The sequence below is a fragment of the Vannielia litorea genome (genome assembly GCF_900142295.1).
Classification (GTDB): Bacteria; Pseudomonadota; Alphaproteobacteria; order Rhodobacterales; family Rhodobacteraceae; genus Vannielia; species Vannielia litorea.
Map to the genome: position 1 here is coordinate 1876990 of NZ_FSRL01000001.1, position 55234 is coordinate 1932223.

The 55234-nt window shown below is 69.4% G+C and carries 56 protein-coding genes (2 of these 56 running past the window's edge); 29 read left to right on the plus strand and 27 right to left on the minus strand.

Annotated features, from left to right (window positions below):
* A protein-coding gene (locus BUR94_RS09325; RefSeq protein WP_074255984.1) for an Lrp/AsnC family transcriptional regulator crosses the window boundary here: on the minus strand, positions 1-264 show its 5' portion. It extends 207 nt beyond the left edge of the window; only the first 264 of its 471 coding nucleotides appear in the window; its start codon is at positions 262-264; its stop codon lies beyond the left edge, outside the window.
* A gap of 137 nt (positions 265-401) precedes the next feature.
* On the opposite strand from BUR94_RS09325, the gene cysG reads away from it, so the two are divergent.
* The 8 genes from cysG (at position 402) to BUR94_RS09365 (ending at position 7193) form a co-directional block, all read left to right on the plus strand.
* Positions 402-1781 (plus strand): siroheme synthase CysG, encoded by a 1380-nt coding sequence (gene cysG, locus BUR94_RS09330; RefSeq protein ID WP_074255985.1) that lies wholly within the window; start codon positions 402-404, stop codon positions 1779-1781.
* Positions 1781-2080 (plus strand): DUF2849 domain-containing protein, encoded by a 300-nt coding sequence (locus BUR94_RS09335; RefSeq protein WP_074255986.1) that lies wholly within the window; start codon positions 1781-1783, stop codon positions 2078-2080. Before cysG ends, BUR94_RS09335 begins: the two co-directional genes overlap by 1 nt.
* Entirely contained in the window at positions 2080-3747 is a 1668-nt protein-coding gene (locus BUR94_RS09340; protein ID WP_074255987.1) for a nitrite/sulfite reductase, read from the plus strand. Before BUR94_RS09335 ends, BUR94_RS09340 begins: the two co-directional genes overlap by 1 nt.
* Positions 3737-4540: a phosphoadenylyl-sulfate reductase gene (locus tag BUR94_RS09345; RefSeq protein ID WP_084192970.1), complete on the plus strand. Its 804-nt coding sequence runs from the start codon at positions 3737-3739 to the stop codon at positions 4538-4540. The genes BUR94_RS09340 and BUR94_RS09345 overlap by 11 nt, the downstream gene beginning before the upstream one ends.
* 1 nt (position 4541) lies before the next feature.
* The gene (locus tag BUR94_RS09350) at positions 4542-4967 is read left to right on the plus strand and encodes a DUF934 domain-containing protein (protein WP_074255988.1); all 426 of its coding nucleotides are present in this window, start codon (positions 4542-4544) and stop codon (positions 4965-4967) included.
* 84 nt (positions 4968-5051) lie between these two features.
* A complete protein-coding gene (locus tag BUR94_RS09355; RefSeq protein ID WP_074255989.1) occupies positions 5052-5909 on the plus strand; it encodes a ferredoxin--NADP reductase in 858 nt (285 codons plus the stop codon).
* A gap of 55 nt (positions 5910-5964) precedes the next feature.
* The gene (locus tag BUR94_RS09360) at positions 5965-6579 is read left to right on the plus strand and encodes a MarC family protein (RefSeq protein WP_074255990.1); all 615 of its coding nucleotides are present in this window, start codon (positions 5965-5967) and stop codon (positions 6577-6579) included.
* A 32-nt stretch (positions 6580-6611) separates the two neighbouring features.
* A complete protein-coding gene (locus BUR94_RS09365; RefSeq protein ID WP_074255991.1) occupies positions 6612-7193 on the plus strand; it encodes a retropepsin-like aspartic protease family protein in 582 nt (193 codons plus the stop codon).
* 278 nt (positions 7194-7471) lie between these two features.
* Here the strand turns inward: BUR94_RS09365 and BUR94_RS09370 are convergent, their stop codons facing one another.
* On the minus strand, positions 7472-7936 hold the full coding sequence (locus BUR94_RS09370; protein ID WP_074255992.1) for a DNA polymerase III subunit chi: 465 nt from the start codon (positions 7934-7936) through the stop codon (positions 7472-7474).
* Between the two features lie 5 nt (positions 7937-7941).
* Positions 7942-9405: a leucyl aminopeptidase gene (locus tag BUR94_RS09375; protein WP_074255993.1), complete on the minus strand. Its 1464-nt coding sequence runs from the start codon at positions 9403-9405 to the stop codon at positions 7942-7944.
* Positions 9406-9561: 156 nt separating this feature from the next.
* Between BUR94_RS09375 and lptF the strand changes: the two genes are divergently transcribed.
* The 6 genes from lptF (at position 9562) to rsmA (ending at position 17238) form a co-directional block, all read left to right on the plus strand.
* Positions 9562-10704 carry an LPS export ABC transporter permease LptF gene (lptF, locus tag BUR94_RS09380; protein ID WP_074257656.1) on the plus strand — a complete coding sequence of 381 codons (1143 nt, stop codon included), beginning with the start codon at positions 9562-9564 and terminating at the stop codon, positions 10702-10704.
* A complete protein-coding gene (lptG, locus tag BUR94_RS09385; RefSeq protein ID WP_074255994.1) occupies positions 10701-11810 on the plus strand; it encodes an LPS export ABC transporter permease LptG in 1110 nt (369 codons plus the stop codon). Before lptF ends, lptG begins: the two co-directional genes overlap by 4 nt.
* Positions 11810-13969 (plus strand): LPS-assembly protein LptD, encoded by a 2160-nt coding sequence (locus tag BUR94_RS09390; protein ID WP_245794413.1) that lies wholly within the window; start codon positions 11810-11812, stop codon positions 13967-13969. Before lptG ends, BUR94_RS09390 begins: the two co-directional genes overlap by 1 nt.
* A 93-nt stretch (positions 13970-14062) precedes the next feature.
* On the plus strand, positions 14063-15421 hold the full coding sequence (locus BUR94_RS09395; protein ID WP_074255995.1) for a peptidylprolyl isomerase: 1359 nt from the start codon (positions 14063-14065) through the stop codon (positions 15419-15421).
* Positions 15399-16412 carry a 4-hydroxythreonine-4-phosphate dehydrogenase PdxA gene (gene pdxA / locus BUR94_RS09400; protein ID WP_074255996.1) on the plus strand — a complete coding sequence of 338 codons (1014 nt, stop codon included), beginning with the start codon at positions 15399-15401 and terminating at the stop codon, positions 16410-16412. Before BUR94_RS09395 ends, pdxA begins: the two co-directional genes overlap by 23 nt.
* The gene (gene rsmA, locus BUR94_RS09405) at positions 16399-17238 is read left to right on the plus strand and encodes a 16S rRNA (adenine(1518)-N(6)/adenine(1519)-N(6))-dimethyltransferase RsmA (RefSeq protein ID WP_074255997.1); all 840 of its coding nucleotides are present in this window, start codon (positions 16399-16401) and stop codon (positions 17236-17238) included. The genes pdxA and rsmA overlap by 14 nt, the downstream gene beginning before the upstream one ends.
* Before the next feature lie 115 nt (positions 17239-17353).
* On the opposite strand, the gene BUR94_RS09410 is transcribed toward rsmA, so the two are convergent.
* From BUR94_RS09410 to prfA, 3 genes are all read right to left on the minus strand, one after another.
* A complete protein-coding gene (locus tag BUR94_RS09410; protein ID WP_074255998.1) occupies positions 17354-17932 on the minus strand; it encodes a DUF4167 domain-containing protein in 579 nt (192 codons plus the stop codon).
* A gap of 214 nt (positions 17933-18146) precedes the next feature.
* Positions 18147-18974, minus strand: a complete 828-nt coding sequence (gene prmC, locus BUR94_RS09415; protein WP_074255999.1) for a peptide chain release factor N(5)-glutamine methyltransferase — start codon at positions 18972-18974, stop codon at positions 18147-18149.
* Positions 18971-20026 (minus strand): peptide chain release factor 1, encoded by a 1056-nt coding sequence (gene prfA / locus BUR94_RS09420; protein WP_074256000.1) that lies wholly within the window; start codon positions 20024-20026, stop codon positions 18971-18973. Before prfA ends, prmC begins: the two co-directional genes overlap by 4 nt.
* Before the next feature lie 60 nt (positions 20027-20086).
* Between prfA and BUR94_RS09425 the strand changes: the two genes are divergently transcribed.
* Entirely contained in the window at positions 20087-20374 is a 288-nt protein-coding gene (locus BUR94_RS09425) for a hypothetical protein (RefSeq protein ID WP_074256001.1), read from the plus strand.
* On the opposite strand, the gene BUR94_RS09430 is transcribed toward BUR94_RS09425, so the two are convergent.
* From BUR94_RS09430 to BUR94_RS09485, 12 genes are all read right to left on the minus strand, one after another.
* The gene (locus tag BUR94_RS09430; RefSeq protein WP_074256002.1) at positions 20307-20726 is read right to left on the minus strand and encodes a DUF1499 domain-containing protein; all 420 of its coding nucleotides are present in this window, start codon (positions 20724-20726) and stop codon (positions 20307-20309) included. The two genes, BUR94_RS09425 and BUR94_RS09430, sit on opposite strands and share 68 nt — an antisense overlap.
* 36 nt (positions 20727-20762) lie before the next feature.
* Positions 20763-20972, minus strand: a complete 210-nt coding sequence (locus BUR94_RS09435) for a DUF5337 family protein (protein WP_074256003.1) — start codon at positions 20970-20972, stop codon at positions 20763-20765.
* 10 nt (positions 20973-20982) lie between these two features.
* Positions 20983-22335, minus strand: a complete 1353-nt coding sequence (locus BUR94_RS09440) for an NADH-quinone oxidoreductase subunit E (protein WP_074256004.1) — start codon at positions 22333-22335, stop codon at positions 20983-20985.
* Positions 22335-22871: a hypothetical protein gene (locus BUR94_RS09445; RefSeq protein ID WP_074256005.1), complete on the minus strand. Its 537-nt coding sequence runs from the start codon at positions 22869-22871 to the stop codon at positions 22335-22337. Before BUR94_RS09445 ends, BUR94_RS09440 begins: the two co-directional genes overlap by 1 nt.
* Positions 22872-22879: 8 nt before the next feature.
* On the minus strand, positions 22880-23089 hold the full coding sequence (locus BUR94_RS09450; protein ID WP_074256006.1) for a hypothetical protein: 210 nt from the start codon (positions 23087-23089) through the stop codon (positions 22880-22882).
* 4 nt (positions 23090-23093) lie between these two features.
* Positions 23094-24311, minus strand: coding sequence for an NADH-quinone oxidoreductase subunit D (locus tag BUR94_RS09455; protein ID WP_074256007.1), 1218 nt, complete (start codon positions 24309-24311; stop codon positions 23094-23096).
* A gap of 3 nt (positions 24312-24314) precedes the next feature.
* A complete protein-coding gene (locus BUR94_RS09460) occupies positions 24315-25211 on the minus strand; it encodes a sulfotransferase family protein (RefSeq protein WP_074256008.1) in 897 nt (298 codons plus the stop codon).
* Positions 25212-25213: 2 nt separating this feature from the next.
* Complete coding sequence (locus BUR94_RS09465; protein ID WP_074256009.1) at positions 25214-25828, minus strand: NADH-quinone oxidoreductase subunit C; 615 nt, start codon at positions 25826-25828, stop codon at positions 25214-25216.
* Positions 25829-25840: 12 nt separating this feature from the next.
* Complete coding sequence (locus BUR94_RS09470) at positions 25841-26428, minus strand: NuoB/complex I 20 kDa subunit family protein (RefSeq protein WP_245794415.1); 588 nt, start codon at positions 26426-26428, stop codon at positions 25841-25843.
* Positions 26419-26784 carry an NADH-quinone oxidoreductase subunit A gene (locus tag BUR94_RS09475; protein WP_074256010.1) on the minus strand — a complete coding sequence of 122 codons (366 nt, stop codon included), beginning with the start codon at positions 26782-26784 and terminating at the stop codon, positions 26419-26421. The genes BUR94_RS09470 and BUR94_RS09475 overlap by 10 nt, the downstream gene beginning before the upstream one ends.
* A 236-nt stretch (positions 26785-27020) precedes the next feature.
* Positions 27021-27299 carry a hypothetical protein gene (locus BUR94_RS09480; RefSeq protein WP_074256011.1) on the minus strand — a complete coding sequence of 93 codons (279 nt, stop codon included), beginning with the start codon at positions 27297-27299 and terminating at the stop codon, positions 27021-27023.
* Positions 27283-30075, minus strand: coding sequence for a [protein-PII] uridylyltransferase family protein (locus BUR94_RS09485; protein ID WP_074256012.1), 2793 nt, complete (start codon positions 30073-30075; stop codon positions 27283-27285). The genes BUR94_RS09480 and BUR94_RS09485 overlap by 17 nt, the downstream gene beginning before the upstream one ends.
* Positions 30076-30198: 123 nt before the next feature.
* Here BUR94_RS09485 and BUR94_RS09490 point away from each other — a divergent pair, with 123 nt between their 5' ends.
* Entirely contained in the window at positions 30199-31122 is a 924-nt protein-coding gene (locus BUR94_RS09490; RefSeq protein WP_074256013.1) for a calcium/sodium antiporter, read from the plus strand.
* Between the two features lie 73 nt (positions 31123-31195).
* On the opposite strand, the gene ndk is transcribed toward BUR94_RS09490, so the two are convergent.
* Complete coding sequence (gene ndk / locus BUR94_RS09495) at positions 31196-31618, minus strand: nucleoside-diphosphate kinase (RefSeq protein WP_074256014.1); 423 nt, start codon at positions 31616-31618, stop codon at positions 31196-31198.
* Positions 31619-31727: 109 nt separating this feature from the next.
* On the opposite strand from ndk, the gene BUR94_RS09500 reads away from it, so the two are divergent.
* Both BUR94_RS09500 and BUR94_RS09505 read left to right on the plus strand, forming a co-directional pair.
* Positions 31728-32426: an SDR family oxidoreductase gene (locus BUR94_RS09500; RefSeq protein WP_074256015.1), complete on the plus strand. Its 699-nt coding sequence runs from the start codon at positions 31728-31730 to the stop codon at positions 32424-32426.
* Between the two features lie 129 nt (positions 32427-32555).
* A complete protein-coding gene (locus BUR94_RS09505) occupies positions 32556-34406 on the plus strand; it encodes an ABC-F family ATP-binding cassette domain-containing protein (RefSeq protein WP_074256016.1) in 1851 nt (616 codons plus the stop codon).
* Positions 34407-34540: 134 nt separating this feature from the next.
* On the opposite strand, the gene BUR94_RS09510 is transcribed toward BUR94_RS09505, so the two are convergent.
* Positions 34541-35329, minus strand: coding sequence for a hypothetical protein (locus BUR94_RS09510; protein WP_074256017.1), 789 nt, complete (start codon positions 35327-35329; stop codon positions 34541-34543).
* A 230-nt stretch (positions 35330-35559) separates the two neighbouring features.
* Here BUR94_RS09510 and infC point away from each other — a divergent pair, with 230 nt between their 5' ends.
* Positions 35560-36105, plus strand: coding sequence for a translation initiation factor IF-3 (infC, locus tag BUR94_RS09515; protein ID WP_074256018.1), 546 nt, complete (start codon positions 35560-35562; stop codon positions 36103-36105).
* 102 nt (positions 36106-36207) lie between these two features.
* Here the strand turns inward: infC and BUR94_RS09520 are convergent, their stop codons facing one another.
* Both BUR94_RS09520 and BUR94_RS09525 read right to left on the minus strand, forming a co-directional pair.
* A complete protein-coding gene (locus tag BUR94_RS09520; RefSeq protein WP_074256019.1) occupies positions 36208-37200 on the minus strand; it encodes a molybdopterin-binding protein in 993 nt (330 codons plus the stop codon).
* Positions 37197-38171, minus strand: a complete 975-nt coding sequence (locus BUR94_RS09525) for an XdhC family protein (protein WP_074256020.1) — start codon at positions 38169-38171, stop codon at positions 37197-37199. The genes BUR94_RS09520 and BUR94_RS09525 overlap by 4 nt, the downstream gene beginning before the upstream one ends.
* A 44-nt stretch (positions 38172-38215) precedes the next feature.
* Here BUR94_RS09525 and BUR94_RS09530 point away from each other — a divergent pair, with 44 nt between their 5' ends.
* Positions 38216-38875 (plus strand): hypothetical protein, encoded by a 660-nt coding sequence (locus BUR94_RS09530; protein WP_175570447.1) that lies wholly within the window; start codon positions 38216-38218, stop codon positions 38873-38875.
* A gap of 84 nt (positions 38876-38959) precedes the next feature.
* On the opposite strand, the gene BUR94_RS09535 is transcribed toward BUR94_RS09530, so the two are convergent.
* The 3 genes from BUR94_RS09535 to BUR94_RS09545 form a co-directional block, all read right to left on the minus strand.
* Positions 38960-40870, minus strand: coding sequence for an OmpA family protein (locus BUR94_RS09535; protein WP_074256022.1), 1911 nt, complete (start codon positions 40868-40870; stop codon positions 38960-38962).
* A 67-nt stretch (positions 40871-40937) separates the two neighbouring features.
* Entirely contained in the window at positions 40938-42191 is a 1254-nt protein-coding gene (locus BUR94_RS09540) for a vWA domain-containing protein (RefSeq protein WP_074256023.1), read from the minus strand.
* 10 nt (positions 42192-42201) lie between these two features.
* Positions 42202-43110, minus strand: a complete 909-nt coding sequence (locus BUR94_RS09545) for an AAA family ATPase (RefSeq protein WP_074256024.1) — start codon at positions 43108-43110, stop codon at positions 42202-42204.
* 188 nt (positions 43111-43298) lie between these two features.
* Here BUR94_RS09545 and BUR94_RS09550 point away from each other — a divergent pair, with 188 nt between their 5' ends.
* Together BUR94_RS09550 and BUR94_RS09555 are read left to right on the plus strand one after the other, a co-directional pair.
* Positions 43299-43991: a hypothetical protein gene (locus BUR94_RS09550; RefSeq protein WP_074256025.1), complete on the plus strand. Its 693-nt coding sequence runs from the start codon at positions 43299-43301 to the stop codon at positions 43989-43991.
* Positions 43992-44128: 137 nt separating this feature from the next.
* A complete protein-coding gene (locus BUR94_RS09555; RefSeq protein ID WP_074256026.1) occupies positions 44129-44908 on the plus strand; it encodes a dioxygenase family protein in 780 nt (259 codons plus the stop codon).
* A gap of 78 nt (positions 44909-44986) precedes the next feature.
* Here the strand turns inward: BUR94_RS09555 and lon are convergent, their stop codons facing one another.
* On the minus strand, positions 44987-47398 hold the full coding sequence (gene lon, locus BUR94_RS09560; RefSeq protein WP_074256027.1) for an endopeptidase La: 2412 nt from the start codon (positions 47396-47398) through the stop codon (positions 44987-44989).
* 333 nt (positions 47399-47731) lie between these two features.
* Between lon and BUR94_RS09565 the strand changes: the two genes are divergently transcribed.
* The 7 genes from BUR94_RS09565 to BUR94_RS09590 all read left to right on the plus strand — a co-directional run bounded on the left by BUR94_RS09565 (position 47732) and on the right by BUR94_RS09590 (position 55057).
* Positions 47732-48814, plus strand: a complete 1083-nt coding sequence (locus BUR94_RS09565) for a PAAR domain-containing protein (RefSeq protein ID WP_074256028.1) — start codon at positions 47732-47734, stop codon at positions 48812-48814.
* A gap of 1 nt (position 48815) precedes the next feature.
* Positions 48816-49850, plus strand: a complete 1035-nt coding sequence (locus tag BUR94_RS09570; RefSeq protein ID WP_074256029.1) for a hypothetical protein — start codon at positions 48816-48818, stop codon at positions 49848-49850.
* A 158-nt stretch (positions 49851-50008) separates the two neighbouring features.
* Positions 50009-51025, plus strand: coding sequence for a hypothetical protein (locus BUR94_RS09575; protein ID WP_074256030.1), 1017 nt, complete (start codon positions 50009-50011; stop codon positions 51023-51025).
* Complete coding sequence (locus BUR94_RS09580; protein ID WP_074256031.1) at positions 51022-51996, plus strand: hypothetical protein; 975 nt, start codon at positions 51022-51024, stop codon at positions 51994-51996. The genes BUR94_RS09575 and BUR94_RS09580 overlap by 4 nt, the downstream gene beginning before the upstream one ends.
* Before the next feature lie 99 nt (positions 51997-52095).
* Entirely contained in the window at positions 52096-52218 is a 123-nt protein-coding gene (locus BUR94_RS21055; RefSeq protein WP_281249208.1) for a hypothetical protein, read from the plus strand.
* Positions 52219-52225: 7 nt separating this feature from the next.
* A complete protein-coding gene (locus BUR94_RS09585; RefSeq protein WP_074256032.1) occupies positions 52226-54511 on the plus strand; it encodes a glycosyltransferase family 2 protein in 2286 nt (761 codons plus the stop codon).
* Between the two features lie 78 nt (positions 54512-54589).
* Positions 54590-55057 (plus strand): DUF1203 domain-containing protein, encoded by a 468-nt coding sequence (locus BUR94_RS09590; RefSeq protein ID WP_074256033.1) that lies wholly within the window; start codon positions 54590-54592, stop codon positions 55055-55057.
* 54 nt (positions 55058-55111) lie between these two features.
* On the opposite strand, the gene BUR94_RS09595 is transcribed toward BUR94_RS09590, so the two are convergent.
* Positions 55112-55234, minus strand: partial view of a Glu/Leu/Phe/Val family dehydrogenase gene (locus BUR94_RS09595; RefSeq protein ID WP_074256034.1) — the 3' portion only. The gene runs 1308 nt beyond the window's last position; the window shows 123 of its 1431 coding nt (coding positions 1309-1431); the start codon falls outside the window, past its right edge — the gene reads right to left on this strand; it ends in the stop codon at positions 55112-55114.

The following is a 55234-nucleotide window of genomic DNA, read 5'->3' on the forward strand; positions in this document are numbered from 1 at the left end:
CTGGAGGAACTTCCGCTGCCATTCCGCCTCGTGCTCGCTGGTGCGGATCAGCACAAAGAAACAGGCCTCCAGCCCCAGCGCCTCGGCGTTCAGCAGCACGGTGTTCTGCCGGATCACCCCGGCCTCCCGCATCTTGCGCACGCGATTCCACACGGGCGTCTTCGAACTGCCCACTTTCTTGGCAATTTCGTCCAGCGACTGCGCCGCATCGCTCTGGAGTTCGGCAAGGATTTTCCGGTCGATCCGGTCCAATCGGACAGACATTCGCTTTTCTCCCGCTTCGGCGGAATTACCGCCCACTTGCCCCAATACAGGGAACGTTTTTCCTTATCTGCCGCAGGTGGCTGCCATTTGCCAGAACAAAATTCTATATCTCTCCTCACGCAACAGGAGCCGCCGCAATGCAGCATTTTCCGATCTTCGTGAACCTCCGTGGCGAGCGCGTCGCGCTGTCCGGCGGCGGCGAGGCCGCACTGGCCAAGCTGCGGCTGCTGCTGAAGACCGAGGCCGAGATCCACGTCTATGCCGAGGCCCCCCACGCCGACCTCGAAGCCCTTGCAGAGAGCGGCAAGCTCACCCTGCACCGCCGCGCCGCCCGCGCAGGCGACTTTGCGCAGACCCGCCTCGCCTATGGCGCCAACGAGGACCACGCCGAAGACACCCGCATCAAGGCCCTGGCCGAGGCAGAGGGCGCGCTGGTCAACATCGTCGACGACCTGCACAACAGCCAGTTCATTACCCCCGCCATCGTCGACCGCGACCCGGTGACCGTGGCGATCGGCACCGAGGGCGCCGCCCCCGTGCTCGCCCGCGCCATCAAGCGCGACCTCGAAGAGCGCCTGCCCGCCTCGCTGGGCCTGCTCACCCGCATCGGCAAGGCCTTCCGCGCCGCCGCAGATGCCCTTCCCATGGGCAAGACGCGCCGCGACTTCTGGGCCGACTACTACTTCAACGAGGGCCCCAAGGCGCTGGCCAAGGGCGAAGACAACGCCCGCGAGGCGCTCGACGCCCTGCTCGCCCGCCACCTCGCCCAAGCCCCCGAGCCCGGCGAGGTCGCCTTCGTCGGCGCAGGCCCTGGCGACCCCGAGCTGCTCACCCTGGCCGCCCGCCGTGCGCTGGACGAGGCCGAAACCATCATCCACGACGGGCTGGTCTCTCCCGCGATCCTCGAGCTTGCCCGCCGCGAGGCGCTGATGATCGACGTCTCCAAGCGCGGCTTCGGCCGCTCCACCCCGCAGGAGGCGATCAACGCGCTGATCGTCGACCATGCGCTGAAGGGCGAAAAGGTCGTTCGCCTCAAGGGCGGCGACCCGGCGATCTACGGCCGGCTCGACGAGGAACTCGAAGCGCTTGCCCCCCATGGCATCGCCACCCGCATCCTGCCCGGCATCACCGCCGCCTCCGCCGCCGCCGCCGCCATCGGCCAGAGCCTCACCAAGCGCGGCCGCAACACCGAGCTGCGCTTCCTGACCGGCCACGACACCCAGGGCTTCACCGAGCAGGACTGGCACGCGCTGGCCCGCCCCGGCTCCGTCGCCGCCATCTACATGGCCAAGAAGGGCGCGCGCTTCCTGCAGGGCCGCCTGATGATGCACGGTGCCTCCCCCGCCACCGACGTGACCGTGGTCGAGAACGCCTCGCGCCCCGATACCCGCGTGCTGCATACCACCCTCGCCGCCCTGCCCGAGACGACCGAGGGCCTTTCCGGCCCCGCCGTCCTGCTCTATGGCCTCGCCCCGCGCGATGCCGCCGCCCAACTCCAGCTGAAGGCCGCCCAGTAATGCCCAAGCCCTATACGCCCAAGGTCGTCACGGCCAACGCGCTGATCGAAGGCGACGTGATCTATCTCACCAACTCCGGCGACTGGTCGCGCCGCCACGAGGAGGCCCGCCTCTTCACCGAGGAGGCCCCGGCCGAGGCCGCGCTCGCCGCCGCCTCGCTCCAGGTGAGCGAGATCGTCGGCGCCTATCTCGCCGATGCAGCCCCCTCCCCGCGCGGCCCGAGGCCCACGCACTTCCGCGAGGCCTTCCGTGCCAAGGGCCCTTCCAACTACGCCCACGGCAAGCAGGTGGACCTCTGATGTATTCCTACACCGACTTCGACGAAGCCTTCGTCCGCTCCCGCGTCAGCCAGTTCCGTGCCCAGGTGGAGCGCCGCATCGACGGCTCGCTCACCGAGGACGAATTCAAGCCGCTGCGCCTGATGAACGGCCTCTACCTGCAACTGCACGCCTACATGCTGCGGGTGGCCATCCCCTATGGCACCGTCTCGGCCCGCCAGATGCGCCAGCTCGCCATGATCGCCGACAAGTGGGACAAGGGCTACGGCCATTTCACCACCCGGCAGAACATCCAGTACAACTGGCCCGCGCTGAGGGACGTGCCCGACATGCTCGAGGCCCTGGCCGACGTGCAGATGCACGCGATCCAGACCTCCGGCAACTGCATCCGCAACGTGACCTCCGACCACTTCGCCGGGGCCGCCGGCGACGAGGTGGCCGATCCGCGCCCCTATGCCGAGCTGCTGCGCCAATGGTCCACCGATCACCCCGAGTTCCAGTTCCTGCCCCGCAAGTTCAAGATCGCCGTGACCGGCGCCGAGGCCGACCGCGCGGTGATCCGCGCCCATGACATCGGTCTGCAACTGGTCGAGCAGGAAGGCCAGCTGGGCTTCAAGGTCATCATCGGCGGCGGGCTTGGACGCACGCCCATGATCGGCCAGGTGGTGCGCGCGTTCCTCCCCGAGGCCGACCTGCTGCCCTACTGCGAGGCCATCGTGCACGTCTACAACACGCTCGGGCGGCGCGATAACAAGTACAAGGCCCGCATCAAGATCACCGTCCACGAGAACGGGATCGACACCATGCGCGACCTCATCGAGAGCCGCTTCGCCGAGATCCGCCCCGAGTTCACAGGCGTCGACCAGGAGATGCTCGCCGCGATCAAGGCCCAGTTCGCCCCCCCCGCCCTCCGCCAGGGCGACGTGGCCGCCTATGACGCCGCCTATGCCTCCGACCCGGTGTTCCGCGCCTGGGCCGACACCAACCTGGCGGCCCACCGCAATCCGGACCACGCCATTGTCACAATTTCGATAAAGGCCCACGGTAAGACCCCCGGAGATGCAACCTCCGACCAGATGCGCCTGATGGCCGACCTGGCCGAAGACTATGCCCACGGAGAGCTGCGCATCAGCCACGAGCAGAACGTTATCCTGCCCCATGTCCACAAGGCAGACCTGCCGGCGATCCACGCCGCGCTCAAGGCCGCCGGGCTCGGCACCGCCAACATCGGGCTGGCGTCGGATATCATCGCCTGCCCCGGCATGGATTACTGCGCCCTGGCCACCGCCCGCTCGATCCCGATCGCACAGGAGATCGCCACCCGTGTCGAGGAGTTGAAGATCGAGCACGAGGTCGGTGCGCTGAAGATCAAGATCTCCGGCTGCATCAACGCCTGCGGCCACCACCACGTCGGCCACATCGGCATCCTCGGGCTGGATCGTGCCGGGGTCGAGAACTACCAGGTCACGCTCGGCGGCGATCACACCGAGACCGCCGCCATCGGCACCCGCATGGGCCCCGGCTTCTCCGCCGAGGAGATCGTGCCTGCCATCGAGCGCCTGATGCTGGCCTACCTCGACCTGCGCGCCGAGCCCGCCGAGACCTTCCTGCAAACCTTCCGCCGTCTGGGGGATGCGCCCTTCAAGGCCGCCCTCTACCCCGAAAGCGAGGCCCGCAATGCCGCGTGACAGCGTAACAGGCGTCGCCGACGAGGTGGCCGAAGCCCGTGCCGCGCGCGAGGCCGAGGCGCTGAACGCGCGTTTCTCCGGGGCCTCCGCCCAGGAGATCCTCCGCCACGCGCTGACGGAGCCCTCTCTCGGCCGCATCGCCACCGTCTCCAGCTTCGGCGCCGAGTCGGTCGTGCTGCTGCACATGATCGCGCAGATCGACCCTGCGCATCCCGTGCTCTTCATCGACACCCAGCTGCTCTTCGAAGAAACCCTGAAGTATCAAACGGATGTGGCAAGGTCCCTCGGCCTCACCGGCATCGAGGTGGTCCGCGCCAGCGAGGCCGACCTCTCGGCGCACGACCCCGACAACACGCTGCACAAGCGCAGCACAGACGCCTGCTGCGACCTGCGCAAGACAGTGCCGCTGGCCAATGCGCTGCTGGCCTACGATGGCTGGGTGACCGGCCGCAAGCGCTTCCAGGCCGAGGCCCGCGCCGCGCTTTCCCCCTTCGAGAGCGAGGGCCCCCGCCTCAAGGTCAACCCGCTGGCCAACTGGACCGCCCAGGACCTGCGCGCCTACATGGACGAGCACGACCTGCCCCGGCATCCCCTCGTGGCCAAGGGCTACCCTTCCATCGGCTGCTTCCCCTGCACCACGCCGGTCAAGGAGGGCGAAGACGCCCGCGCCGGGCGCTGGCGCGGCGAGGACAAGGAAGAATGCGGCATCCATTTCATCGACGGCAAGCTCGTGCGCGGCCCCCTGCCCGCCGCCCCCGAGCCCCAAGCCGCCCCGGAACGAAAGAGCGCCTGACATGACCAGCATCCTCGTGACAGACGAAGGCTTCGCCCCCGACGACTGGGCCCACCCGGTCACCCCGCTGGCCGAGCTGGACAGCACCGAAACCGGTGCCCCCGCGCTCGCCGTGGACCTCGCCCCGAGCGACGACCCGGCCGCGCTCTCCGCCCGGCTGGACGGCATCGACATGATCCGCGTGGCCTTTCCCAGCTTCGCCGATGGCCGTGGCTTCACCCTTGCGCGCCAACTGCGCCGCATGGGCTTTGCCGGCCGCCTGCGCGCCTTCGGTCACGTGATCTCCGACCAGTATGCCATGGCCCGCCGCTGCGGTTTCGACGAGGTCGAGATCTCGCCCGAGCTCGCCGCCCGCCAGCCCGAAGCCGAGTGGGCGTTCCGTGCCGATTGGCAGGCGAACGACTACCAGTCCCGCCTGCGCGGCTGAGCCACTTGGAACGCATTCAAAAATCCTGATACAGATCAAGGCAGCAAGGAGCCGCGAGGCCGATAACGCCCGCGACAATCGCATATGACCGAACAGAGCCCCGTGACCCAAGCGCAAGGCCAACCCGTCAAAGCCACCCCCACCCTGCCCGACGCGCAGACCGTGACCGAGGTGAAGCACTACACCGACCGGCTGTTCAGCTTCCGCTGCACCCGGCCCGCCAGCCTGCGCTTCCGCTCGGGCGAGTTCGTGATGATCGGCCTGATGGGCGACCCCGACCCGAAGACCGGCAAGGTCAAGCCGCTGCTGCGCGCCTATTCCATCGCCTCGCCCTCCTGGGACGAGGAGCTCGAGTTCTACTCGATCAAGGTGCAGGACGGCCCGCTCACCTCCAAGCTTCAGCACATCCAGCCCGGCGACGAGCTGATCCTGCGGCCCAAACCCGTGGGCACCCTGGTGCACGACGCGCTCCTGCCCGGCAAGCGCATCTGGTTCTTCGCCACCGGCACCGGCTTCGCCCCCTTCGCCTCGCTGCTGCGCGAGCCGCAGACCTACGAGGACTACGACGAGGTCATCATCACCCACACCTGCCGCGAGGCCGGCGAGCTGACCTATGGCCGCGATCTGATCGAAAGCCTCAAATCCGACGAGCTGCTGAACGAGGTGATCGGCGAGGGCTTCTGGAAGAAGATCCGCTACTACCCCACCACCACCCGTGAAGAGAGTGCCAAGATGGGCCGCATCACCGACCTGATGCGTACCGGCGAGGCCTTCGAGGATCTCGGCGTGCCGCCGCTGAACCCTGTGACCGACCGCGCGATGATCTGCGGCAACCTCGCCTTCAACCTCGAGCTGAAGGAGATGCTCGAGGCCTACGGTCTCGAGGAAGGCGCCAACTCCAAGCCCGCGCATTACGTCGTCGAAAAGGCGTTTCTCGACTGATCGCTCCGGCGCGGTGGCTCTTGCCCCGCCGCGCCGAACATCCTAGGCGAGAGCCATGGATACCGCCTTCCTCATCTCCGCCTTCGTCACCCTCTTCGTGGTGATCGACCCGCTCGGCCTGGCGCCGCTCTTTGCCGCCATGACCCACGACGAGAGCGAGGCCCGCCGCCGTGCCATCGCCATCCGCGCCGTGGTGATCGGCTTTGCCATCCTCTGCGTCTTCGGCATCGCCGGCGAAGCGGTGCTGGAGTTCGTCGGCATCTCCATGCCCGCCTTCCGCATCTCCGGCGGGCTGCTGCTGTTTCTCACCGCGCTCGAAATGCTCTTCGAGCGCCGCACCAAGCGCCGCGAGGACCAGGCCGAAGAAGACCGGCCCGACCCCTCCATCTTTCCGCTCGCCACGCCGCTCATCGCCGGCCCCGGCGCCATCGCCTCGATGATCCTGCTCTCGGGCTCGCCCAACGCCACCTGGGCCACCACCGGCACGGTCATCGGCGTCATGGCCACCGTCCTGCTGATCGTGCTGCTGCTGTTCCTCGGCGGCGGACTGCTGTCGCGGCTCCTGGGCAAGACCGGCATCAACGTGGCCACCCGCCTGCTCGGCATGCTGCTCGCGGCTCTCTCGGTGCAATTCGTCATCGACGGGCTGCGCGACCTGTCACTGCTCTAGAAAAGCGCCGCGCCCCCGCCTAAATACCTGATATGGACGGCGATACCCTCGGACGGCTCACCTATCTCATCCTGCTCGGCGTCTTCGTCGGCAGCTACTTCTTCGTGTCGGGCCGCACCAACTGGGGCCAGACCGCGCGGCATGCCGCGCTCTGGGTCTTCATCTTCCTCGGCGCCGTCGTCGCCTACGGCCTCTGGGAAGACGTGAAACGCGAGGTCGCGCCCCGGCAATCGGTCTTCGAGGGCGATGGCCGCGTCGAGGTACCCGTCTCTGCCGACGGTCACTATTACCTCACGCTCGAGATCAACGGCGCCGCCACCCGCTTCGTGGTCGATACCGGCGCCTCCGATATGGTCCTCAGCCGCGACGACGCCCGCGCCGCAGGCATCGACCCCGACAGCCTTGCCTACCTGGGCCGCGCCATCACCGCCAACGGCGAGGTGCGCACCGCGCTGGTGCGGCTCGACGAGGTCGCCCTCGGCGGCATCACCGACCGCAACGTGACCGCGCTGGTCAACGACGGCGAGATGAACGGCTCGCTGCTCGGCATGCGCTATCTCGAACGCTTCGCCTCGGTCAGCTTCTCCCGCGGCGAGATGATCCTCCAGCGCTGAGCGCAGGTCGCAGGCGCGATGCGTCCTGCGTGTTGTCTCGGCGCCCCCCTCCGCGCCTGCCCCGAACTCTCCGAAGGTCTCACCAGCACCAGGGCCGCCGCCGGCTCCCGCTGCGCCACCGAGTGGCCCGCGGCCATTGTCTTGCAATAAACCTTCCCGCCGGAGGCTCAAATCCCTTCAGGGCCTCGGGCAAGGCCGGCCGCCACGGCGCCGAAAGCCCCCACCAAAGCCCCCACCCTCGTCTCAGGCGCCGGGCGGGGCGCTTCCCGCCACCCCGGCTACCCGCCGCTCTCGGCCTTCTTCTCCCAGCGCCCGCTCTCCTCCGACCAGTATTCAGCCACGGCCCCTGCCCCGGTCAGCGCCTTCCACTGGCCGCGCGCGTGCTGCATGGCATCCGGGTCGTGCCCGTCGAAGAGCACGCAGACCCGCTCCAGCGCGGCCACCTCACCCGGGTCCACGCCCGCGCCATCCACCGCCATCAGGCAGCTCGCGCCGTTGGGCAGGTCGGCCTCCGTGGTCAGCAGCACCGGCTGCATCGCATCATGGGGCCCGCCCGCCCGGCCATGGGCCAGAAAGGCCTCGTCCCGTCCGAGCCAGAGCTTCTCGTCCAGCCAGTCCATTCGGGCCGGGTCGCGGCCACGCACCGCCACCCTCCAGCCCGCGGCGAGGCTGCGCTCCAGCAAAACCGGAAGGGTCGCCTCCAGCGGCTGCCGGGTCAGGTGGTAGAACATGGCCTTGCCCATGCAGCTCAGCCCTCGTAGCCGTCCGCGACAAGCCGGTTCAGCGCCAGCACGCCCCAGCCCGAGGCGCCCTTGGGCCCGAGCGCAGGCGCATCGGCAGGCTGTGCCACACCGGCAATGTCGAGGTGAATCCAGGGCGTGCCGTCCTGCACGAAGCGCCTGAGAAATTCGGCCGCCGTGATCGCCCCGCCCCAGCGCGTGCCCACGTTCTTCACATCCGCCTTCCGGCTCTTCAGCTGCTTGGCATAGGCCTTGCCCAGCGGCATCCGCCAGGCCCCTTCGCCCTCGGCCTCGGCGGCCTTGAGGAAGGCCCCGGCAAACTTGTCGTCGTTGGAGAAAACGCCCGCGTTCTCATGCCCCAGCGCCACGATGATCGCACCGGTCAGCGTGGCGAGGTCCACCATCGCGGCGGGCTTGAACCGCTCCTGCGCATACCACATCACATCGGCCAGAACGAGCCGGCCCTCGGCGTCGGTGTTGATCACCTCCACCGTGTCGCCCTTCATGCTCTTCACGATGTCCCCGGGCCGCTGCGCACGGCCGTCGGGCATGTTTTCCACCAGGCCAACGAGCCCCACCACGTTGGCCTTGGCCTTGCGCGCCTTCAGAAGCTGCATCACGCCGCTGACCACGCCTGCGCCGCCCATGTCCATGGTCATGTCTTCCATGCCCGCGGCGGGCTTGAGGCTGATTCCCCCGGTGTCGAACACCACGCCCTTGCCCACCAGCGCCAGCGGGGCCTCGTCCGTCTTGCCGCCCATCCAGCTCATGACCACCACCTTGGAGGGGCTCTCCGAGCCGATACCCACGCCCAGCAGGCAGCCCATGCCGAGCTTCTCAAGCTCGGCCTCCTCCAGCACCTCGACCGTCAGCCCGTCGCCCTCCAGCGCCTTCAGCCGATCGGCAAAGCTGGTGGTCGTCAGCACGTTGGCGGGCGCATTGACGAGATCGCGGGTGAAGGCCACCCCTTCGGCCATCGCCTGCACCGTCGCACCGTCCACCTCCTCGGGCTTGCCCAGCATCATCGTGATCTCCGGCTGGGGCTTCGGCGCCTTCGAGGTCATCTCGACGTAGTCATAGGCCCCGAGCAGCGCGCCCAGCAGCAGCGCATCCGCGCGCCGGGCGGCCCCCGCCAGCACCAGCACCGGGCCCTCGCCCGCCGCCTTGCCGATGGCCGCACCCGCACGGCGGGCCTCCTCCACCGAGGCGCGCCGCGACAGCCGCACCACCTGCACCGCCTCCGCCGCCATGCCCGCGGGCCAGGCCAGATCCTTCGCCTCGCCCTCCTCGAGCTTCCCGAAGGCCTCGCTCTCGACGAACCGCTTGAGCGCCCCCTTGCACAGACGGTTGACCCGCCGCCCCGCCACGTCGAGCTGGCCGCCCTCGGGCACCAGCACCACGACCCGGCCCTCCGCCCCGGCAATCGCCTCGATGTCGGTTTCCTTGAGGGTGAAACGGGGCAGATCGGTCATCTGGGCGACTCCTTTGGTTGGTCCGGTGTCATAGCTAGGGCACAACCGCCCGAAAGGAAAAGGGGGAGCACCGCCCACCCCGCCATTAACGGTTTCCCCGCTCCGGCCGATCAGGTAGCTTCACCGCCAACCAGAACACCACCCTTGGGGCAGCCGGTGCCGAGATACGACCGATACATCCTTGCGCAACTGCTTGTGCTGTTCGGCTTTTTCTCGCTGGTGCTGGTCTCGGTCTACTGGGTCAACCGCGCCGTCATCCTGTTCGACCAACTCATCGCCGACGGGCAGTCGGCGGGCGTCTTCGTCGAGTTCACCGCGCTCTCCCTGCCCAACGTGATCCGCCTCGTGCTGCCGATGGCCGCCTTCGTGGCCACGGTCTACGCCACCAACCTGCTGGCCTCCGAATCCGAGCTCGTCGTGATCCAGGCCACCGGTTTCTCGGCCTGGCGGATGGCCCGCCCGGTCCTGGTCTTCGGGCTCTTCGTCGCCCTGCTGATGGCGGCACTGGTGCATGTGCTGGTGCCCGTATCGCGCGGCCAGCTGGCCGAACGGCAGGCGGAGATCGCCAACAACATCACCACGCGCTTCCTCACCGAGGGCCAGTTCCTGCACCCCGCCAAGGGGATCACCTTCTACATCCGCGAGATCTCGCCCGAAGGCGAGCTGCGCGACGTGTTCCTCTCCGATGCCCGAAACCCCGACCAGCGCACCACCTACACCGCCGCTCGCGCCTTCCTCGTCCGGCAGGACACCGGGCCGAAGCTGGTGATGTTCGACGGTGCGGCCCAGACCCTCTCGGCCGAGACCGAGCGGCTCTTCAACACCGCCTTCTCGGATTTTTCCTACGACATCGGCGCGCTCATCAGCACCACCACCTTCGCCCGCACCGATATCCGCCACTACCCGACCCCGGTGCTCTTTGCGCCGACCCCCGAGATCCTCGAGGTGACCCGGAGCACCCGGGCGGAGTTCATCTACGAGGCCAACCTGCGCATCGCCCAGCCCTTTACCGCGCTGGTGGCGGCACTGATCGGCTTTGCCACCCTGCTCACCGGCGGCTTCTCGCGCTTCGGGGTCTGGCGGCAGGTCCTCCTGGCGGTCGGGCTGCTGATCTTCATCCAGGTCGTCGAAGCCGCAGCCGCCGGGGCCGCCCGCAAGGACGCGGCCCTCTGGCCGCTGGTCTACCTGCCGATCGCGATCGGCCTCGCCCTGTCGGCAATGCTGCTGTGGTATGCCGACCGGCCCTTCCTCTTCACCCGGCGGCGCAGGGTGGATGTCACGTCGGAGGCGGCGACGTGAGACTTCACTTCTACTTCGCCCGCAAGTTCGCCATCGCCCTGCTGGGCGTCTTCGGCGTGTTTGCCATCCTGCTCACGCTCCTCGACATCGTCGAGCAGATCCGCCGTTTCTCCGATGCCGACATCTCCTTCGGCGCGGCCTTCGAGCTCTCGCTCCTCTCGGTGCCGCAAACGCTCTACCGCATCCTGCCACTGATCGTGCTCCTGGCCACGCTGGTGCTCTTCCTCGGGCTTGCGCGCAGTTCCGAGCTGGTGGTCACCCGCGCCGCCGGGCGCTCGGCGCTGCGGGCGCTGATCTCGCCGGTCGCGGTGTCGCTCCTGCTCGGCGGGCTGGGGATCGCGGTGATGAACCCCATCGTCGCCGCCACCCAGGTCCGCTACGAACAGAAGGCCGCCGATCTCGAGGCCGGCGGCGGTTCGGTGCTCTCGATCTCGGGCGAAGGCCTCTGGATGCGCCAGGGCGGCAGCGAGGGCCAGACCGTGATCCGCGCCGCCCGCGCCAGTCTCGACGGCACTTCCTTCGAGGGGGTCACCTTCATCCGCTTCGCGCCCGAGGGCGGCGATCTGCAGGGCCCCGTGCAGCGCATCGAGGCCGCCGCCGCCCGCCTCGAACCGGGCCGCTGGGTGCTCGAGAACGCCAAGGTCTGGCCACTCTCCGGCGTCCCCAACCCCGAGGCGGCCTCCTCCCGCGCGATGGAGATGGAGCTGCCCTCCTCCCTCACCCTCGACCAGATCCGCGACAGCTTCGGCACCCCCTCCGCGATCCCGATCTGGGAGCTGCCCGCCTTCATCGCCAACCTCGAGAGCGCCGGGTTCTCGGCAAAGCTGCACCGGGTCTGGATGCAGATGGAGCTGGCCCTGCCGCTGTTTCTCATGGCCATGGTGCTGGTGGGCGCGGGCTTCACCATGCGCCACACCCGCTTCGGCCGCACCGGCCTCATGTTGCTGCTCGCCCTCATGCTGGGCCTCGGTCTCTACTTCATCCGCAACTTCGCCCAGATCCTCGGCGAGAACGGGCAGATCCCGGTCGGCATGGCCGCATGGACCCCGCCCATCGCCGGCATCCTCGCCTCGCTGGCGCTGCTCCTGCACATGGAGGACGGATGATGATGCGGCCCTTCCTCGCCTCTCTCCTCGCAGGCCTCGGCCTTCTCGCCATCCTGGCGCTGCCGGTCCGGGCGCAGCAGGAGGATGCCGTGCTGCTCGCCGACCGGGTCGAGATCAACGGCAACGACCAGCTCATCGCCACCGGCAACGTCGAGGTGCTCCAGGGCACCACCCGGCTGACCGCCAGCCGCATCCTCTACGACCAGTCCAACAACATGCTGGTGATCGACGGCCCCATCGCCATGACCGACGGCGCCGACACGGTGATCCTCGCCTCCGACGCAGCGCTCTCGACCGACCTGCGCAACGGCATCCTGCGCTCCGCCCGCATGGTGCTGAACCAGCAACTCCAGCTCGCCGCCGCCGAGATCAACCGGGTCAACGGCCGCTACACCCAGCTCTACAAGACCGTCGCCTCCACCTGCCAGGTCTGCGCCAAGCGCCCGGTGCCGCTCTGGCAGATCCGCGCCCGGCGGATCGTCCACGACGAGCAGGAGCGCCAGCTCTATTTCGACAATGCCCGCTTCGAGGTCGCCGGCGTGCCGATCATGTATCTGCCCCGCCTGCGCCTCCCCGACCCCACGCTGAAGCGGGCCACCGGCTTTCTGTCTCCCACCTTCCGCTCCACCGATGCGCTCGGCTTCGGGGTCAAGATCCCCTATTTCATCACGCTGGGCCGCAGCGCCGACCTGACCCTCACGCCCTACCTGTCGACCGACGTCACCCGCACCCTCGAGTACCGCTTCCGCCGCGCCTTCCGCGCCGGCCAGCTGGAAATCGAGGGCGCCATCTCCGAGGATGACATCCGGGAAGGCGAGCTGCGGTCCTATGCCTTCATCGAAGGCCAGTTCGACATCGGTCGCGGCTACGAGCTGACCTTCGACATCGAGACCGTCTCCGACTCGGGCTACCTGCTCGATTACGGCTATTCCGACAAGGACCGGCTCGACAGCGCGGTGGAGATCGGCCGTACCCGGCGCGACGAGAACTTCCGCGCCAATGTCACCGCCTACCGCTCCCTGCGCGACAGCGAAAGCAACGAGACCCAGCCCACGATCCGCGCCGACCTGCACTGGGAGCGGCGCTTCACCCCGGGCTGGCTGGGCGGCTCGGCGGGCTACACCTTCGACCTGCACCACCACTACCGCCGCTCCGACCTCGACGTGGACAGCGCCGACGACGACCTCATCACCGATGGCCGCGATGTCACCCGCGCCTCGGCCCGGCTCGACTGGCGGCGCGACTGGCTGCTGGGCAACGGCATGATGATCGGCACCCTGGGCGCGATCAATCTCGACTGGACCAGCGTCACCGACGACGCCGCCTATTCGGAGTCCGTCTTCGAGGTCACGCCCCAGGCCGCGGTCGAGCTGCGCTGGCCCTTCATCCGCCGCTCCGCCTTTGCCACCCACATCCTCGAACCCATCGTGCAGCTCGCCTGGACCCCCGAGAGCGACACCGACCTGCCCAATGACGAAAGCACCCTGCTGGAGTTCGACGAGGGCAACCTCTTCTCGCTCGACCGCTTCCCCGGCGGCGATGTCAACGAGCGCGGCCTGCGCGCCAACCTCGGCCTCCGCTGGACCCGCTTCGATGCCGACGGCTGGATGCTGGGCGTCACCCTCGGACGGATCATCCGCGCCGACGACCTCGGCCAGTTCGCCGGATACTCCGGCCTCGAGGGCGAAAAATCCGACTGGCTCGCCGCCGTCCAGCTCCAGTTCCCCAACCGGCTGACGCTCACCAACCGCGCCCTCTTCGACGACGATTTCTCCTTCGCCATGAACGAGCTGCGCGCCTCCTGGTCCTCCGAGACCCTCTCGCTCGCCGGCTCCTACATCTGGATGGAGGCCAACACGCTCGAAGACCGCCCCCTCGACGTGAACGAGATCACCCTCGACAGCGCGTGGCAGGTCGATGACAACTGGCTCCTCTCGCTCGACTGGCGCTACGACGTCGAGCAGAACCGCGCGGCAGAGGCCACCTTCGGGGTCGAATGGCGCAACGAGTGCGTCGCGGTCGATCTCTCGGTCTCGCGCCGGTTCACCTCCTCCGCCGCCGTCGAGCCGACCACCGATCTTGCGCTCCAGGTCTCGCTTTCGGGCTTCGGCGCGGGCCGCGCCTCCCAGCGCCACCTCGCGCGCGGATGCCGCGGCTGATCCCGGCCCGGTCACACGCCTTCTTGGGATGACAAACCCCCGCACCTTTGCGATAAGAACCCGAACAACCAAGAGAACATCAGGCGGGCAGCCATGATCCAACACCTCAAGCACCTCTTCGCCGGCCTCGCGCTGGCCACCCTCACGGCCCTCGCCGCGCCGGCCACCGCGCAGGTCGCCTCCACCGACCTCTTCAAGCCGGTCGTCGTGGTCAACGGCAAGGCGGTGACCAACTTCGAGGTGCAGCAGCGCATCATCATGCTCAAGCTGTTCCGCACCCCCGGCGACCTCGAGAAGGAGGCCCTCGACGGCCTCGTCGACGACCGCCTCCGCTTCATCGCCGCCGACCAGCTGGGCCTTGAAGTCACCGAGGAGCAGATCCAGGAAGGCGAGGCCGAATTCGCCTCCCGGGCCAACCTCACGCGCGAGGAGTTCCTCCAGGCCCTCGCCGGCGCAGGCGTCGCACGCGAGAGCTTCCGCGATTTCGTGGCCGCCGGCCTGCTCTGGCGTCAGGTGGTGGGCCAGCGCTTCGCGGAGCTTGCCCGCGCCCAGGTCACCGAGAACGACATCCAGCACGCCATTTCCGCAACCTCCCGGCGCGGCGGCGGCGTTCTGGTCGACTTCGCCGAGATCATCATCCCCGCCAACACCCCCGCCGCCGCCGCCCAGGCCGAGCGCCTGGCTGCCGAGCTTGGCGGCACCACCATGTCCGAGGCCGCCTTCTCCTCCGCCGCCCGCCGCTACTCCGCCTCGCCCTCCCGCGCCCGCGGCGGCCGCGTGCCCGAGCCGGTGCCGATCGGCAACCTGCCCGGCCAGATCGCCCAGGCCTTCCTCACCCTGCCCCCCGGCGGCGTGACAGAGCCCTTCCCGATCCCCAACGCCATCGCCATCTTCCAGCTGCGCCGCCTCATCGACAGCGAGGACCCCGGCGAAGAGACCGTGGCGCTCGAATATGCCCGCTTCCTCATCCCCGGTGGCCGCAGCGAAGAGGCGCTGACCCGCGCCGCCAAGATCAAGGCACGCGTCGATGCCTGCGATGACCTCTACGGCATCGCCAAGGGGCTGCCCCCCGAGATGCTCACCCGCGAAACCCGCGCCGCCGCCGACGTACCGCGCGACATCGCGCTGGAGCTGGCCAAGCTCGACGCGGGCGAGAGCTCCACCGCGCTGACCTCGGGCAACGCGCTGGTCTTCCTCATGCTCTGCGGCCGCACCACCGCCGTCCTGGCCGATGACAGCCCCGCCGGCACCGGCGCCGCCGCGGCCGCCGCGCCCGGCACCGAGGGCGAAGCGCCTCCCGCCGCCGAAGAGCAGGAGGATCCCACCGTCGCCGGCGTGCCCGAAGTCGAGCGCCGCGCCGTGCGCGAACGCCTGATCAACCAGATCGTGGCGGGCTACGCCGACGGCTACCTCGCCGAGCTGAAGGCCGATGCCATCATCACCTACCCCTGACGGCTCGCCCCGCCCGATCGCCCTGTCCTGCGGCGATCCGGCGGGCATCGGTCCGGAAATCGCCGCCAAGGCCTGGGCAAGGCTGCGCGACAGCCAGCCCTTCGCCTATATCGGCGCCCGCCGTCACCTGCCCGAGGGCCTGCCCACCGCGCTGGTCTCCTCCACCGCAGAGGCCCCCGCCGTCGCCGCCACCGCCCTCCCGGTGATCGAGATCGACTTCGCCGGCGCCAGCACCCCCGGCACACCCGACCCGGCCGATGCCGCCGGAACCATCGCCGCCATCGAGCGCGCCGTGGCAGAGGTGCAATCCGGCGCGGCCGCCGCGCTCTGCACCTGCCCGATCTCCAAGCTGGCCCTGATCGAGGGGGCCGGATTCGCCTTTCCCGGCCACACCGAGTTTCTGGCCCATCTCGCAGGCGGCAGCCATCGCCCGGTGATGATGCTCGCCTCGCCCGAGCTGCGCGCGGTTCCGGTCACCATCCACATCCCCCTGGCCGATGTGCCCGCGGCGCTCACGCCCGGCCTGCTCACCGAGACCCTCCGCATCACCGCCGCCGCCCTGCGGCAGCACTTTGGCCTCCCAGCCCCCCGCCTCGCCGTGGCGGGCCTCAACCCCCACGCGGGCGAAGGCGGCAAGATCGGCACCGAAGAGCTCGACTGGATCGAGCACACCCTGGCCGACCTCCGCAAGGAAGGGCTCGACATCACCGGCCCCCTGCCCGCCGACACCATGTTCCACCCCGCCGCCCGCGCCCGCTACGACGCGGCGCTCTGCATGTATCACGACCAGGCGCTGATCCCGGCCAAGACGCTGGCCTTCGACAGCGCCGTCAACGTCACCCTCGGGCTGCCCTTCATCCGCACCTCGCCCGACCACGGCACCGCCTACGACATCGCGGGCACCGGCACCGCCAACCCCGCCTCCCTGATCGGCGCCCTCCAGATGGCCGCCGAGATGGCCACCGCCCGGAGCACCCATGGCGCAGATTGACGGCCTCCCTCCCCTGCGCGAGGTCATCGCCACCCACGGGCTTGCGGCCAAAAAATCGCTGGGCCAGAACTTCCTGCTCGATCTCAACCTGACCGCCCGCATCGCCCGCATCCCGGGCGACCTGAGCCAGGCCGATGTGCTAGAGGTCGGCCCCGGTCCCGGTGGGCTGACCCGCGGCCTGCTGGCCAACGGCGCCCGCCGCGTGCTGGCGATCGAAAAGGACAGCCGCTGCCTCCCCGCCCTGGCCGAGATCGCCGAGGCCTACCCGGACCGGCTCACGGTGATCGAGGGCGACGCGCTCGAGGTCGATCCGCTCCAGCACCTCACCGGCCCCATCCATGTCGTGGCCAACCTGCCCTACAACGTCGGCACCGAGCTGCTGATCCGCTGGCTGACCCCGCAGGTCTGGCCGCCCTACTGGCAGAGCCTCACCCTGATGTTCCAGCGCGAGGTCGCCGAGCGCATCGTGGCCCAGCCGGGCGGCAAGGCCTACGGACGCCTCGCCGTGCTCGCCCAGTGGAAGGCCGAAGCCCGCATCGCCCTGTCGCTGCCGCCAGAGGCCTTCACGCCTCCGCCCAAGGTCTCCTCTGCCGTGGTCCACCTCACGCCCCGCCCCGCGCCCGCCTTCCCCGCCGACCCGGGGGTGATGGAGCGCGTGGTCGCCAAGGCCTTCAACCAGCGCCGCAAGATGCTGCGCGCCGCGCTCAAGGGCCTGCACCCCCGGATCGAGGACAAGCTCGAGGAGGCCGGCATCGCGCCCACCGACCGGGCCGAAACTGTCTCCATCGAACGCTTCGCCGCTCTCGCCCGCGCGCTCCAGGGCTGAACCAACGGGATGGCGGGTGGGGTGTCGTGGGCACAGCCCGCGCACGGCACCCCCATCCGCAACGAAAAAGGGCGCGCCCGCCGGACACGCCCTCGAATTCTTCAAGCCGAACGGCTCACTCTGCCGCGTTGGCCTCCTGCGAGGCACCACCGCCTTCGCCGCCGCTCTCCGCGGCCGGCTTGCGGGTGCGCTTGCGGCGCGGCTTCTGCGGCTTGCTTTCGGGCGTTTCCACCAGCCCGCTGTCGCTCTCGTCGGTGTCCATTACGTCCATCACGTCGGAGCCGCCGCTCTTGCGCTCCTGCGCCCGGTCGTCCTGGCCGCCCTGGTTGCCGTAGCCGCCACCCTGGTTGCCACCACCCTGGTTGCCGTCATCCCCCTGCTGACGGTCCTGGCCGCCACCCTGGTTCTGCTGGTTGTTGTTGCCCTGCTGCTGCTGGCGGCTTTCCTGCTCCCGCTGCGCCTCGCCCAGCATACGGATGTAATGCTCGGCGTGCTGCTGGAAGTTCTCCGCCGCCACCCGGTCATTGCCGAGCTGTGCGTCGCGGTGCAACTGCTGGTACTTGTCGATGATCTGCTGCGGCGTGCCGCGCACCTTGCCCTCCGGCCCCGAACTGTCGAAGACCCGGTTGACGATGTTGCCCATAGAGCGCGAGCGGTTCCCCTTGGAACGCGAGCGTGACTTGGAAGATCTCATGTATACTACAATCCGCCTTGTTGCGGTTCTTGCACGACCCGACCGCGGTTGCGGTCTCGAAATGATCCGGTCGGCGATTGGATGACAGCGAGAGGGGGTGTGCCCGAGCACCGCGCCTCTGTTCATTGGTTATATGGGGCTTTCAGCCCGTTACAAGCAAAAAATCACCCGAATGCGGTGCAAGCCGGGCGGTCTGCGGCGTTCTGCCGCCGGTTCAGCCCCGCGCCGCCACCACCCTGTCGCGCCCGTCGAGGTCGGGCAGCACCCGGATATCTGCCAGCCCGACGGCATCGAACAGCGCGCTGACCGCTCGGCCCTGCGTCGGCCCGATCTCCACCAGCACCCGCCCGCCCTTCGCCAGCCGGTCGCCCAGCCCGCCGGCAATCGCGCGATAGGCCGAAAGCCCGTCGCCCCCGTCGGTCAGCGCCCCGCGCGGCTCATGGGCCAACTCGCGCTGCAAGCCGGCCATTTCCGCCTCGGCGATATAGGGCGGGTTGGACACGATCAGGTCGAAGCGCCCGCGCAGCCCTGCGCACCAATCGGTCTCGATGAACCCGGCCCGTCGCTCCAGCCCGAGCGCCCGCGCGTTCTCTCGCGCAACCTCCAGCGCCGCGCCGGATACATCGGTGCCAACGCCCCTCGCCTGTTGGCGTTCTGCAAGCAATGTCAAAAGGATACAGCCCGATCCTGAGCCGAGGTCCAGCACGTCTCCAAAGGGCTCTTCCAGCGCCGCCGCCACGAGAACTTCGGTCTCCGGGCGCGGGTCCAGCACCCGCGCGTCCACCTTGAACCGGCGCCCCCAGAACTCCCGCCAGCCGCGAATGTGGCTCATCGGTTCACCGCCCGCCCGCCGCGCCGCCAGCGCCTCGGCGCGGGCCAGGGCCTCTGCGTCGAGCAGCTCGTCGCGCCGCAGCGCGAGCCTGTCCCGTTCCACGCCCAGGGCCTCCGCCAGCAGCATCGAGGCCTCGCGCGGCGCATCCCCGATGCCCGCGCCCGCCAGGAGATCCGCCACCCGGCGCAGCCCCGCGCCGACGGTGCTCACCCGCCCAGCTCCGCCAGCTTGCGGGCCTGATCCTCGGCCACCAGCGCCTCGACGATCTCGCCCAGCTCGCCCTGCATCACCCGGTCGATCGCATAGAGCGTCAGGTTGATGCGGTGATCGGTCACGCGCCCCTGCGGAAAATTGTAGGTCCTTATCCGCTCGCTGCGGTCTCCCGAGCCCACCTGCGCCTTGCGGTCGGCGCTCCGCGCGCCCTCCACGCGGCTGCGCTCAAGGTCGTAGAGCCGCGTGCGCAGCACCTGCATGGCGATCTCGCGGTTGCGGTGCTGGCTCTTCTCGCTCGAGGTCACCACCACACCGGTCGGCAGATGGGTGATCCGCACCGCCGAATCGGTTGTGTTCACATGCTGCCCGCCAGCGCCGCTGGCCCGCATCGTGTCGATCCGGATGTCCGAGGCCGGGATCTCGATATCCACCTCCTCCGCCTCGGGCAGCACCGCCACCGTCGCCGCGCTGGTGTGGATCCGCCCGCCGCTCTCGGTCTCGGGCACCCGCTGCACCCGGTGCACCCCGCTCTCGAACTTCAGCCGCGCAAAGACCCCTTCGCCCTTCACATGGGCCACCGCCTCCTTCACGCCGCCCAGCTCGGTCTCGGCCAGCTCCAGCAGCTCGAACCCCCAACCCTGGCTCTCGGCGTAGCGCTGATACATCCGCAGCAGGTCACCGGCAAAAAGCGCCGCCTCCTCGCCCCCCGTGCCGGGGCGGATCTCCAGGATCGCGGGCCGCGCATCCGCGGCATCCCTGGGCAACAGCGCGATCTGGAGGTTCTGCTCGATCTCCGGCAGCCGCTCCTTCAGCGCAGGCAACTCCTCCTCGGCCAGCTCCGCCATCTCCGGGTCGCGCAGCATGGCCTCCGCCTCGGCGATGTCGGCCCGCACCTGCCGCCAGGCCGCGATCTCGGCGACCACCGGCTTCAACTCGGCATACTCGCGCCCCAGCCGGGCGATCTCCTCGCCGCTGACGCCCGCGTTCATCCGCGCCTCGAGATACTCGAAACGGGCCGTGATCTCTGCCAGTCGCTCTTCCGAAACCATGGCCCCCTCTCCCTCATCATCGCGCTTTGGTCAAGAGCGGCCCCGTGCTATGCTCTCGGAATGAAACGGCTTCTCGCCCTCTCGCTCGCCCTTGCCGGCCTCTCCGCCGGCCCGGTCGATGCAGCCGGCAAGACCGTGGATTGCTACTGTACCGATACCCAGGGCAGCCGCGTGGAGCTGGGCGAACAGATCTGCCTCACGGTGGGCGGCCGCAGCTTCACCGCGCAGTGCCAGATGTCGCTGAACGTGCCGATGTGGCGCGAGATCCGGCCCAACTGCCTCAGCTCGTCCCTGCTGCCCCGGCCAGTCCAGCCTCGGCAATCCAGCGCTCCAGCCTCTTCCGGTTGACCCCGAAGTCGCCGCGCCCGATGACCAGATGGGCGTGGATGTGCAGCGCGCCCGCACCGTCGCGCCAGACCCGTGTCACATCGGGGAACTGCCAGATCACCGAGCGTGTCACATAGGTGCCTTCGCGCGGCGAGACGGTGCGCAGGTCATCGAGCGCCACCTTCTTGAGCCGTGCCTCCGCATCGCCGGGCGCGCCGGGGATCACCAGCTTGGCGCCGCCCTCCATCGCGTGCCACCCCGCAGCGTCAGGGCCGGGCCGCCCGGCCAGCCGCGCCTCGGGGATCGGCCAGAGCCGCACCGCAAGCCCAAGGACCATCAGCCCCACCCCGATCGAAACAAGCGCCCAGAACATGGCCCGCTCCTGCATTGCCACCCCGATGTGCAGCCTCTAGCGGCGGCGCCACATCACGGCGAGGTTCACCATGGCAAAGACAAAGCAGGCCATGGCCACAAGGTAGAAGAAGATCTCGTATCTCGGCGCGAGGCCGAGCTTCACCACCAGCCAGGGCGCCAGCACCGCCAGCACCCCCGCCGCCGCGATGAGCAGCGCCATGCGCCGCCCCATCCGGGCAAAGGCCCGTTCCTCTTCCGGAGTCACAGCGCCCGCATCAGTAAACGTCGCCCTTCTTCACCCGGCCCGAAAACTCGGTCTCGCCACCCTCGGCCAGAACCTTGGCCTGGCTCACCCAGTCGTCCCGGCGGGCCCGACCCTTGAAGCCTTCAAGATTCTGGTCCACCCAGTCGAGCTCGTCCTCGCTCCAGTTGGCGACCTGGTCGAAGTGGTAGAACCCCATGGAATTCAGGAGCTTTTCCAGCTTCGGACCCACGCCCTTGATGGCCTTCAGGTTGTCAGGCTTGCCAGCACGGGCCTCGGTGAGCGTGGCGGGCTTGGTGCCCGGACCGGCAGCTGTCTCGCTGGCTCCCCCCGCCTTCGGGCCCGGCTTGGCCGCCTTTGCCTCGCTGGCCTGTCCGCCGTCGCGCGAGGTGCTGTCCTCTCCGGCGCCGCCGCTCGGCGCGGTGGCCTGACCCTTGGCATCCTTGGCGTCCTTGCCCGCATCGGCCTTGCGCTCGGCATCGCCCGCGCCCTTGACCTTCTCCCTGTCGGCCTCGGCCTCGGCCTGCTCGGCCTTGGGGGCGGGCTTCTTCTTCGCCTCCGCGTCCTGCCGAACCGAGGATTTCGGGCTCTCCGCCTTGGCCGGCTTGCCCGCCTTGGCGGCCGCCTCCGCGCGGGCCTTCGAGGTCGGCGTCGCGTTCTTGCCGCTCCAGGGCGTGAGCAGCGGAACCTCGGTGCCGTCGATCCGCTTGACGGTGTCGCCCAGGTCGGTGGCCAGCTGCACAGAGGCGTTGTACTTGGTTTTGCCGCTGTCATGCTCGGTGAGCGAGGTGAGCCCGGAGAGCGGCTCGGCGGCATAGCGCCCGTTCTGCGGCCCCGGCACCGGCACCTTGCCGGCGCGCAGTTCTTCGATGATCTCGCCAAAGCGGGCGGCCGTCAGATCCTCGTAATAATCCTTGCCGATCTGGGCCATCGGCGCGTTCGCGCAGGCGCCCAGGCACTCGACCTCCTCCCAGCTCAGCTTGCCATCTTCCGAGATCTCATGCGGGTTCGCGGCGATCTTCTCGCGGCACACCGCGATCAGGTCCTCGGCGCCGCAGATCATGCAGCTCGTCGTGCCGCAAACCTGGATATGCGCAACGCTGCCAACGGGTTGCAGCTGGAACATGAAGTAGAAAGACGCCACCTCCAGCACCCGGATATCGGCCATGCCCAGCATGTCCGCAACATGCTCGATCGCCGGACGGGTCAGCCACCCCTCCTGCTCCTGCGCCCGCCACAACAGCGGGATGACGGCACTCGCCTGCCGCCCCTCCGGGTACTTGGTGATCTGCGCCTCCGCCCACTTCCGGTTGGCCGGGGTAAAGGCAAAACTCTCGGGCTGATCGTGGTACAGGCGGCGCAGCATCAAACCTCTCCTTCCGCAACCAGGCGGCAGCCGGTGAACACCGTGTATTGCGCGCCCAGAAATTCGCTCAACGCGGCAATGACCGCGCGGTTGTCATCCGTCAACCCGCCTTCGCCGATCTGGCCGGCGGGAATGTCCAGAAGGCGCTTGCTGAGGCCCTCCAGCTGTTGCGCCAGGTAGGCGCGATACTTGTCGAGCGGGCCAAGGATCTCGGCCTTGGCCAGCTCGCTCTGGAGCGCGTCAAGCCGCGGCACGACGCTGCGCTGCAAGGCGGTCAGCCGTGCCTCGCTCTCCACCACGATCTCCGGCGGCCAGTGCTCGTCCAGCCCCGGCCCCGGCGCCACCTGCCTCAGCGCCGCATCCAGCGCGGCGGCGGCGTCGAAGGTCTCGAAGCAGAGATCCAGCTTCTTTTCCAGCAACCGCGACTCCTGGGCGGCGACAAAGGAGGTGCGGGCATAGAAGGCCTGCACCGCCACGAAGATCGCCGCCACCAGCGTCGAGCCCGCCAGCACCATGTTGCCCCCCGGCCAGCCCATGCCCCGCCCTATTCCGCACGGGGAAACATGGGCATCTCGTTCAGCAGCGCGAAGGAGAGCGTAAAGGTGAAGAGCAGGAACAGCGCCACGAAGGTCGCGCCTCCGGCCAGGATCCCCAGCGGATAGGCCGTCAGCGCCGACGGCACCCGCCTGGCCACGAAGATCGTGACCGAGAGCGATGCGACCAGCATCAGGAGAAACACGAGCACAGGCATCATCGGCTCAGCGATCTACCTCGCCGAACACGATATCCATCGTCCCGATGATCGCGGCGATGTCGGCCAACTGGTGGCCCTTGGCGATGTGATCCATGCTCTGCAGGTGCAGGTAGCCCGGCGCGCGCAGCTTGGCTCGGTAGGGTTTGTTGGTGCCATCGGCCTTGAGATACACGCCGAACTCGCCCTTCGGCGCCTCCACCGCGCAATAGACCTCGCCCTCGGGCACGTGGAACCCCTCGGTGTAGAGCTTGAAGTGGTGGATCAGCGCCTCCATCGAGCGCTTCATCTCGGCCCGCGGCGGCGGGGTGATCTTGCCCCGCGCCAGCACGTCGCCCTGCCCTTCGGGCGCGCGCAGCTTGTCGATGGCCTGCAGGATAATGCTGGTCGATTGCCGCATCTCCTCCATCCGCACGAGGTACCGGTCGTAGCAATCGCCATTCTTGCCGATCGGGATCTGGAACTCGAACTCGTCGTAGCACTCGTAGGGCTGGGCGCGGCGCAGGTCCCAGGCCATGCCCGACCCGCGCACCATCACGCCCGAATAGCCCCAGTCCAGCGCCTCCTGCTGGGAGACCACGCCGATATCGGCGTTGCGCTGCTTGAAGATGCGGTTCTCGGTGAGCAGCCCGTCGATATCGTCGAGCCGGTTCGGAAACTTCTTCGCCCAGGTCTCGATATCGTCGAGCAACTCGGGCGGCAGATCCTGATGCACGCCGCCGGGCCGGAAATAGGCCGCGTGCAGCCGCGCGCCGCAAGCCCGTTCGTAGAAGATCATCAGGTCTTCGCGCTCCTCGAAGCCCCAGAGCGGCGGGGTCAGCGCGCCCACGTCCATCGCCTGCGTCGTGACGTTCAGCAGGTGGTTCAGGACGCGCCCGATCTCCGAGAAGAGCACCCGGATCAGCGAGGCCCGGCGCGGCACCTCCACGCCCGTCAGCTTCTCGATCGCAAGGCACCAGGCGTGCTCCTGGTTCATCGGGGCGACGTAGTCGAGCCGGTCGAGATAGGGCAGGTTCTGCAGGTAGGTCCGGCTCTCCATCAGCTTCTCGGTGCCCCGGTGCAGCAGCCCGATATGCGGGTCGCAGCGCTCCACGATCTCGCCGTCGAGCTCCAGGACCAGCCGCAAGACCCCGTGCGCCGCAGGGTGTTGCGGGCCGAAGTTGATGTTGAAGTTGCGGATCTTCTGCTCGCCGGTCAGCGCGTCGTCAAAGCCCTTGCCATCCATCGGTCAGACCCTTTCCATGTTGCGCTGCCAGGCTTCCGGAAGCGCCCCCATCTCTTCGGCCACCGCCGCGTATTGCGGGGCCAGCATCCGTTGCAATGCCGCCCGGCGCGGCTCGTCGAGCTCCACCTCCGGGCCGGCGTTCACCTTCTCGTTCAGGTTAACCTTCACCCGGTCGATCCCGAGAAAATCGCAGAGCGCGCGCACCGAGCCGGGCTTGAACAGGTCTTCGTAGAACCCGCACATCACCCGCTCCTTCGGCAGGGCGGCCAGCTTGGCCAGCACCGCCGTGTAGTCGCCCCTCTGGGCGATGTCGGCATTCTCGCCGCGCAATGCCTTGTCGAGCAGCTGGCGCGCCACCTCCTCGGTGTTGCCCTGCCCGGCCCGTGCGGCGCGGCGGCCAGCCATGAACCGGCACTGGCTCCAGTACCGATCCACCGGATCGCGCATCAGGAACAGGAACCGCGTCTCCGGCACCACCTCGGCCATCTCGCGCAGCCGCTTCTGCGGCAGCAGGCAATAGGCGGGCGTGATGTCGGCCACCAGCTTCGCGTCCTCGGCGCCCTCATAGAGAATGTCGACATAGGCGCGCGGGTCGCGGGCGCCGATCACCAGCACCGCCAGCCAGCGCTCCATCTGGCGCAGCCTCCGGCGCAGGCGCGGCAAGCGGCCCTCCTCCTCGCCCGAGTCCACGCGGGCGATCCGGTCCCGCAGCCGCCCGATCTGGGCCACCACGGCATCCTTCTGCCAGTCGGGGTTCATGCCCTCGACCGTATCCCAGTAGTGCATCTCCTTGGCCACGGGCATCGCACACTGCGGATGTGCATCCAGAAAGCCGTAGAGCCAGCTCGTGCCGGTCCTCGGCGCGCCGATGCCGTAAAGCAGTGTCGCCCGCTCGCCCACGCTCAGCCCTTGGCCTCTTCGGCCTTCTTCTCGTCACCGGGCAGGATGTATTCGGCGCCCTCCCAGGGGCTCATGAAATCGAACTGGCGGTAATCCTGCGTCAGCTTCACCGGCTCGTAGACCACCCGCTTCTCGACCTCGTCGTAGCGCAGCTCCACGTAGCCCGTGGTCGGAAAGTCCTTGCGCAGCGGATGGCCGCGAAAGCCGTAATCGGTGAGCAGGCGGCGCAGGTCGGGATGGCCCGAGAACATGATCCCGAACATGTCGAAGACCTCGCGCTCGAACCAGTTGGCGCTCGGGTGCTGGCCCACGATCGAGGGCACCATCTCGTCCTCGCGCACGGCCACCCGCAGGCGGATGCGCTGGTTCTGGTACATGCTGAGGAAGTGGTAGACCACGTCAAACCGCTTGTCCCGCTCGGGGTAGTCCACGGCAGTTATGTCGACCAGCGTGGAAAAGCGGCAGTTGGCGTCGGCCTTCAGGAACTCCACGAACCCCGGCAGGTTCGATGGGGCCACATCGACGTTCAGCTCGCCAAAGGCCACATCCCACCCCAGCACGCAATCGGTGCGGCGGGCCTCGAGGTGCTGGCCGAGTTCGTTCAGGGCGTCAGACATGGGCGGTCCTTTTCAGCGAACGAGGGTGCCGGTGCGGCGGATGCGGCGCTGGAGCTGCAGCAGCCCGTAGAGCAGGGCCTCCGCCGTCGGCGGGCAGCCTGGCACGTAGATGTCGACCGGCACGATCCGGTCGCAGCCGCGCACCACCGAGTAGCTGTAGTGGTAGTAGCCGCCGCCGTTGGCGCAGGAGCCCATAGAGATCACGTAGCGCGGCTCGGGCATCTGGTCATAGACCTTGCGCAGCGCAGGGGCCATCTTGTTGGTCAGCGTCCCGGCCACGATCATCACGTCGCTCTGGCGCGGCGAGGCGCGCGGCGCGATCCCGAAACGCTCGGCATCGTAGCGCGGCATCGAGGTGTGCATCATCTCCACCGCGCAGCAGGCGAGCCCGAAGGTCATCCAGTGCAGGCTTCCGGTGCGGGCCCAGTTGATCAGGTCTTCCGTCGAGGTGAGCAGAAAGCCCTTGTCCTGCAAATCGCGGTTGAGCGACTGCACGGCCACTTCCTTGTCGGCCCCGGCGGTAATGGCGCCATAGGGAGCAAGTTCGCCCTGCACCTGCGGCGGGGCCAGCGGGCTCTCCGGCTTGGTCGTCACTCCCATTCCAGCGCCCCCTTCTTCCATTCATAGGCAAAGCCCACCGTCAGCACGGCGAGGAACACCATCATCGACCAGAAGGCCAGCATGCTCATGTCGGCAAAGGCCACAGCCCAGGGAAACAGGAAGGCGATCTCGAGATCGAAGATGATGAAAAGGATCGAAACGAGGTAGAACCGCACATCGAACTTCATCCGGGCGTCGTCGAAGGCGTTGAAGCCGCATTCGTAGGCGCTCACCTTCTCCGCGTCGGGGTTTCGCACCGCCAGAACGGCCGCGGCAAGGATCAGCACCACCCCGAGGCCGATGGCGATCGCGATGAAGATGACGATGGGCAGGTATTCCCTGAGCAAAGCGTCCAAAGCCGGCTCCTTTCTCGCGTGCTGCACGTGCAGGCCGAGGCGGCCCCGGGCACGCGCATCGTGGCTGTGTCAGGTCTTACTCCCGCACCCCGGAGGGGTCAACCAAGAGCGCCTTCAAAGTCCGGGGCTTTTTGCCGCTGTACGCCACCCTGCGCCGCCGCCAGGGCAGACCGGCCACCCGGGCCGGACCGTCCTTGAAAACCGCCCGGCGCGGCCCTTCGGGACGGGGCGCCACTCTACGACCGCCGCCCGCGCCACCCCCCGCGACGCTTCGGCTCCGCCCTCTGCTCCATGGCGGCCTTCAGAACCACGCTCATCGGGTGCTCCGGGGCACCCTTGCCGTAGTGCGCCCACATCGCCCGCAGGGCCATCGGCTGCTCGGTGTCGTCCGGCAGGCTCAACGCCCAGTCCAGAAAGATCGACCTTGCCTCGCTCTCGCCCACGCCCTCCATCCGGTAGGCCTCGCGCATCAGCCCCTTCCGGTCGAACCGCGCCGTCTCATCCCTCTCGCCCATCGTCCCCCCTTTCGGCGCCACCCAGCGCGCCCTCGATCACCTTGGCCGCCCCCCGGGCCGCCTCGTCCACCCGGTCGGAGAGCGCCTCCAGCCCCTCCACCCCGGTCTCCCGGGCCAGCAGCGCGCGTGCGCCCTGGCCCAGGGCCTCCGGTTCCAGCGCCCCCGCCGTGAGCAGCCGGGAACAACCCTGCACCTGCCGCAGCAGCGCGTAGCTCTGCGCAAGCACCCCGGCCCCCTCGCCCAGCCAGCCCTCGGCCCCGGCAAGCTGGTCGTCGAGCCGCCGTGCCGGCAGGCCCGCCAGCAGGGCCGCCGCCTGGGCCGTCAGTTCGATGTCCTGCATCCGGCCCGGCCCGATCTTGGCCTCCAGCCCGCCGCCCGATCCCTTGGCATCGAAGATCCGCGCCCGCATCTCGGCCACGTCGGCCAGCACCCTCGCACGGTCCTTCGGCGCGGCCAGCACCTCGCAGCGCACCGCCTCGACCTCGCGCGCCAGCGCCTCCGCCCCGCAGATCACCCGCGCCCGGGTCAGCGCCAGGTGCTCCCAGGTCCAGGCCTCCTCGCGCTGGTAGGCCGCGAAGGCCGAGAGCGAGGTGGCCACCGGCCCGGCATTGCCCGAGGGCCTGAGCCGCATGTCCACCTCGTAAAGCCGACCCTCGGCCATCAGCGCCGTCAGCGCCGTGACCAGCGCCTTGGTGAGCCGCGCATACCACGCCCCGGCGGTCAGCGGCCGCGCGCCGTCGCTCGCCTCCGCCCCGTTGGCATCGTAGATCATGATCAGGTCGAGGTCCGACCGGGCGTTCAGCCAGCCCGCGCCCAGCGAGCCCATGCCCAGCACCACCGCGCCGCGCCCCGGCGCCGCGCCGTGGCGGCGCGCGTGCTCGGCCTCCACCACCGGGTAGACGGCCCGCAACACCGCCTCCGCCAGCAGCGCGTATTGCTCGCCCGAGACCAGCGCATCGGCATGGCCCCGCAGCAGATGCACCCCGATCCTGAAATGCCACTCCTTGGCCCAGCGCCGCGCCGTGTCGAGCTTGCCCTCGTAGTCCCCCGCCCGCGCCATCTCGGCCGAGAGCGAGGCCTCCAGCGTCGCCGCGTCCGGCCAGTCGGCAAAGAAGTCTCCGCCGATCACCGCGTCGAGCACGCCCGCGTTACGGCTGAGGTATTCCGCCAGCTCCGGCGCGGTGGCGCAGATGTCCACGATCAGGCCCAGAAGCTGCGGGTTGGCCGCAAAGAGCGAGAAGATCTGGATCCCCGCAGGCAGGCCCCGCAGAAACCCGTCGAAGGCCGTCAGCGCCTCCTCGGGCCGTGCCGCGCCAGCCAGCCGTTCCATCAACTCGGGGCGGATGCGGGCAAAGAGCTCGCCCGCGCGGGTCGACCGGAAGGCGTTGTAGCCCTTCCAGCGATCCATGATCTCGCGCGCCGCCTCGCCCCACTCCGGCCCGTCCTCCTGCTGGCGCTTCTTGCCGGGCGCAAAGAAGCCCTCGGCCAGCTTGGCCACCCGGCCCAGCCGGGCCTCCAGACCGGCACGAAAGGCCTGCGTGTCGCCCTCGCCCGACAGCCGGGCGATCCGCTCGATCCCGGCGGCATCCTTGGGCAGCGCATGGGTCTGCTGGTCGTGCACCATCTGGATCCGATGCTCCAGCTCCCGGTGCGCCCGGTAATCCGCGCTCAGCTGCGCAGCCTCCTCCTCGCCGACCCAGCCCTTCTCGGCCAGCCGCGCCAGCCCCTCCACCGTGCCGCGCACCCGCAGCTCCGGGTCGCGCCCGCCGGCGATGATCTGCCGGGTCTGGGTGAAGAACTCGATCTCCCGGATCCCGCCCCGCCCCAGCTTCAGGTCGCGCCCCTCCAGCGCGGTGCCGTGCAGCCCCTTGTGCTCCCGGATCGCCAGCCGCATGTCATGCGCATCCTGGATCGCGGCAAAGTCGAGGTGCTTGCGCCAGATGAAGGGCCGGAGCCGCTCCAGGTAGCCCGCGCCCTCCCGCAGGTCCCCCGCGCAGACCCGCGCCTTGATGTGGGCGGCCCGCTCCCAGGTGCGGCCCACGCTCTCGTAGTAGCGCTCGGCGGCCTCCATCGACAGGCACACCGGCGTGACGCTCGGATCGGGCCGCAGCCGCAGGTCGGTCCGGAAGACATAGCCCTCCGCCGTGTTGTCACTGAGCAGCTTGGCCGCCTCGCGTGTGGCGCGCACAAGGCTCGCGCGCAGCTCGTGCGGATCCCGCTCGGGCCAGCGATCCTGGTCGAAGAGCACGATCAGGTCGATGTCGGAGGAGTAGTTCAACTCCCCCGCCCCCATCTTGCCCATGGCAAGGATGAAGATGCCGCAGAGATCGTCGTCCACGTCTTCGGGCTCCAGCACCGACTTGCGCCGAGCGGCCTCCTGCTCCAGCGCATGCCGCCAGGCCACCTGCACCGCGCGGTCGGCAAAATCGGCGAGCGCGCCGGTGACCTTCTCCAGCGGCCAGATCCCGGCCAGGTCGGCCAGCGCGGTAAAGAGCGCGAGCCGCCGCTTGGCCTGCCGCAGGGCCCCCGCCGGGTCGCCCTCGCCCGCCGCCGCCATCAACCCCGGAATCACCCCGTCGACCGGCCCCGCCACGGCCTCCGAAAGCCACTGGCCCTCCCGCTCGATCAACCCGGCGAGATAGGGCGAGGAGCCTGCGGTTCCGCCGATGAGCCGCGCCATGTCCCCCCCGGCCCAGCCATTCGCCTCCCGGGCGCGGGTGGCGGCGGTCTCGTCAACGGCGATCGGCAGGCGGGTGATCTGTGCGGCAAAATCCATGCGCCTTCATCTCCCGCCTGCACGCCCCGGTCAACGGGGCGCAAATAATCTCTCGCCCGCCACTTGCGCGCCCCCCGGCCACTCCCGATATCCGCCCTACCACCCCCGCGAGGCTCACCTCACATGCTTCTCCTCACCCTGGCCGCCGGCCTCACGCTGCTGATCCTCGGCGGCGAGGTCCTGCTGCGCGGCGCGATCGCCCTGTCGCTCCGCCTCGGCCTCTCCCCGCTCTTCATCGGCCTCACCGTGGTGGGCTTCGGCACCTCCACGCCCGAGCTCTTCACCTCGCTCCAGGCCACCTTCTCCGGCGCGCCCGACATCGCCCTCGGCAACGTCATCGGTTCCAACATCGCCAACAGCCTGCTGATCCTCGGCGCCGCGGCGCTGATGGCGCCCATCGTCGTCGCCCGCGCGGCGCTGATGCGCGACGGCGCGGCGGTGATGCTGGCGACCCTGGCCTGCCTCGGGCTGGCCTTCACCGGCAGCTTCACCCGGCTCTCGGGGGTGATCCTGCTCGCGGGCCTCGTGGCCTACCTCTACCTCGCATGGAAGTCCGAGGCCGCAGAGCCCGCCGAGATCGACGACAGCACCGCCCGCCTCTCCCCGCTCGCCGCCCTCGGCCTCACCGCCGTGGGCATCGCGCTCACCGTGCTGGGCGCGCGCTTCCTCGTCTCGGGCGCCGTCGAGCTTGCCCAATGGGCCGGGGTCTCCGAGGCGGTGATCGGGCTCACCATCGTCGCCGTCGGCACCTCGCTGCCCGAACTGGTGACCTCGATCATGGCCGCCCGAAAGGGTCAGCCCGAGCTGGCGCTCGGCAACGTGCTGGGCTCCAACATCTACAACATCCTGGGCATCCTCGGCGCCACGGCCCTGCTCTCGCCCGCCCCGCTGGACGCCTCCGCGATGATCCCCGACGCGCTGGTGATGCTGGCCGCCACCGCGCTGATGCTCTTTCTCGCCACCACCGGCTGGCGGGTCACCCGCGCCGAGGGCAGCCTGCTGCTGGCCCCCTACGCGGCCTACCTCGTCTGGCTCCTGCCCGCCTGACCCAACCTGCCTGAATCAAAAAGGGCGCCCGACCGGCGCCCTTTCCAATCTCCTGATCCGGTCAGACCCGCGATCAGCCCACCAGCTCGAGGCCGGAGAAGAAGAAGGCGATCTCCTGGGCGGCGGTCTCGGGCGCGTCCGAGCCGTGCACGGAGTTCTCGCCGACCGACTCGGCAAACTCGGCGCGGATCGTGCCCGGCGCGGCATCGGCGGGGTTGGTCGCGCCCATCACTTCGCGGTTCTTCAGGATGGCGCCCTCGCCCTCCAGCACCTGCACCACCACCGGCTCGGAGGCCATGAACTCGCAGAGCTCGCCGTAGAACGGACGGGCGGCATGCACCTCGTAGAACTTGCCGGCCTGCTCCATCGAGAGCTTGATCCGCTTCTGGGCGACGATCCGCAGACCGGCCTCCTCGAACTTGGCGTTGATCTTGCCGGTCAGGTTGCGGCGGGTGGCGTCGGGCTTGATGATGGAAAGCGTGCGTTCGGTGGCCATGGGGCGTCTCCTTGCTGGCCGGGCAGCCTGCCCGGTCGATAAATCGCGGCCCCGGTAACATGGGCCACAGGCTTTTGAAAGCCCCCGTCTGCGCCCTACCTTGGCCTGCATGAGCACCGCCCCCCTCCTCGTCTTCGGCGCCGGCCACATCGGCCGCGCCATGGCCCAGTCCGCCCTCGCCGCGCCCGGCGCGCCGCCCGTGCACGTCGTCACGCGCCAGCCGGACGCCCCCGATGGCGCCACCCACCACCGGATCGACGCTGCCGACGAGCCCGCCCTCGCCGCCCTGGCCAAGACCCTTCCCGAGATCTCCGGCCTGCTCATCACCACCGGCACGCTCCACACCGAGGCCTATGCCCCCGAGAAAACCCTCAAGGCCCTCGACCCGCAGGCCATGGCCGAGGTCTACCGGGTCAACTGCATCCTGCCCGCCACCATCCTCAAGCATTTCCTCCCCCGCCTGCCGCGCAACACGCCCGCCTTCGCCGCGGCCCTCTCGGCCCGCGTGGGCTCCATCTCCGACAACGCGCTCGGTGGCTGGGTCAGCTACCGCGCCTCCAAGGCCGCGCTGAACCAGGTCATCCGCACGTTTTCCATCGAACTCGCCCGCACCCACCCGCAGGCCCGGCTGATCGGCCTGCACCCCGGCACCGTCGCCACCCCGCTCTCCCAGCCCTACCGGGGCACCGCGCCCACAGTCTTCACCCCCGCCGAAAGCGCCGCCCACCTCTGGCGCGTCATCGAGGGCACCACCCCCGAACACAGCGGCAATCTCTTCGCCTGGGACGGCCAGCACATCGCCCCCTGACCCCCCTCCGCAAGCTCCTCATTGGTCCTGAGAATATCCCGGGGGGTCCGGGGGGCTGGCCCCCGCTCCCGGTCTCGTCCCCAACAACCCCGCTTCCCCCCACGCCACAACCCTGCTACCTCGCCCCCCATGCTGCGCATCTCCGACATATCCTTCGCCATGGAAGGCCGCCCGCTCTTCGAGCACGCCTCCGCGACCATCCCCGAGGGCCACAAGGTCGGCCTCGTCGGGCGCAACGGCACGGGCAAGACAACCCTCTTCCGCCTGATCCGCGGCGAGCTGGCGCTCGAAGGCGGCGAGATCTCCCTGCCCACCCGCGCCCGCATCGGCGGCGTCGCGCAAGAGGCGCCCGCCACCGACGACTCGCTCATCACCACCGTGCTGGCCGCCGACACCGAGCGCGCCGCCCTGCTCGCCGAGGCCGAAACCGCCACCGACCCGCATCGCATCGCCGAGGTGCAAACCCGGCTGGCCGACATCGACGCCTGGTCCGCCGAGGCCCGCGCCGCCTCGATCCTCTCGGGCCTGGGCTTCTCGCACGACGACCAGCAGCGCCCCTGCGCCGATTTCTCCGGCGGCTGGCGGATGCGCGTGGCGCTGGCCGCCGTGCTCTTCTCCCAGCCCGACCTGCTGCTGCTCGACGAGCCCACCAACTACCTCGACCTCGAAGGCGCGCTCTGGCTCGAGGCCTACCTGGCGAAATACCCCCACACGGTCATCGTCATTTCCCACGACCGGGGCCTCCTGAACCGCGCCGTCGGCGGCATCCTGCATCTCGAAGACCGCAAGCTGACCTTCTACCAGGGCAATTACGACACCTTCGCCGAAACCCGGGCCGCCCGCCTCGCCGTGGCGGATGCCGAGAATCGCAAGCAGGAGGCCCGCCGCGCCCACCTGCAAAGCTTCGTCGACCGCTTCCGCGCCAAGGCGTCCAAGGCCGTGCAGGCCCAGTCGCGCCTCAAGATGCTGGCCCGCCTCAAGCCGATCAGCACGCCCCAGGAGGCCGCGCTGAAGGCCTTCACCTTCCCCGAGCCCGAGGAGCTGTCGCCTCCCATCATCAACATGGAGGGCGCCGCCGTGGGCTATGACGGCACACCCGTCCTGCAACGGCTCTCCCTGCGCATCGACCAGGACGACCGGATCGCCCTCCTGGGGCGCAACGGGCAGGGAAAATCCACGCTTTCCAAGCTCCTGGCGGGCAAACTTGAAGCCCTCTCCGGTCGCATGATCTCGGCCCGCAAGCTGCGCATCGGCTACTTCGCCCAGCACCAGCTCGACGAGCTGCGCCCCGAGGAAACCCCGCTGGAGCACCTCCGCCGCCTCAAGCCCGGCGAGCTGCCCGGCAAGCACCGCACCCGGCTCGCGGGCTTCGGGGTGATGGCCGCCCAGGCCGAAACCCCCGTGGGCAAGCTCTCCGGCGGCCAGAAGGCGCGGCTCTCGCTGCTTCTGGCCACGCTCGAGGCGCCCCACATGCTGATCCTGGACGAGCCCACAAACCACCTCGACATGGAAAGCCGCGAGGCGCTGGTCGAGGCCCTCACCGCCTACACCGGCGCCGTGGTGCTGGTGTCCCACGACATGCACCTGCTCGCCCATGTCGCCGACCGGCTCTGGCTGGTCGACGCGGGCACCGTGACCCCCTTCGAGGACGATCTCGAGGCGTACCGCCGCCTGCTGCTGGCCTCCCCCGAAAAGCCCTCGAAGGACAAGCCCAAGCCCCAGAAGCGTGTCAGCCAGGCCGATATCCAGGCCCTGAAGTCCGAGTTGAAGAAGGCCGAGGCCCGCATCGCCAAGCTCGAGGAGATGCGCGACAAGCTCGCCACCAAGCTGGCCGACCCCGACCTCTACGAAGACGCCCGCAAGGGCGAACTGGCCACCTGGAACGCCAAATATGCCGAGGTGATGGAAGGTCTGCAACGCGCCGAGGCGATCTGGGTCAGCGTGGGCGAAAAGCTCGAATCCGCCCAGGCCGCCGCCTGAAGCATCACCTCACCCTGCGCCGCCAAACCCCTGAAAAGAAAAAGCCCGCACCAGGTGGTGCGGGCTTCCTCATGTTCTGTCACCCGGTCGGGCTGCGAGCTGGGCAGACCCCACCGCATCCCGCCGCGCCGCGTTCAGCCTTCTAGGCCCAGCGCTTCCTTCACGCTGTCCAGCGCGCCGGTCAGCGCCTCGGGGTTGTCCTTGGCAGCTTCCACGGCCTTCACCAGCGCGGTCTTCTGAAGCTGGCCGAGGTCGGAGCCCTCGATCATCTCCTTCACCTTGTCGAGGTCGAAGCCCTCGGCGGTGAGCGCGGTCAGGTCCATGCCCTCGGCAGCCTCGGCGGTTGCCGCGGCAGTGTCGGTCGCGGCCTCGGTGGTCGCGGTGTCGGTCGCGGCTTCGGTGGTCGCGGCGGCAGCATCGGTCGCGCCTTCCACGGCCTCGGCGGCCTCGTCCATCGCGTCGGCGGCGGCTTCCATCGACTCCGATGCCGCTTCCATCGCCTCGGAGGCAGCCTCGGTGGCGCCCTCTTCGGCAGCTTCCACCGCCTCGGCGGCCTGGTCCATCGCCGCATTGGCCGCATCGCCCGCCGCTTCCACGGCAGTCGCTGTCTCTTCAACCACCTCCTCGGCGGTCTCGGCGGCCGCGTCGGCCGCGCCTTCCACGGCCTCCATCGCCTCGCCAGCGGCCTCTTCGGCCGCCTCGGTCACCGCATCGGCGGCCTCGGTGGTCTCTTCCACCACGGTCTCGACGGCTTCCTCGATGGCGCTCTCGCCCTCGGCCGCAGCCTCCTCGGTTGCCTCGGTGGCCTCGGCCGCAGCCTCGGTCGTGTCCGGCATCGCCTCTTCGCCACCCTGGGTCGCGTAGATGTAACCGCCAATCGCCAGGGCGACGACAACAATGCCGCCGATCATCTTGCTATCCATTGGATTCTTCCTTGTCCCGCACTTGCCTTTTCAAAGGCCCGCCCCATCCTATGCCCTCGCCGCGCGATTGAAAAGCGACATTGCGGCAGCGCGGCATTTCCCGCGCCGCTCCGCCGCATGGGGCCTGTTTGGCCCCGCGCCGCCCGCCTGCCCCGCAATCCGCTTGAACCGCGCTTTCCGCGCGTCTATTTTGCGCGCCATTGAACTTCGGCTGACACAGGAGACATCCCATAGCCCGCAGACCCCACAACGCCCCGCCGACGCGCGACACAGGCCCTCGCGTCAATGAACGCATCACGGGGCCCGAGATCCGACTGATCGGACACGAAGGACAAAACGTCGGGGTCGTCACGCCCCAGCGCGCGATGGAGCTCGCCGAACAGGTCGGCCTCGATCTGGTCGAGATCTCGCCCAATGCCACCCCGCCGGTGTGCAAGATCATGGATTTCGGCAAGTTCAAGTACGAGACCCAGAAGAAAGAGGCCGAGGCGCGGAAGAAACAGAAGATCATCGAGATCAAGGAAATCAAGTTCCGCCCCAACACCGACACCCACGACTACGAAGTGAAGATGCGCTCGGTGTTCAAGTTCCTCGAGAACGGCGACAAGGTAAAGATCACCCTGCGGTTCCGCGGGCGCGAGATGGCCCACCAGGACATCGGGCGCGATCTGCTGGAGCGCGTGGCCGAAGACGTCAAGGAACTGGGCAAGATCGAGTCCATGCCCAAGATGGAAGGTCGTCAGATGGTCATGATGATCAACCCGCTCCCCAAGTGAGCGCCTGATCCTCGCGATCGACAGGGCGGCCCGGGGCCGCCCTTTTTCATGCCCGGCGCAAGCCAGCCATCCGCCCCGCAGGGCGCAGCCAACCCCGCGCCCCTACCGCCCCTCCCGCGGTTGCGGCCGGATCGGGATTTCCTTCAGCAACCCGCCCACCCCCATCGCGGCAAACGCGTCGGGCCCCGGTGCCATGCCGCAGGCCACCCGCTCCAGCACCCAGTCGGCCCCGTTCAGCGCCGGCGAGCGGGCGCAGCCCGGCAGGCCGATCACCGGAACTTCGCCCGGCAAGGCCCCGAGAAACAACAGGTTTCCGGGGTCCACCGGCATCCCGAAGCGGTCCACCCGTCCGCCCGCCTCGCGCAGGGCCTGCGGGGCCACGTCATGGGTATCCGAGGTGGCCGAGCCGGTCAGGATCAGCACCAGGTCGGCCTCCAGCCGCCCCAGGGCCTGCGCCACCGCGCCCGGCTCATGGGCCACCACCTCCACCGCCGCCACCGCGATCCCCAGCGCGTCGAGCCGCCCCACCACGGCGGCGCGGCCCTTCTCGGTGATCGAAGACTTCTGCCCGGGCACCTCCGTCAGCACCACCGCCGCGCGGCCAAGCACCACCGGTGCCACCCGCATCGCGCCCGCCGCCACCGCGCAGGCCGCCTCGAGCGCCGCGGCGGGCACGGCATAGGGGATCATCTTCACCGTGCCCGCCAACAGCCCCGGCGTGACCCGCGTATAGGGCGCCAGCGTCGCCAGGGTGATCCCCGGATCGACCGCGTTGATCGCCTGCACCCTGGCCGCATCGACCACCAGCACCCCCGGCCCCTTCGCCTTGAGGTTCACCCGGCCGGTGTGCGCCGCCGTCAGCGTCAGCCCCGCGCCCTGCACCGCCTTCGCCAGTGCCTCCGCCGCCACGTTCTCGGCCACGTCGCCCGGCTCCAGCCGCGCCACGATCACCTCGCCAAGCCCTTCGGCCTCCAGCGCCGCAAGGGCCTCGGGCCCCAGCACCGCGCCCTTCTTCAGCACGCGCCCGCCCGCCCGCACCGAATGGGCCAGCACCGCGCCCAGGGCCTCGCGCAGCGGAACCGGGCCGAACTTCACCTGCTCCCCCGCAGCACTTCGGTCACCTGTGCGAGCACCGAAACCGCGATCTCCGCCGGGCTCTTGGCTCCGATGTCCAGCCCCACCGGCGCATGGATGCGGGCCAGGTCGCCCTCACTCACGCCCGCCTCGCGCAGCCGGTCCAGCCGCTTGCCGTGGGTCCGCGTCGAGCCGAGGCAACCGAGGTAAAAGCACTCCGACCCCAGCGCCACCCGGATCGCCGGATCGTCGATCTTGGGGTCATGGGTCAGTGTCACCACCGCCGTCCGCGCATCGAGCCCCCAGCCCTTCAGCGCCTCGTCCGGCCAGTCGTGGCTGAGCGCGGTGTCGGGAAAGCGCGCCGCGCTGGCGAAGGCCTCGCGCGGGTCCACCACGAAAAGGTCGTAGCCGGCCATCTGCGCCATCGGCACCAGGAACTGCGCGATATGCACCGCCCCCACCACCGCCATCCGCAGCGGCGGGTTGTGGATGCTGACAAAGGTCGTGCCATCTTCCTCGAAGCCGGAGCGATCGGCCCGGAACCTCCGGGCAAAGTCCTCCGGTCCGCTCACCCGCGCGGCCCAAGTTTCGGTATCGACCACATAGGCCACCGGCCGCCGCGCCTCCATCGCCGCCACCACCTCGGCCAGATCCTCCTCCGAGATCCCGGCGCCGACCGGGCGCACCATGATCCTTATGGTGCCGCCGCAGGCCAGCCCCACACCGAAGGCCTCGTCATCGCTCACGCCATAGGTCAGGAGCTTGCTGCCGCCGCTCTCAAGCAGCGCAAAGGCCTCGGCCACCACCGCGCCCTCCACGCAGCCGCCCGAGACCGAGCCCGCCAGCTCGCCCGCGCCGCTGATCGCCAGATGCGCCCCCACGGGCCGTGGCGCAGAGCCCCAGGTCTCCACCACCGTCGCCAGCACCGCGCCCTTGCCGGCCCGGTGCCAGCCCAGCGCCACGGCAGGAATGTTGTCGGAAATCTCAGCCATCACGCGGCCCTCCTCGCCGGCGAAACCTAGCACTTCCCGCGCAAATGTCTCGCCCACCTTGGTCGCATGTCGCCCGCGCGGGGACCAGCCTTGCCAAACCCGCCCCCAACCGCTCTGATGAGACCCGTATCCGCGACAGAAAGAACCGCCCGCCCGTGCCCGCCAATCCGCTCACCCGCCGCGCCGTGGCTGTTCTGGCCGCCCTCGCTGCCGGCATCGGAGCAGTGCGCGCTGAGCCGGTCGGCCCCAGCTGGAGCGCGCCGCTCCTCGCCTGCACCGAGGCGCTGACCCTGCAGAGCCTCGCGCCCGTGCAGAACCTGCCCCCCGCCCCCTTCGCCTTCGGCCTGCCGGACCAAAAGGTCTACGCTTTTTACAGCGAGGACCGGGCGCTGGTGCTGACCCTTCACCAGAAGGGCACCGAATGGACCGGTTGCGAGATCCGCGAGGCCGCGCCCACGCGGCGCGGCTGGCGCGCACATGGCGAGGCTTGGGAGCAGGTGCTGCGCGCAGGCTTCGGCGCTCCGCCCTGGAGCCTTGTCAGCTGGCCTCTCAACCCGGGTTACCCCTTTGCAGGCGCCCTGCAATGCCTGCCCGGCAAGCCGGTGCTGCTGGTGGCCCCCCTGCTGGAGACCAACGGCAGTTTTCGCGCCCGCGTCTTCTTCGACCCCCTCGTTGAGCGCGACGCCCACTGCCCGCCCGGCTGAAGGCCCTCAGGTCGCACAAAAAGAGACGGACCCCGAAAGGCCCGCCTCCTCACTCGTTACCCGAAGGGGTTCTTCAGACGCGGGTCACGACCCGCTGGCGATCAGCGGCGTGATCCGGCGCACGGCGGCGCGACGGTTCGCCCGCTCGTCGTCCAGCGTCTTGATCTTCAGGTCGCTCTCGCCATAGCCCTGCACCACCAGGTTTTCGGGCGGCACGTCGAAATACTCGGTCAGCGCCAGCGCCACGCTCTCCGCACGTCGATCCGACAGCGCGAGGTTGTAGGCCGCGTTGCCAACCGCATCGGTATGGCCTTCCACCAGGAAGATCTCGCCCGGGTTCTCGTCCACATAGGCGCGGATGAGGTTGCCCAGCGCGGCAAGCTCCTCGGCCTCCTGCGGGTCGATCACCGCCGAGCCCGTGCGGAAGTTGATCGCATCGAGGTCGATCGCCGGGGCCAGCTTGCGCACCCGCTCGATGTTGCGCACCTGGTAGAGCGCGAAACGGCGGTCGGCGACCGTCTTGGTCGACAGCGCGGCGCGGATCGTGTCGGCATCGGCCCGCGCATCGACCTCCTCGTATTCCACCGGATCGGGCAACGTGGTCACATCGACCGGCTCCACATCGGCGGTGTCGTCGATCAGCACCGTGCGATTGCCATCGGTGTCGATCCGCACACGGCGCAGCACGCGCAGCTCCGGGTCACGGATCGTCACGATCTGCACGCCGTTCTCGCGGGTCACGATGGTGCGGGTGGAGCCGTCGGCAAAGGTCTCGCGGCGCACCGTCGAGCCCGGGCGCTCGATCAGCTCGTTGTCGTCGCGGATCACCCGGTAACGGCCCTCTTCCAGCACCACCACCCGGTCGTCCGACTTGGCGACGACCTGCGCCTTGTCGTTGCCTTCCAGCGCCTTGCCGACAACCACGGCACCCAGCCCCACGAGCAGGGCCTTCTCAAGGTCGCTCAGCCCGCCGTCATTGTCGCGCGTCTCGGCGCTCGCGGTAGCCGCGCCGGTCACCTTCTGCTCGAACTCCTCCGAGCTCGACCGGGCGTTGTCCTCGGTCACGGTCACTTCTTCGACCTCGGTGACCTCGGCATCCTCCTCCGCGGCGGCGGATTGCGAGGGCGCTTCGGTCTCGGCGGCAGCGGCCTGCTGCTCCGGATCGGCCTCCTCCGCCGACTGCTCCTCGATGGCCTCGGCCATCTCTTCCATCTCGGGCGCAGGCTCGGGCGCGGCCTCGGCACTGGCTTCGGCTTCCGCTTCAACCTCTGCCTCGGCTTCCGCTTCCGCCACCGTCTCGGTTTCGGCCGATGTGCCCTCCTCGTTGCCGGTCACATCATCGAGCGCCTCCTGGAGCGAGCCGCCCTCGGCGGTCACCTCCTCTTCGGCCTCGGCCTCGGCCATCTCGGGTTCGGCCTCTGCCTCCACCTCGGCCTCGACGTCCGCCTCAGCCATCTCCGGCTCGGCTTCCTCCTCCGGTTCCGCCTCGGCCATCTCCGGCTCGACGGATACCTCCGCTTCGGCCTCGGCCTCCACCTCGGCAGGCACTTCCGCCACCTCGGCTTCGGCTCCGGCCTCCGCCTCCGGCTCATCGCCGGTCAGCGCGTCCACCGCCTGCTCCAGCAAGCCGGGTTCCTCGGCTTCCACCTCGGCCTCGGCGGTCGCGCCCATCTCCTCGGGCGCGGTTTGCGCCTCGACTGCCATCGTCACGTCGGCCTCGGTCACGCCCATCTCTTCGAGCTCGGCCATGGTCATGCAGAGCTCCGGCGCGTCGTTGAACGTGCTCATGATCACGGCATCACTCGCCGCGCCGCCTTCGAGCGCCGCCGCCTGTTCGTCGCTCAAGGTGAGCTCGAGCTCCTCGGCCACCTCCGCGCTGATGCCGATGGTGCCCGCCTCGCAGCGTTCCACCACCTGCTGCGCTGGCGCAACCGCCGGAATTGCAAGGGAAAATGCCGCCACCAAGGCGGTCGTATTGCGGAACTTCGCAGACATGGGAACTGCTCCTCCAATGGGTCTTGTCGGGCCAACAACGCGGCCGCGGCCCGTCTTGTTCCGCGCCCTACCCCTGCAATAGCCGCATCAACCGCGCCTTCTCGCCCCCGCCATCCTCCCGGCCGAGCGCCTGCGCGAGCGCCTCCAGCGAGGCAATGTTGTGGCCGGCCCGGAAACTCGTGACATGCGGCAGCATGGCCGCGATCCCCGCCGCACGCGGGGCAAAGCCGTCCCAGCGCAGCAGGGGGTTCACCCAGATCAGCCGCCGCGCCGAGAGCGCCAGCCGCTCCACCTCCCGCGCCAGCCGGTCCGGGTCGCCCCGGTCGAGCCCGTCGGTGATGAGCAGCACCACCGCCCCGCGCGAGAGCACCCGCCGCGACCAGTCGCGGTTGAAGGCATGGAGGCAATCGCCGATCCGCGTGCCGCCCTCCCAATCCTGCGCCTCGGCCCCAGCGGCGGAGAGCGCGGCATCCACGTCGCGGGTGGCGAGGTGCCGGGTGATGTTGGTCAGCCGCGTGCCGAAGGTGAAGCCATGCACCCGCGCCCAGCCCGCCCCCTTGGCATTGGCCGCCGCGTGCAGAAAATGCAGCACGATCCGGCTGTATTGGCTCATCGACCCGGAAATATCGCAAAGCGCCACCAGATCCGGCCACCGCTGGCGCCGGTTCCTCGTCGAAAAATCGTGCAGCTCGCCGCCCCGGCGCAAAGCCGCCCGCATCGTCGCCCGCCAGTCGGCCAGCCGCCCCCGCGCATCGGCCCGCGTCCGGCGGCTCACCAGCGGGCGCACCGGAAGCGCGATTCGGGCGATCACCCGCTTGGCCTCGGCCACCTCCGCCGTGCTCATCTGCTCGAAATCCAGCGTCTTCAGCCGCTCCTCCGCGCTCGCCGTGGCCCGCGCGTCGATCTCGATCAGCTCCTCCTCGCCCTCGGCAATCTCCGGCGCCTCGCGCTCCACGCCGTCGAGCAGCGCCTCCGCCGCCCGCTTTTCGCCTGCCTTCGCCGCTCGCTCCTCCTGCGCCCCGCGCACGCTGGGCAACATCAGGCTCATCATGTGTTCCATGTAGCGCGGATCGCGCCAGTAGAGCCTGAAAACCTGTGCAAAAACAGCGCGTTGCTCAGGCCGGTTGACGAAGCAGGCCTGCAGCGCGTGGTAAAAGTCGGCGCGGCTGGTAAAGCCCGCCGCCTCCACCGCCCGCACCGCCTCGATCACCCGCCCCGGCCCGATCGGCAGCCCGGCCTTCCGCAGCGCCCGCGCGAACCAGGTGATGTTCTCCACCAGCCGCGGATGCTCGGGGATCTCCAGCTCCGGCAGCCCCTCCATCAGCCCCGCCTCATGCCGGCGCCAGCTCGGCCCGGACCTCCTGCAGCAGCCGCGTGGCCTCCGCGCCCTGCAACCTGGCGATATCGTCCTGGTATTTCAGGATCGCGCCCAGCGTGTCGGCAATCACCTCCGGGCTGATGGTCATCACGTCGAGCGCCAGCAGGCACTTGGCCCAGTCGATTGTCTCGGCCACACCCGGCTTCTTGAACAGGTCCTCGGTCCTGAGCTTCTGCACGAAGGCCACGATCTCGCGGCTCAGCGTCTCCGCGGCCTCCGGTGCGCGGGCGTGCAGGATCTCCAGCTCCCGGTCGAAACTCGGGTAATCCACCCAGTGATAAAGGCACCGCCGCTTCAGGGCGTCATGCACTTCCCGCGTCCGGTTGGAAGTGAGGATCACGATGGGCGGCTCCGGCGCGGCGATGGTCCCCAGCTCGGGAATCGTCACCTGAAAATCGCCCAGCGCCTCCAGCAAGAAGGCCTCGAAGGGCTCGTCGGTCCGGTCCAGCTCGTCGATCAGCAACACCGGCGCGCCGCCGGGCTGGGGCCGCATCGCCTCCAGCAAGGGCCGCGCGATCAGGTAGTCCTCGGTGAAGAGCTCCGCCTTCAGCGCCTCCCGGTCGGCCCCGCCGCTGGCCTCCGCGGTGCGGATCGCGATCATCTGCTCTGCGAAGTTCCACTCGTAAACCGCCGAGCCCGCGTCCAGCCCCTCGTAGCACTGCAGCCGGATCAGCCGCCGCCCCAGCGCCGCCGCCAGCGCCTTGGCGATCTCGGTCTTGCCCACGCCCGCCTCGCCTTCCAGAAACAGAGGCCGCCCGAGCCGCAGGCTCAAAAACACCACCGTCGCCAGCGGCCGCCCGCAAACGTAGTTCTGTGCCGCAAGCGCCTGCTGCACCTCGTCGATGGAATTCAAAGATGTCATCCGGCCCGGTCCTCCTCTGGCCGCCCATGCTGCATGGCGCACCCGGAGTTGCAAGGGCGACCAAAGCACCACGCAGGCGGCACGACAGCGCATCGCAGGGCGCCTGCGCCTCCAAGTCGCCCGGTTCCTGCCCTACCCGCCCCCGACCTGTCCGTTATCCGGGGGCGATCCCGATAGAGGAGGCTGTCATGTCCAGGGTGCTGTTCTTCCTCCTGCTCACCGCCGGCGCGACCGGCCTCCTGGCGCATGTCGCGCTGAACCCCCAGCTCTGGGAGCCCTGGCTGGCCGATCGGGGCATCACCAGAGACAGTGCCACCTTCCGCACCGGGCTGAAGCTCGTGCTGGCGATCGTTCCCGGCCTGCCCCTGGCAGCGCTGATCTACGCCATCGCCCGACTTGGCTCTGACCGCGCGCAAACCGATATACACGGCTACACGGTGCTCAAGCTCCGGGCCGGCATGCGCTGGTTTTCCACCCTGTCCTGCCTGGGGCTGTCGGCGCTCTTCTTCGCCTACCCTATGGTCGATCCGCACAGCCCCGCGCCCTGGGCCTTCCAGGCGGTCGCGGTGGTCTGCCTCTTCGCCATCCCGGTGCTGCTCAAGGCCCGCGTGCGCTACGACAACGCCACGCTCGAAGTGGCCAACACCCTGGGCGGACGGTCCCGGCACAACTGGTCCGACCTCACCGAGGTCCGCGACGTGCCGCCGCTGAAGGCCTGGGAGCTTCGCTTCAGCACCGGCAAGAAGGCCTCCGTTTCCTACCACTACGCCGGGCTGGAGGGCTTTCTCGATACGGCCCAGAGCAAGCTTGCGGTGCGCCCCCGCGCGGGCACCGCCACGCCGCCCCGGCGCCTGATGCCCCTCGCCGGTCGCCCCGGATGAGGTAACCCGGTCCTGCCCTGCCCGCGCCGCTGCCGGACACAGCCTTCGGCGCAACGGCGAGCAAGGCCCCATTCACGCGGCGGAAAGGCGCATCACATGCGCTATATGCAGAGCTGCGCAGCACAGGAGACAGCCCCATGCCAGACCACGCGCACCACGACGACCACGACCACGGCTTCGCCCACGACCTGCCCCGCATGGTCGGGCGGCGCGGCGCCCTGGCCCTGTTCGGAGCCGCAAGCCTCGCCGCAGCCTCCCCCGCCGCCGCCGCCTGCGTCGCCCTCCCGCCCGAAACCGCAGGCCCCTTTCCCGCCGACGGCACAAACACCAGCGCCGGCCAAACGGTAAACGCACTTGCCCAGCGGGGCGTGCTGCGCCGCGACCTGCGTCGCTCCTTCGCCGGGCGGCGCGGCAGGGCAGAGGGCGTGCCGCTCTCGCTCACGATCACCCTGACCGACACCGGCTGCCGCCCCCTTGCGGGCCGGGCCCTCTACCTCTGGCACTGCGATGCCCGGGGCCGCTACTCGCTCTACAACGTGCCGGGCGTCAACTGGCTGCGTGGTCTCGGTGTGGCCGATGCCGAGGGCGCGCTTGCGTTCACCACCATCATTCCGGGGTGCTACCCGGGCCGCTGGCCGCATTTCCACTTCGAGGTCTTCGCCGGCCCCGAGGCGGCCGTCACGGGCCGCAACGCCCAGCTCACCGGCCAGCTCGCCCTCCCCGAGCCGGTCTGCGCCGCCGTCTATGCCGCCGACCCGAGCTACGCGGGCGGCACGGCCAACCTCTCCCGCCTGAGCCTGACGCGAGACGGGAGCTTCGCCAACAACACCCGCGCCCAGCTTGCCCAGCAAACCCTCGCCATGCGTGGCAGCCCGGCGCGCGGCTTCACGGGGCGGGTGACGATCCCGCTCGCCTGACCAGGACACCCCCGCAGAACCCAACCAAAAAGGGCGCGCCCGGCAAGGCGCGCCCTTCTGTCTTCTTGACCTCGCGGCTCAGTGCGCCACGGCGCTCCCGCCTTCGCCACCCTTGGCGGCGGCCGCGGCCGCGGCGGCAGCCTCCTCGGCAGCCTCGTCCCACTCGATCGCTTCGGGCTCTCGCACCAGCGCGTGCTTCAGCACGTCGCGGACATGGGTCACGGGGATGATCTCCAGCCCCTCCTTCACGTTGTCGGGGATGTCGCGCAGGTCCTTCTCGTTCTCTTCCGGAATCAGCACCGTCTTTATGCCACCGCGCAGCGCCGCCAGCAGCTTCTCCTTCAGCCCGCCGATGGCGGTGGCATTGCCGCGCAGGGTGACCTCGCCGGTCATGGCGATGTCGCGGCGCACCGGGATCTGGGTCAGCACCGAGACGATGGCCGTCACCATTGCGAGGCCGGCACTCGGCCCGTCCTTGGGCGTGGCGCCATCTGGCACGTGCACGTGGATATCCCAGCGCTCGAACTGAGGCGGCTTCACCCCGATCTGCGGGCTGATCGAGCGCACGTAGCTCGACGCCGCCTCGATCGACTCCTTCATCACGTCGCCCAGCTTGCCGGTGGTCTTCATCCGGCCCTTGCCGGGCAGCTTGAGCGCCTCGATCGAGAGCAGGTCACCGCCCACCGATGTCCAGGCCAGGCCCGTCACCACGCCGATCTGGTCCTCCATCTCGGCCAGCCCGTAACGATGCCGCTTGACGCCGAGATAGTCCTCGAGGTCCTCCACGCCGATCTCCACCTTCTCGTCCTTCTTGCGGACGATCCGGGTCACCGCCTTGCGCGCCAGCTTGGCCAGCTCGCGCTCGAGGTTCCGCACGCCCGCCTCGCGGGTGTAGCGCCGGATGATCTCGGTCAGCGCCTCGTCGGAGAGCGAGAACTCGGCCTTCCTCAGCCCGTGGTTCTTCTTCTGCTTCTCGATCAGGTGCTGCTTGGCAATTTCGCGCTTCTCGTCCTCGGTGTAACCCGCGAGCGAGATGATCTCCATCCGGTCCAGCAGCGGCCCCGGCATGTTGTAGGAGTTCGCCGTGGTCAGGAACATCACGTTCGAGAGGTCGTATTCCACCTCGAGGTAGTGGTCCATGAAGGTCGAGTTCTGTTCCGGATCCAGCACCTCGAGCATGGCGCTCGCCGGGTCGCCCCGGAAGTCCTGGCCCATCTTGTCGATCTCGTCGAGCAGGATCAGCGGGTTCGTCGTCTTGGCCTTCTTCAGCGCCTGGATGATCTTGCCGGGCATCGAGCCGATGTAGGTCCGGCGATGGCCGCGGATCTCGGACTCATCGCGCACGCCCCCCAGGGAGATGCGGATGAACTCGCGCCCCGTGGCCTTGGCCACCGACTTGCCGAGAGACGTTTTACCCACGCCCGGCGGGCCGACGAGGCAGAGAATCGGGCCCTTCAGCTTCTTGGAGCGCTGCTGCACGGCGAGATACTCGACGATCCGCTCCTTGACCTTCTCCAGCCCGTAGTGATCGGCATCGAGGATCTGCTCGGCGCGGCCGAGGTCCTTCTTCACGCGGCTCTTCACGCCCCACGGAATGCTCAGCATCCAGTCGAGGTAGTTGCGCACCACCGTCGCCTCGGCGCTCATCGGGCTCATGTTCTTGAGCTTCTTGATCTCGGCGTCGGCCTTCTCGCGGGCTTCCTTGCTGAGCTTGGTCTGGGAGATCTTCGCCTCCAGCTCGGCCACCTCGTTCTGGCCTTCCTCGCCGTCGCCCAGCTCCTTCTGAATGGCCTTCATCTGCTCATTCAGATAGTACTCGCGCTGGGTGCGCTCCATTTGGCTCTTCACCCGGGTCTTGATCTTCTTCTCGACCTGCAGAACGCTCATCTCGCCCTGCATCAAGCCATAGACCTTCTCCAGCCGCTCGCCCACGTCGAGGGTCTCCAGCAGCTCCTGCTTCTGGTGCACCTCCACGCCAAGATGGCCGCTGACGAGGTCGGCCAGCTTGTCGGCCGCCTCGGCCTCGGCCACGGCGGCCAGCGCCTCCTCGGGGATGTTCTTCTTCACCTTGGCGTAGCGCTCGAACTCCTCGGCCACCGAGCCGGTGAGGGCGCGCACGGTCTCATCGTCACCCGGCATCTCGGTGAGCAGGGCGGCGCGCGCCTCGAAGTAATCTTCATTCTCGAGGTATTCCTCTATCCGCACCCGCTTGCGGCCCTCCACCAGCACCTTCACGGTGCCGTCGGGCAGCTTCAGCAGTTGCAGGACGTTGGCCAGAACCCCGGCCTTGTAGATGCCGTCGGTGGTGGGCTCGTCCACGCTGGGGTCGATCTGGGAGGCCAGCAGGATCTGCTTGTCATCCCCCATCACCTCTTCCAGCGCGCGCACGCTCTTTTCCCGGCCCACGAAGAGCGGGACGATCATGTGCGGAAACACCACGATGTCGCGCAGCGGCAGCACAGGGTAGGATTGGCTCAATTGCTCGTGCATGTCAGTTCCTTGTTATTGGCAAGGAGGCACCGGCCCCAACCTGCATCCACAGGCCCATTCGGCAGCCACGGCCTCCTCCGGTCTGCATCTTCAATTGGGGCCTTCTGCCCGCAATTCAAGCGCAACCGTTCCAGCCCCGCCATCCTGCCCGCGCAGACCGGCAGGCACAAGCGCGGATCAGCCCGGATTTTACCCGTCCGACGGCCCGAAATCGGGTGCTTTTGGCATATATTTCGACCAAGAGACTGAGATGACGGGATTTGTCATTGATCCGGTCCGCCGTGCTGCACATAGTGTTCCGATATTGATCAAGTTATTGTTCGAGAGCTTGCCATGCTGAACATGCCTGCGGCCCGGGTGACCGACATTCACGTCTGCCCGATGTGCCCCTCCGGCCCCATCCTGCCCCCTGCGGCGCTCACCGTCCTTGTCGGCAACCTGCCGCAGGCCCGCGCGACCGACCTCTGCGTCTGCATCCCGCCCCCGCCCTTCGGACCCGGCGACATGATCATCACCGGCTCCCCCACCGTGCTGGTGCAGAGCCTGCCCGCCTCCCGCATGACCGACCTCACCGCCAAGGCGGGCGTCATCACCACGGGCTACCCCACCGTGCTCATCGGCATGATGGGCCTGTCGTTCCCCGACATCTGCGCCGGCCTCGCCGCCCTGCTGATGAAACTGCTCGGCGCCGTGGTCGATGCCGCCATCGAGGTGGTCGACGGCTTCGACGTGGCAGTGTTCCGCAACGACTGGTTCAAGTTCCTCGAGGTCAAATGGACCCCGACCGCCCAGCGCAAGGGCCTTCTGGGGCGGCTCGGCGGCAAGCTCGAGTTCACCTGGATGGAGTTCAAGGGCATGGGCCATGTCGAGCTGCCCCTGATCGGCGGCATCGGCATCACCGGGCGGCACACGGCGGTGCCGATCGTTCTGAGCTTCGAGCAGGGCATCGTCACCGGCGGCGGCTTCGACGCCAACGCCAAGATCGCCGCCTCCAATTCCACCGGCGGCATCATCTTCGGCTCCGATCCCAACAACCCGGCCAACGAGATGGGCGTCAACTTCAACTTCCTCCAGGCCGAGGCCCGCGGCCGGAGCACGGTGGGCGACGACGGCAAGTCCACCGGCATCATTGCCCACGGCAAGGCCTCGGCCGATATCCTCTCGGGCGACATCTACCAGGAGCAGAACACCTTCATCGACGACGACACTACCGTGCGGACCCAGGCCAAGGTCTCGGGCGCGCTCGGCTCGGCGCCGGGCGGCGAGTTCGGCGGCTGGGGCTACCACGACCAGACCACGGGCCGCACCCACGCCGGCGGCATCGGCACCATCAAGGCCGGCGGTGGCATCGGCATCGGCGGCGACGTCAGCGTCGGACCCAAGCGCGACAAGCGCGACGACAGCTGGAACTGGTAACATGGCCACGACGATCCCCGCCAGGCTGCTCGACCGCCCCAGCCTCGACCCGGCGGCCATCCGCGACGCCATGGGCAGCGTCGAGACCATGTCCACCGTCGATCCGGCGCTGGATTTCTCGATGAACTTGCCCGAGGGCTGGCATGGCACCTTCGTCCGCGACGCCGATCCCCGGCCCGGCCAGCCGCCCGTGCTGCTCTTCTACCTCACGCCCCCCGAGGGCGACGTCCTCATGCTGCGCGTCTTCTGCCTGCGCCTGACGCGCGAGATCAACCCGGCCGACTGGCTCGATTTCTGGAACGCGAGCCTCGGGCGCGGCCTCGTCGAGATCCGCAACCACAAGACCTCCTACGGCATCCTTGTCGATGCCCTCGTGCACGATCTCGACCGCGCGGTGCCCGGCACCCGCCGTGTGCTCACCGTCAAGGACGGCGACCGCCTCTTCATGATCGAGGCCGCCACCAAGACCGACGACCCCAACCACGTCGAGATGATGCAGAACGTCTTCCTGCTCTGCTCCACCACCTTCCAGCTGGTGAACCCCACAAGCGAGCGCTTCGCCGAACCCTTCGCCATGGTCCGGCTCGCGGGAGACGCCCCGCTGGAGTTTCTCGCCCCCGAGAGCTGGCGCCAGATCGCCCAGCCCCCCGAGGACAAGCCCACCGGCGGCGACCTCCTCGTGCTCGACAACGACGACGTCGGCGCAATCTTCCTTGCCAGCAAGCCCGGCCATGGCCACTCGGCCATGCTGGAGGGGGCGATGCTCGACGCGGTCGTGGGCACCGGCACCGATATCCGCGAGATCGACGAGACCCCGATCAAGGTGCCCAATGCCGAGATGGGCGTGCTGGTCCGCTCCGGGCACGGGCTGCGCGGCGAGGCAATGGAGATGCTGGTCATGTCGGCCCGCATCGAGAGCCCCTCCCACTCCGCCGCCGCCGTGCTGCTCACGCCCTCGGGCCAGACCAGCGCCGAGGCGCTGGCGATGAACCGGCGGGCCTACGAGGTGCTGCTCGACTCGATCCGCCCGGCCTGACCCGCCGCCGGTTTCCGCCTTGCCGACAGTCCGCCCGGCCGGTCGCGCATTGTCGCCACGCGCCACCCTAACTCCACCAAATCCGACCGCGCCTGCCGTCAACTCGCCGCAATCTCCCGCCACCCTGACCGCAAACCAGGAATACGCGGATACTGACAATGCTCCCTGTCCTCTCGGCCCAGCGCCGCCGGATCGCCTACTTCGCCGTCACCATGGCCATCGGCCTGCTGCTGATCGGCCTGCTGCCAGGCCTGCGCTGGTATACCAAGGCCATCTCCTTTCTCTTCGCACCCTTCGTCATGGCCGGCATCGCCGCCGCCGTGCTGGCCTGGGCGCCCTCCAAGCGCGGCTGGCTCGAGTGCATCGGCACCGGCGTGCTGCTCGGCGGCCTCCTCGGCGCGCTCACCCGCTTCGACGGGCTGGTGGGCCTGCCGCTCGCGGCGCTCCTCTCCGCCGGGCTGGTCATGGCCCTGCACGAAGCCTGGGCCGACAAGCTGCCCCTCAAGCTCGCCTTCGCCACCTCCGCCTCCGGCCACGTCCGCGCCGACGGAGCCGAGCTCTGGTCCGCCCTCGTGCCGGGCGCCGGCAGAGGGCTGGTGTCGGAACGGCTGATCGACGTCGAGCGCTGCAAGGACGACCCCGAGCACAAGACCTTCTATTGCGCGCTCATGGCCTGCGGCGAGCTGGCCGAGGAGGCCACGCTGACCGTGCTCGAGCGCGACAGCTCCGGCGCCGCGCGCATCCACATCGAGGGCGAGGACGCGATGGGCAACCTGTCCTCCGGCCTCCTGTCGCTGAAGATCACCGAGATGGACCCCGACACCTCCCATGTCGACCTGCACGAAACCCGCGAGGGCATGCGCGCGGGCGAGGTGATCGAACGCTGGTTCGACGATGTGCTGGGCGGCGAGCTGCGCCACCTCCAGGCGCATTTCCTCGCGCTGAACCCGCCCGAGCCCTCCGAACGCGACGCCGAGGAGGCCGCCGCCCTGCCCCGCAGCGCCGCCTCCGCTCCGGCTGCCCCCGCCGCCGGTCCCGCGCGCGGCGACGCCGCCGCCGAGGCCGCCGCCCAGCTGCGCGCCCGCAACGCCTCGTCCCGGCCCATGAAGAACCTCGCCCAGCTCCCCGAAGATCACCTGACGCTGGAGGCCGTCCGCAAGGCCGTCGGCGGGTGAGCGACGCGAGCCCGGCCAGCCTCGCCGCGCAGGGGCGCGGCACAGCTGGCCTCCGCAGCCGGGTCGCCGCGCGGCTGATCCGCCTGCGCCACAGCCGAGGGCGGCTGTTCTACGCGGTCTTTCTCGCCTGGCTCACCGGCCTCGCGCTCAACGGCCCCCTCGATGTGGTCCTGGGCCTGCTCTTCCTGCTGGCCGACGGGTTCGATGTCTCGTTCCACCTGATCCGCCCCACCGTCGTCTGCCTCGCCTTCACCGCGGTCCTCGGGCTGCTCTACGCCGCGTTCTGGATGGTAACGACCCTCTTCGCGCTGGCCCTCCGCAGCCTGACCGAATGGCTCGCCACCCTTGTCCTGCTGGGCGCAACGCTCAAGAACTACGCGCCCGGCGTGATCGAGGCGGTGCCGCACTGGGCCGTCCTGCTCACAAGTACCTGCTGGCTGCTGCACGTCGTCCTCCTCCGGACCGGCCTCGCCTTCCGCCCCCTGCCCGGCCTCACCCGGCACCGCCGGGCCCGCTTCACCCTGCCGCTCCCGCCGATGCAGGCCTGGGAGCGCCTGCGCGCGCACCCCGACCGCCGCCATTGGGATGCAGGCTGGGCGTCCATCACCGAAGTCACGCCGGGCGACGACCGCTGCCTGAAGGTCGAGATCCGCCGCCGTGGCGCCTCCTCCACCCTCTGGCTGCGCTACAGCGCCGAGGTGCCCGGCGAGCGCTTCACCCTCCAGGCCGCCCCGACGCCCGAGGCCCTCGACGCCCGCCCGCAGGATGGCGAAACCCTGCACCTCGCGCCCCATGGCGCGCGCGGCACCCTCGTCGAGGTCCGCAGCCGCGAGGCCCACTCGCTCTTCACCCTTTGCAACGACCCGATGGAAGACCGCACCACCGACCACTGGGCCCATGCCGCCGCGCAGATCTCGGGCCTGCCCGACGGCACCATGGCCGCCAGCCTGATGCGCCCCGCCAACCGCTGAGGCCCGCGGCCTGCGCCCGGCGCCTGCCCTTGCACCACCGGCGCGACCTGTCTAGATTTGTCCACAAGGGAGTCACTCTCGCTACGGGGCAGTAAACAGGTGGAATACGGTATCGCCAGCATCGCGTTGCTTGCCCTGCTCGGCCTGCTCTTCTCCATCGACTTCACCGACGGCGCCGACGATGACCCCGAGCCCGCCAACCGCGATCTCGACAGCCTCTGACGCGCCGATGAACGCCCCGCGTCGCGGCACCACCCCCGACGCCCTCTCGTCGCAGATCCGCAAGGCTCTCACCGCCGAGGCGCCCGCCCTCACGGTCATCCTGCCGTTCTACGACGAAACCGCCTTTCTCGCCGCCGCCCTGCGCTCGATCCGGGCGCAACGGATCGACGGCGTCGAGGTGATCGTGGTCTGCGACAACCCGGAGCGTTTCACAAAGGCGCAGGTCGCCGCGCTTGCCGCCACCGGCTGGCCCGACGGCCCGGTGCAGGTGCTCCGCCACAAGGTCAACCGCGGCCTTTCGGCGGCCCGCAACACCGGCCTCGCGGCGGCCCGGGGCGACCTCATCGCCTTCCTCGATTCCGACGACTACTACGTGACCGACGGCCTCGCCGCCCAGCTCGATCTGGCCCGGCGCAGCGGCGCCGACATCACCCACGCCCCCTGCTACCTCTCCGAACCCGGCAGCCCCCGGCTCTCGCTGCTGCACCGCGACGAGGCCCTGCACATGCTGCCCCGCGTGACAGACGGGATGCGCGACGCCGAGGAGGCGCAGTTCATCGTCTCCTCCTGGTCCTCGCTCTACGCCCGCCGCTTTCTCGAAGGCGAAGGCCTGCGCTTCGACGAGGACCAGCCTCGCTTCGAAGACCGGCTCTTCGTGCTCGAGGCCACCACCCGCGCCCGCAAGATCGCCTATCTCGGCCAGCCCGCCCGGGTCTGGCGCCGCCGCGCGGGCTCGATCTCGGTCACCGCCGTCACCCCCGAAACCCTCCGCCTCCAGGTTCAGCTGCTGGAGAAATGCCTCGCCGTGATCCGCGCCGAGGTCGCCGCCCGGCGCCTGCCGCCCCGCTTCGAGAAGCGCGAGCTCTTCAACTGCGTCTCCCGCCTGATCTGGGACATGGAGCTGATCCCCCGCCTCGGCAGCGCGCCCGATACCGAAACCGCCGCCCTCGGGCCGCGGGTGCAGGCGCTCCTGGGCGCAGACAGCTTCGCCAACGCCTTCTTCGAAGATCCGATGGTGCAGAAAACCTCCCGCATCGGCATGAAAACCCGGCGTGGCCGGATCACCCGGCTCGACTTCTTCGAGCTGCACCGGATGATGCGCGAAGGCGACTGGCCCGGCGCCGCCGCCCTGCTCGCCGCCCGCGCGCCCGTGCCCGCCGCGCCCGCCATGCCCTGCCCGCCCCTGCCGGGCCGGCTGGTGCTGCACCTCGGCCTGCACAAGACCGGCACGACCTTCCTGCAGCACGCGCTGCTGAGCCGCCGCGACGCGCTGGCCCGGGCCCGCGTGCTCCTGCCCGACACCGGCCTCGCCCAGCCCGACGCCGCCCGCCCCCGCCCCGGCGGCTTTCCGGGGCACCAGGGCCTGCTCGCCGCCCACCGCGCGGGCGACGACACCACCTGGAAGGCGCTCTACCGCGAGATCATCGCCGCCGGCTGCACCACCACCGTGATCTCCTGCGAGAACATGCTGCTGCCCACCGACCCGGCCCGCGACGAGGTGATCCCCGCGCTGATGGCCCGGCTCTCGGGCTTCAGCTCCGTCGACCTCGTCGGCTTCGGCCGCCGCGCCGATGCCTATGCCGAGGCGCTCTACAAGGAATGGGTCACCGATGGCGGCCGCGGCGGCGCGCGCACGATCGAGGAGTTTCTCGTCGATCACGCCGCCGCGCTGACCGACTGGCCCGCGCTCTTCGCCCCCTGGGAGGCCGCCGCGGGCGTGCCGGTCCGGCTCGCCGACTTCGATGCCTGGAAGGCCGAGGGCGGGCTCTGGAAGGGCTTCTGCACCCTCGCCGGCCTGCCCGACGGCCTGCCGCCCCCCTCCGGCCTGCCGCGCTACCCCTCCCCCGACCGCGAAAGCACCGAGCTGATCCGGCTGGTCAACCTGCTCACCCCCGACCGCGACACCCGCCGCGAGATCATCCGCGGCTACTTCGCGCTGAACCCGATGCCGAAGGACAGGGCACCGCTCCTGCCGCCCGAGGCGCGCGCCGAGCTGCTGCGCCGTTTCTCCGCAACCAGCGCCGACTGGGCCGCCGCCCGCGGCTATGCGCCCGACCCCGCCCCCCTGCTCACCGCGCTGGACGCCGAGCGCTGGCAGCCCCTGCCCCCGTTCGAGCCCGCCCGCCTGGCCGACCTGCTCCACGCCGGCGCCGCCAGCCCCGCGCTGATGACCCAGGGCAGCGCCTCGGCCCCGCACAGCCCGCCTCGGGCACCCACGCCCGCCCCGCGCGACCCGAAACTGGTCATCCGCCTGCGCCCCTGGGCCCGCCGCCTGCTCTCCCGCTGGCTCTGAGCGCGCAACCCGCAAGCTCCGGGTCGCCCGACCGCCCCGCCCGGCGCATCAAGAGGCCACCCAACCAAGGAGCCTCCCATGACCTTCCGCATCACCGGGCTCGACCCGGCCCCCTTCCGCCCGCTCTACGGCCTCTCCGAGGCGCAGCTGGCCCGCCATGGCGCGATCCGCATGAGGGTCACGAGCCACCCCGGCTTTCCCGACCGGATCACCATGGAGGATGTGCCCGAGGGCGAGACCGTGCTGCTGATGAACCACTGCTGCATGGCCAAGGCCTCGCCCTACCGCACCACCCACGCCATCTTCATCCGCGAGGGCGCCGAGAGGGCCTTTGACGCCACCGGCGAGGTGCCGCAGGTCATGCACAGCCGCCAGCTCTCGCTGCGCGGCTTCGATGCGCAGGGCATGATCCTCGAGGCCGCGCTGGCCACCGGCGACGCCATCGCCCCCGCCATCGCGCAGCTCTTCGAGACCCCCGAGATCACCGAGATCCACGCCCACAACGCCGCGCGCGGCTGCTTCTCGGGCCGGATCACCCGCGCCTGACGGCCGCAGCCCCGGAGCGGCCGGGACACTGCCCCGGCCGCCCCGCCCGAAAGCTCAGAGCCCCTTGGCCCGGTAGCTCGCGGCAACCTTCTGGATCGCGCAGATATAGGCCGCCGTCCGCAGGTCGTGCACATCGTCCCGGCCGTGCCACAGCTCGCGCATGGACTGGTAGGCCGC

Bases quoted from the DNA above. Each gene is read 5' to 3' on its own strand.
- prfA (WP_074256000.1), bottom strand. From the start codon at position 20,026: ATGGTTTCGGAAGAGCGACTGGCAGAGATCACGGCCCGTTTCGAGTAT.
- BUR94_RS09395 (WP_074255995.1), top strand. From the start codon at position 14,063: ATGATCCAACACCTCAAGCACCTCTTCGCCGGCCTCGCGCTGGCCACC.
- BUR94_RS09450 (WP_074256006.1), bottom strand. From the start codon at position 23,089: ATGATGCCTGTGCTCGTGTTTCTCCTGATGCTGGTCGCATCGCTCTCG.
- BUR94_RS09365 (WP_074255991.1), top strand. From the start codon at position 6,612: ATGGACGGCGATACCCTCGGACGGCTCACCTATCTCATCCTGCTCGGC.
- BUR94_RS09445 (WP_074256005.1), bottom strand. From the start codon at position 22,871: ATGGGCTGGCCGGGGGGCAACATGGTGCTGGCGGGCTCGACGCTGGTG.
- pdxA (WP_074255996.1), top strand. From the start codon at position 15,399: ATGCCATCATCACCTACCCCTGACGGCTCGCCCCGCCCGATCGCCCTG.
- BUR94_RS09565 (WP_074256028.1), top strand. From the start codon at position 47,732: ATGCTGAACATGCCTGCGGCCCGGGTGACCGACATTCACGTCTGCCCG.
- rsmA (WP_074255997.1), top strand. From the start codon at position 16,399: ATGGCGCAGATTGACGGCCTCCCTCCCCTGCGCGAGGTCATCGCCACC.
- BUR94_RS09510 (WP_074256017.1), bottom strand. From the start codon at position 35,329: ATGGATAGCAAGATGATCGGCGGCATTGTTGTCGTCGCCCTGGCGATT.
- BUR94_RS09370 (WP_074255992.1), bottom strand. From the start codon at position 7,936: ATGGGCAAGGCCATGTTCTACCACCTGACCCGGCAGCCGCTGGAGGCG.
- BUR94_RS09430 (WP_074256002.1), bottom strand. From the start codon at position 20,726: ATGTTCTGGGCGCTTGTTTCGATCGGGGTGGGGCTGATGGTCCTTGGG.
- BUR94_RS09340 (WP_074255987.1), top strand. From the start codon at position 2,080: ATGTATTCCTACACCGACTTCGACGAAGCCTTCGTCCGCTCCCGCGTC.
- BUR94_RS09425 (WP_074256001.1), top strand. From the start codon at position 20,087: ATGAAACGGCTTCTCGCCCTCTCGCTCGCCCTTGCCGGCCTCTCCGCC.
- BUR94_RS09525 (WP_074256020.1), bottom strand. From the start codon at position 38,171: ATGGCTGAGATTTCCGACAACATTCCTGCCGTGGCGCTGGGCTGGCAC.
- BUR94_RS09490 (WP_074256013.1), top strand. From the start codon at position 30,199: ATGCTTCTCCTCACCCTGGCCGCCGGCCTCACGCTGCTGATCCTCGGC.
- BUR94_RS09550 (WP_074256025.1), top strand. From the start codon at position 43,299: ATGTCCAGGGTGCTGTTCTTCCTCCTGCTCACCGCCGGCGCGACCGGC.
- BUR94_RS09480 (WP_074256011.1), bottom strand. From the start codon at position 27,299: ATGGGCGAGAGGGATGAGACGGCGCGGTTCGACCGGAAGGGGCTGATG.
- ndk (WP_074256014.1), bottom strand. From the start codon at position 31,618: ATGGCCACCGAACGCACGCTTTCCATCATCAAGCCCGACGCCACCCGC.
- BUR94_RS09485 (WP_074256012.1), bottom strand. From the start codon at position 30,075: ATGGATTTTGCCGCACAGATCACCCGCCTGCCGATCGCCGTTGACGAG.
- BUR94_RS09345 (WP_084192970.1), top strand. From the start codon at position 3,737: ATGCCGCGTGACAGCGTAACAGGCGTCGCCGACGAGGTGGCCGAAGCC.
- BUR94_RS09360 (WP_074255990.1), top strand. From the start codon at position 5,965: ATGGATACCGCCTTCCTCATCTCCGCCTTCGTCACCCTCTTCGTGGTG.
- BUR94_RS09440 (WP_074256004.1), bottom strand. From the start codon at position 22,335: ATGCTGCGCCGCCTGTACCACGATCAGCCCGAGAGTTTTGCCTTTACC.
- BUR94_RS09410 (WP_074255998.1), bottom strand. From the start codon at position 17,932: ATGAGATCTTCCAAGTCACGCTCGCGTTCCAAGGGGAACCGCTCGCGC.
- BUR94_RS09390 (WP_245794413.1), top strand. From the start codon at position 11,810: ATGATGCGGCCCTTCCTCGCCTCTCTCCTCGCAGGCCTCGGCCTTCTC.
- BUR94_RS09540 (WP_074256023.1), bottom strand. From the start codon at position 42,191: ATGGAGGGGCTGCCGGAGCTGGAGATCCCCGAGCATCCGCGGCTGGTG.
- lon (WP_074256027.1), bottom strand. From the start codon at position 47,398: ATGCACGAGCAATTGAGCCAATCCTACCCTGTGCTGCCGCTGCGCGAC.
- BUR94_RS09585 (WP_074256032.1), top strand. From the start codon at position 52,226: ATGAACGCCCCGCGTCGCGGCACCACCCCCGACGCCCTCTCGTCGCAG.
- BUR94_RS09355 (WP_074255989.1), top strand. From the start codon at position 5,052: ATGACCGAACAGAGCCCCGTGACCCAAGCGCAAGGCCAACCCGTCAAA.
- BUR94_RS09335 (WP_074255986.1), top strand. From the start codon at position 1,781: ATGCCCAAGCCCTATACGCCCAAGGTCGTCACGGCCAACGCGCTGATC.
- cysG (WP_074255985.1), top strand. From the start codon at position 402: ATGCAGCATTTTCCGATCTTCGTGAACCTCCGTGGCGAGCGCGTCGCG.
- BUR94_RS09505 (WP_074256016.1), top strand. From the start codon at position 32,556: ATGCTGCGCATCTCCGACATATCCTTCGCCATGGAAGGCCGCCCGCTC.
- BUR94_RS09555 (WP_074256026.1), top strand. From the start codon at position 44,129: ATGCCAGACCACGCGCACCACGACGACCACGACCACGGCTTCGCCCAC.
- BUR94_RS09455 (WP_074256007.1), bottom strand. From the start codon at position 24,311: ATGGATGGCAAGGGCTTTGACGACGCGCTGACCGGCGAGCAGAAGATC.
- BUR94_RS09465 (WP_074256009.1), bottom strand. From the start codon at position 25,828: ATGTCTGACGCCCTGAACGAACTCGGCCAGCACCTCGAGGCCCGCCGC.
- BUR94_RS09545 (WP_074256024.1), bottom strand. From the start codon at position 43,110: ATGACATCTTTGAATTCCATCGACGAGGTGCAGCAGGCGCTTGCGGCA.
- BUR94_RS09350 (WP_074255988.1), top strand. From the start codon at position 4,542: ATGACCAGCATCCTCGTGACAGACGAAGGCTTCGCCCCCGACGACTGG.
- BUR94_RS09375 (WP_074255993.1), bottom strand. From the start codon at position 9,405: ATGACCGATCTGCCCCGTTTCACCCTCAAGGAAACCGACATCGAGGCG.
- BUR94_RS09575 (WP_074256030.1), top strand. From the start codon at position 50,009: ATGCTCCCTGTCCTCTCGGCCCAGCGCCGCCGGATCGCCTACTTCGCC.
- BUR94_RS09590 (WP_074256033.1), top strand. From the start codon at position 54,590: ATGACCTTCCGCATCACCGGGCTCGACCCGGCCCCCTTCCGCCCGCTC.
- BUR94_RS09535 (WP_074256022.1), bottom strand. From the start codon at position 40,870: ATGTCTGCGAAGTTCCGCAATACGACCGCCTTGGTGGCGGCATTTTCC.
- BUR94_RS09530 (WP_175570447.1), top strand. From the start codon at position 38,216: ATGTCTCGCCCACCTTGGTCGCATGTCGCCCGCGCGGGGACCAGCCTT.
- BUR94_RS09470 (WP_245794415.1), bottom strand. From the start codon at position 26,428: ATGGGAGTGACGACCAAGCCGGAGAGCCCGCTGGCCCCGCCGCAGGTG.
- BUR94_RS09500 (WP_074256015.1), top strand. From the start codon at position 31,728: ATGAGCACCGCCCCCCTCCTCGTCTTCGGCGCCGGCCACATCGGCCGC.
- BUR94_RS09570 (WP_074256029.1), top strand. From the start codon at position 48,816: ATGGCCACGACGATCCCCGCCAGGCTGCTCGACCGCCCCAGCCTCGAC.